The organism is Nocardia higoensis NBRC 100133, from assembly GCF_000308595.1.
Lineage (GTDB): Bacteria > Actinomycetota > Actinomycetes > Mycobacteriales > Mycobacteriaceae > Nocardia > Nocardia higoensis.
The window spans coordinates 1-47,583 of sequence record NZ_BAGA01000002.1 but is presented as its reverse complement, the minus strand read 5'-3'; the positions used below and the strand labels follow the sequence as shown (position 1 = coordinate 47,583).

Sequence of the window (47,583 nt, the reverse complement as noted above, 5' to 3'; positions counted from 1 at the left end):
AACTTAACACCGGAGGGGATCAGAAAATAGGCGTTTTCAGAAAATTTCTTCGCGAGATCGTCAGCGCAGGGTGACCTGACGGGACCGCAGCCCGTCCCTGGACCGGCGCTCGTCGGCGGACAGCTCGGTCCCCGCGGCCAGCGCCTCGGCCAGACGGGTCTCGAATTCCGTTGCGGGCGTTTCCCATTCGCTCGGGTGCCGCTCGGGATCGAGATCGAAGACCGGGACCAGCAGGCCGTGCGTGCGGAACGATCCGGCGAAGCGCGAGCCCTCGCCCAGGTGCAGTCCGCCGGCCGCGTGCAACCGCGCCAGCGCCGCCATCAGCTCGTCCTCGTCCTCCGGGCGCACCCAGCGCACGTGCGCCTTCTCGCCCGCGTCCACCCACCAAGCGGCGCCGATCGAATCGGTGCCGAGCGCCAGCCGCGCCGACGGCATGATCGCCTGCTTGGCCTGTTCGATGGTGGCGGCCACCTGCGGGTCCGGGGTCACTCCCGCGGGCACCCACCAATCGAAGTCCTGGTGAACGGTGAGCTCGAGCTGCGCCGCCGGATCGAGCACGTCGGTCAGCTTCGGGCCGCCCGCGACGCTCTCCACCGAACTCAGCGAATCGCCGGGCTCGGCCGACTGCGTCCACAGGATCGAGGCGGCCAGATCCGAGCCGGGATCGGCGCCGGAGAACTGCACCTGCGCGCCGACATAGCCGACCGGCGGCTCACCGGCGCGCACCAGCGCGGCGACCGCGCCCGGCAGCACCGTGCCCAGCACGACTTCGCGCTCGGCGGCCACCGAGGCGGCCAGCGGCAGCGTGCCCGTCGCCGACGGCACGAATTCGCGCAGGGCGACCAGATCGCACTCGGCGGCCAGGCCTTCGAACGGACGGGTCACCGTCTTGGCCGCCTGCTCCAGCGCGGCCTTGCGCTCGGCCAGACGCTGCGCCCGGTTCCCTCCGGGTTTCGGACTGTTGCGCTTGCTCTTTCCCACGAGCGCACAAACTACACGGCGCTCGTCGTGCGGCCGACAACGCGCCCGGCGCGCCGATCAGGCGTCTGCGAGCAGCGCCTTGGTACGGCCCGGATGGTTGGTCGCCACCCAGCTGACGCCCAGGTCGGCGCACAGTTCGACATCGGCGGCCTCGTCCACGGTCCAGCAGTAGGTGGCCCGGCCGGCCGCCGCCGCCTTGTCCACGAGTTCGGGATGCTCGCGCAGCGTCTTCACCGACGGACCCACGGCCGTCGCGCCGACCGTGGTGGCCGCGCCCCCGCCGAGATAGCGCGAGGACTCACCGAGCAGCACGGTCGGCAACAGCGGAGCGGCCCGGCGGATGCGCCAGACCGCGGTCGCCGCGAAGGACATGACCACCGCGCGGGAGTGATCGGCCGAGGCCGGTGTCGCGATCCCGTAGCGCTGGAGTTCGGCCAGCAGCTTGTTCTCCACCAGCGCGCCGTAGCGGACCGGGTGCTTGGTCTCGATGAACAGTTTGGTCGGCCTGCTGCGCCAGTCCAGCACCAGTTCGATGAGCTCGCCGAGGGTGAGCACCGAGGCGGGTGCGCCTTCGGCGCCGAAGTCGAACTCCTTCAGTTCGGCCAGGGTCAGTTCGCTGACCAGGCCGGTGCCCGAGGACGTGCGGTCGATGGTCCGGTCGTGCACACAGACAAGATGCCCGTCCCTGGTGAGCCGGACATCGCATTCCACACCGTCGGCGCCCTCGGTCAGCGCGAGCTCGTACGCCGCGAGGGTGTGTTCGGGCCGCGCCGCCGACGCCCCCCGGTGCGCGACGACGAACGGCGCGCGATTACCCCGGCTCACTTGGCCACGACCTCCTCCTGCAGCCGGTCCTGCTCCCGCGACCGGTCATGATCACCGTTGTCGATCCGTCGATCCTCGGTCATCGCGTCCTCGTCCGCATCCCGGGGTGCGGAACCGGCCTGCACCGGCTCGATGACGGGCACCGCGGGGTCGATGGTGGCGACCCACCGATGGGCCGTCCTGGCACGGCCGCGCAGATCCCGGCCGTCGAAGAGCCGGACCACGGCGAGGGTCAGTACCGCGACACCCGCGGCGGCCGCGTCGGTGAGCGCCGTGAAGGCCACACCGTCGGCCTCGGCCTGTAGCGAGTCGGCCGTGCGCCACAGCAACGCCGCGGCCACCAGCAGGCCGTTGCCCACCCAGGCGCACCACCAGATGCGCACGGCGGATACCAGCCGCGGATCGTCGGCGGCGCCGGCGGCCTCGGTGAGATACACACCCGGCCAGAGCAGATTGACCACCGGTACCAGGCAGCCGAGGGCGATGGTGATCGGTGAGCGCGGGTCGGCGGTGCCCGAGCGGGCGAAGGCGCGCCTGCGCCGGCCGACCAGCCACCCGGCCAGCGCCAGCGCGGCACCCAGCGCGCACACCGCCGCGCCCACCGAGGTGATCCACACGAACGTGTCGGAGACGGCGAGCAGCGTGGGATCGATCAGCAGGGTGCGGTTGCGCAGCAGGATGAGATAGCGCGCGATCTCGGCGAGCGCGGCCGCGCCGAACAGCGCGGCGGTGATCAGCAGCAGTCGCTCGGCCCTCGGCGCGTAGCTCTCCAGTCGGTGGCGAGCCTCCGGCGCGGCGGGCGCGGGCATGTCGCGCAGCCCCCAGCGCGGGATCTCGCGATAGCGCGGGGTCGGCCCGATCGGGCGCGGCCCGGCGGCGCGATTCCCGTTGCCCCGGCGCGACCGGTGGTCGGGCTTGCGGGCGACCCAGCGGTAATTGCGGCGCTGCGCCGGCGCGTCGATGGGGCCGGGCGAGAGCAGCACGCCGCGACAGCGCGGGCACCAGTGCATGGGGGCCGTCTGGACCGCCCAGCGCGCCCCGCAGCGCGCACACGGCTGAACTACCGAACTCACCGCACCACCGAACTCACTCCCACCGGATTCACCGTTCCCGCCCTTCGTCGTCAGTGGATCCCCGGGTGATCCACCCCGGGTGACCCGCTCAGTAGATCTTCGCCTGCCGGTCCCCCTCGGCGACCAGCGGGCGACCCGCCTGCTGCCAGGCCACCATGCCACCGACGCACTGCACGACCTCGAATCCGGCGTATGCGAGATATCTCGCCACCTCGTTCGAGCGACCGCCCTGACGGCAGATCACATAGATCTCACAGTCGTAATCCAGTTCGTCGATGCGCGCGGGCACGTCCACCATCGGAATGTGGATGGCGGCCGGCGCGTGGCCCAGCCGCCACTCGTCGTACTCGCGCACATCGAGCAGGATGGCGCGCCGATCCTGCGGGTGGCCGGGCGTGTCGAATTCGCCGGGCACCTCGGCCACCAGGACCGACGGAATTTCCGAGCTCGTCACAGTTCGATCCTGCCATGTGTCCCGCCGTGCGGGGAGACTCCGGGGCCGACCGGGGGCAGCGGTATCCGCGCAAACCCTTTTCCGAACCCACGGTTCGTTTTACCACCCCACCTGCCGGGCGCCGCCCCGTTCCCCATGGCCTGTGCATATCTCCGTCGAAGTTATCCACATAATCCACAACCTGATCCACAGGCGGCGGCTATCGCGGCACCCGGGATTCACAGGGGCGAATTATAAGCAAACACCCTGTGAACGGGAACGTACCGGAAAACCCCGGAAACGCGACGGCCGGGCACGGGCGCCGCGAGCGATCGATCCGGGACTCCCCTCCTATGAACATCCCGGAGCGATCGCCCGCTGACGCCTCGGAATCCGCTGCGGCACAGACGCCGAGCCGACGACCGACGGCCAACCGGTGCCGCCGCTGCGTCCCGCGGCACCGGCCGACGCCTGTACGGAATCCGACAACTACTTGGACGCGACCACCGCCGGATCGGTTCCATCCGAACCACGACGTAACGAAAAGCCGAAATCCCGCACCATGTCACCGGGGCTCGCTAGCCTGGGGCCCATGACTCAGACCAGGGGCCTCCGCGATGGATTCGACACCAACGGACTCAACACCGCGCTCGCCGAGGCTGTCTGCCTCAACGCCGACGTCGATCCCGTCGGGGCTCGCCTGGTGCTGGACCTCGGGGTTCCGGTCCTCCCGGAGAACGGCGACGCCCCCCGCGAGCGTCCGCTCCGCCTGACCTTCAGCGGCGTCAGCCGCATCGCCGCGTCCTTGCGCGTGCACGCCTGGGGCGACGCCCCGCCGGACGTGCTTCCGCTGACCATCGACGGCCTGGCCAGGGCGATCCGCAGTTTCGGCGGCGGCAGGCTGCACGGCTGGGAATACATCGACGTCGACGACAGCGGCTGGGCGCTGTGGCGGGAACTGCTCAGCTTCGACACCGTCATCGCCGACCGGGTGAGCGCCCACGTCCTGGAGTTCTCGCAGGAAGAGGGCACGAACCCGCGCGAACTCGACGTGCGGGTGTGGTTCGACGACCTCAGCATCCACGACCGGAAGGGCACCGAGATCCCGCTGGCCGACTTCATCGCCAACGGCGCGCGCTGGTGGCAGGCCCACGACAAGGGCGATCCGCGCACGCTGGAGTTCGAGATCATTCCACCGCTGTGAACGAAGATCGGTGAGATCGGACACATCGGCGGTCGCACTCGCATGACCGCCGGGGCGTGGACCGGTGTCGTTGACATCGTCCACGGCCGCACCCGAGATCGAGCCGTGGTTGCGCCGAATGTGGGCGGAACACGGGGGCGTGCGGGCGAGTTGGTACCGAGCGGGTGTACGAATGATGGCTGGAGGCGCTCGAATTCCGAGCGCCACAGCCCGACATCGAGGAAGGGACATCGTGGCTGAGTACACGCTGCCAGATCTGGACTACGACTACAGCGCTCTGGAGCCCCACATCTCCGGGCAGATCAACGAGATCCACCACTCCAAGCACCACGCGGCCTACGTCGCCGGCGTGAACACCGCGCTCGAGAAGCTGGAAGCCGCCCGCGAGGCCGGCGACCACGGCGCCATCTTCCTGCACGAGAAGAACCTGGCCTTCCATCTGGGCGGCCACGTCAACCACTCGATCTGGTGGAAGAACCTGTCCCCCAACGGTGGTGACAAGCCGGTCGGCGAACTCGCCGCGGCCATCGACGACCAGTTCGGTTCGTTCGACAAGTTCCGCGCCCAGTTCACCGCCGCCGCGAACGGCCTGCAGGGCTCGGGCTGGGCGGTGCTCGGCTACGACACCCTCGGCCAGAAGCTGCTGACCTTCCAGCTCTACGACCAGCAGGCCAACGTGCCGCTGGGCATCATCCCGCTGCTGCAGGTCGACATGTGGGAGCACGCCTTCTACCTGCAGTACAAGAACGTCAAGGCCGACTACGTGACGGCCTTCTGGAATGTCGTCAACTGGGCCGACGTGCAGGACCGCTTCGCGCGCGCCGTCGGCCAGGGCCAGGGCCTGGTCTTCTGATCGGGTAGCCCGGGCGGCGACGCACGAGCTGCAGGCCGCGGTCTCCTCACATCGGGGGGCCGCGGCTTCGTCGTTTTCGCCGGAACTGGCACTCACTGGTACTTGTGTGCCAAATGACAGATGAGTCATTCTCGGAATCCAGACATTTCGCGGATGGGCACCGCCGCCCCCGGTAGGCCGGAGTTCGGGAGGCACAGACATGGCGATCGGCGATACCTCCATCGGTATCACTCCTTTTCATGCCCGGGGCAGCCTGCGCGGCTTCCTCATCTCCGGGCGCTGGCCCGACACCACCAAGGAGTGGGCGCAGGTGCTCGTCCTCGCGGTGCGGGTCGCCTCGCTGCCCGGCCTGCTGCCGACCACGACCGTCTTCGGGGTGCGTGAAGAACTGCCCGACGACCCTCATCCCGGCACGGTGGGCATCGTGCTGGCCGAGGGGCCGGTACTCGGCGACGAGGCCATCGAGCCGGGCCGGTTCGCCGCCCACACCCCGCCCGCGCTGCTGATGCTGCATCCCCCCTCGGAGACCAGGCCCTCGCTGCCGGAATGCACCGGCGCGGCCTCGGGTTGCGTGCTGCTGCCCGGGGTGCCGCACCTGGGGCTCGAACATCGCGCGGCGTGGGCCGAGGCGGAATCCGACGGCACGGTCACCTCTTTGGTCAGCCGGGTGGGGCTGGATCCGATCAGCGATCCGGACACCGCGGTGCTGGCCATGCTGCTTGCCGCCTGATCCCGGGGTTACCGTCCGGCTGCCGAGGCGTCGCGACGCGCCGGAAATCGCCGTCGAACGACCGGTTCACCTCCCGGTTTCCGGCCCGCTCGAGTAGTTTGCGAGGGGGCCGCCCGGTTGGCCTGTGACGGTCGAAAGGATTGATGGCAGACATGTCCACTATCCCGTTGTCGGCGGCGCGCGCGTGGGATCTGGCCGCTCAGGGCTATGCCGCCTTCTCCGGTGAGCTGATGACCGCGTATGCGGCACGGGCGCTGGAACTCGTCGAGGTCGGCGCCGGGGACCGGGTGCTCGATCTGGCGTCGGGGCCGGGTTCGCTCGCACTGCTGGCCGCACCGCGGGTCGCCGAAGTGCAGGCGATCGATTTCTCCGAGGAGATGCTGCGGCTGCTGCGGGCGCGCGCCGAGGCGGACGGGATCGGCAATATCGAGGCGCGGCTGGGCGACGGCCAGAAGCTGCCCTACGCCGACGAATACTTCGACGCGGCCTTCTCGATGTTCGGCCTGATGTTCTTCCCCGACCGCCGCAAGGGCTTCGCCGAGATGTTCCGGGTGCTGCGGCCCGGCGGGGTGGCGGTGGTGTCGAGCTGGGCGCCCGCGAGCGAATCGACGCTGATGCGCACCATGTACGCGGCCCTGTGCGCGACCGGGGCGATCACCGAGGAACCGCAACCGGTCTACTCCAGCCTGGAGAATCCGGAGGTCTTCGCGAGCGAGATGCGGGACGCGGGATTCGCGGGCGTGTCCATCCAGCGTCATACCAGCACACTGTCCTGGCCGAGCTCGAAGGCGTTCCTCGATCACATGCTGCGGGGCAGCGCGCCGATGACCTTGCTACGTCACGACCTCGGCGAACAGGAGTGGCAGCGCTGCGAGGCGGTCATGCGCGCCTATGTCGACGAGCACTATCGGCCGAACGCCCCGCTGACCACCACCGCGCTGCTGGGCATTGCCCACCGGCCCCGGAATCGACGCACCCGCTAGCGGACGGCTCGATCCGGCGACGGGATGCCGGGAAACGGCGAGGGCCGCCGCCGAATCGAGTTCGGCGACGGCCCTCGCGAGTGCGGGTGGCGCGAGGACTAGCGCGGCGCCATGCGCAGCGCGCCGTCCATACGGATGGTCTCGCCGTTGAGGTAGTCGTGCTCGACGATGTACTGCGACAGCTGTGCGTACTCGTCGGGGCGGCCCAGGCGCGAGGGGAACGGCACGCCGGCCTCGAGGCCCTTGCGGTACTCCTCGGTGACGCCGGCCAGCATCGGGGTGTCGATGATGCCGGGGGCGATGGTGTTCACGCGGATGCCGAACTGGGCGAGGTCACGCGCGGCCGGCACGGTCATGCCGTGCACGCCGCCCTTGGACGCCGAGTAGGCGATCTGACCGATCTGACCCTCGAAGGCCGCCACGGAGGCGGTGTTGATGACGACGCCGCGCTGGCCGTATTCGTCGACCGGCTCGGTCTTGGCGATGGCGTCGGCGGCCAGGCGCATGACGTTGAAGGTGCCCAGCAGGTTGACCGTGATGACGGTGCGGAACAGTTCGAGATCGTGCGGGCCGTTCTTGGACAGGATGCGCCCGGCCCAGCCGACACCGGCACAGTTGACGACGATGCGCAGCGGCACGCCGGACTCGACGACCTGCGCGACGGCGGCGGAGACCTCGTCGTTGCTGGTGACGTCGGCCGGGATCAGGGTGACACCGGCGGGCACGTTGTCACCGGCGCGCTCGATCGACGCGGGCACATCCAGGCCGAAAACGGTGGCGCCCAGCTCGGCGAAACGCTTGGCGGTGGCGGCGCCCAGGCCGCTTGCACCGCCGGTGATGATGGCGGCGGAACCCGAAATCTCCACGATGGTCCTCTCGTTCGTGACAGCCAGTTGGCCCTTCGTCAATTGCACCCTAACCCGTGCCACTGCGGCCCCCGCCCACGGCACCCTCGGACGCAGCGGCGAAAATCGAGAGATGCAGCGAAAGGCAGGCAACGCGCGCCAGCTCCCCCGGGGACGCCACGGGCTACCCAGGGAGCAGGTGATCGCCTCGCAGCGTGACCGGATCCTGGACGCCATGGCCGACGCGATGGCAGCGCAGGGATACGTGGGCACCTCGGTGGCGGCGGTGCTCAAGCGAGCGGGCGTGTCGAGGGAGACCTTCTACGAGCAGTTCCGCTCGAAGGAGGACTGCTTCGAAGCCGCCCATGCCCGCGCGGTGGAGCGTCTGGTCGCCCGGATCGCGGCTGCGGCGGAAAAACGTCCGGACGCCCCGGTCGACGGCCCGGACCTGGAGCGGATGGACCGGCTGGTCACCGCCTATCTGGACGGCCTGATGGAGGATCCCGCCTACGCCAGGCTGTATCTGGTCGAGGTGTACGCGGTCGGCTCCAAGGCGCTGGCCACCCGGGCACAGTTGCAGGCCTCGTTCGTGACGCTGATCGCGGAGGTGCTCGACGCGCGCACCGAGGCACAACGCTTCGCCTGCGTCGCCTTCACCGCGTCGGTGGGCGCTATGGCGACCGCACGCATCGCCGCGGGTGACATCGACGGGCTGCGGCGACTACGCGAGCCGCTCCTCGAGATGGTGCGCCGGGGCGGGTCCCTCTACGGCGGCCCGGCGCAGGACTGACCTACCGGTAGTTCAGCCGACAGAGCGGGCCGGCGCCGCTATACCTCCGCCGTCGGAGCCTCGGCGGCAAGCGCCTCGTCCGCAGAAGCCTCAGCGGCGAGCACCCGACGCCGGCGCAGCAGTGACCCGGCCGAGACGGCGGCGGTGAGCGCGAGTACCGCCGCGACGACACCCACCGCGACCAGGGGTGCGGCACCCAGCGCCGAGAGCAGGGTGGCCGTGCCGATGATCAGGAACAACACGCCCGAGGCCAAGCCGATGAGCCGTTCGGGAAGGTGCTTGCCGACCAGGATGCCGACCGCGATGGCCAAGCCGTCGGCGGCGACCATGCCGATGGTCGAGCCGATCCAGACCCCGAACCAGTTGTTGTCGGTGGCCAGTGCGGCGGTGGCGAACATGGTGCGATCGCCCAGTTCGGCGAGCAGGACGGCGGAGAGCACCACCAGGAATGGCGCTGTTCTGCTGCTGGGCGCGGACGGCTCCTCGTCGTCGTCGGCGCCGAGGTGCTCGCGCAGGGTCCACAGGCCGACGCCGAGGAAGGTCAGGGCGGCCACGAAGGCGATGGCGGTGGTGGGCAGGGAGGCGCCGAGGAAGTAGCCGACCGCTACGGAGAGGACGTGCACGCCCGCGGTGGCCGCGGCGATCGCGGACAGCACGACCCACCAGCGGTAGCGCAGCGCGAAGGTCAGCGCCATCAGCTGGGACTTGTCCCCGAGCTCGGCCAGGAACACGATGCCGATGCTCAACGCGATGGTGGCGGTCATGGTCGGTTATCACTCCCCTGCTCCGGGCTCGTTCGCTGCCCGGTCCTGTCGAGATTACCTCGAGCAACCTGCCCCGACTACTGCCGTGAAGTCGAAAAACCAATGCGCGCAATAAGTTTGGACACCCAGCTGGCAGAGTTCGGCTACCCTTACGCAACTTTCGGCAACCCCGGGCAACGGCGCCACGCACAGACGAAAGCGGCCCCCTCCCGACGAAAGCGGAAGGGGGCCAGCGGATTCGCGGCAGGGCTAGAGCGTCCGGGTGAGCCGTTCGGTGAGGATCTGCGCGAACCGCGCGGGGTCCTTCAGCTCGCCGCCCTCGGCCAGCACCGCCGTGCCGTAGAGCAGTTCGGCGGTCTCTGTGAGTTCGGGCACCTTGCCCTCGTCGGCATCGGGCTTGCGCTGGTCGTAGGCGTCGCGCAGGCCGGTCACGAGCGGATGGGCCGGGTTCAGCTCCAGGATCCGCTTGCTCACCGGCAGCTCTTGACCGGAGGCCCGGTACATGCGCTCGAGCATGGGCGTGAAGTCGAAGACGTCACCGACCAGGCAGGCGGGCGAGGTGGTGAGGCGGTTGGTCAGGCGCACCTCCTTGATGTTCTCCTCCAGGGTCTTGCCCAGCCAGGTCAGCAGGTCGGCGAACTCCTTGTCCTGCTGTTCGCGCAGCGCCTCGGAGGCCTTCTTCTCGTCCTCGGACTCCAGGTCGACCTCGCCCTTGGCGATGGACTGGAAGCGCTTGCCGTCGAACTCCGGCACCGAGCCGACCCACATCTCGTCGACCGGATCGGTCAGGATCAGCACCTCCCGCCCCTTGGCCTTGAAGGCCTCCATGTGCGGGGAGCGCTCGATCTGGTCCCTGGACTCGCCGGTCATGTAGTAGATGACGTCCTGACCCTCGGGCATCCGCTCGACGTACTGCGCCAGCGTGGTCGCCTCGGACTCCGAATGCGTCGAGGCGAACGAGCTGACCTGCAGGATCGTCTCGCGGTTGTCGAAGTCGGAGAGCAGGCCCTCCTTGAGGACGCGGCCGAACTCGCGCCAGAAGGTCCGGTACTTGCTCTGGTCCTCGGCGCCCTGCAGATCCTTGACCGTGGACAGCACCTTCTTGACCAGGCGCTTGCGGATCATCTGGATCTGGCGGTCCTGCTGCAGGATCTCGCGCGAGACATTGAGCGAGAGGTCCTGGGCGTCGACCACGCCCTTGACGAAGCGCAGGTACTCGGGCATGAGCTCTTCGCAGTTGTCCATGATGAACACCCGCTTGACGTAGAGCTGCACGCCCCGCTTGTGCTCGCGGGTGAACAGGTCGAACGGCGCCTGCGAGGGCAGGAACAGCAGCGCCTGGTATTCGAAGGTGCCTTCGGCCTTGAGCGGGATGATCTCGAGCGGCTCGTCCCAGGCGTGGCTGACGTGCTTGTAGAACTCCTTGTACTCCTCCTCGGAGACCTCCGAACGCGGGCGCGTCCACAGCGCCTTCTGCGAGTTGAGGGTCTGCTCCTCGACGAGGGTCTTCTCCTGCTTCTCCTCGCCTTCGCCCTCGGTGACGGTCCGCTCGACGCTCATGCGGACCGGCCAGGCGATGAAATCGGAGTACTTCTTGACGATCTCGCGGAGCTTCCACTCCTGCGTGTAGTCGAAGAGGTGGTCCTCCTCGTCGGCCGGCTTGAGGTACAGCGTCACGGCGGTGCCCTGCGGGGCCTCGTCGAGATCTTCGATGGTGTAGGTGGAGCTGCCCGCCGCCGACTCCCAGCGGGTGGCGCCGGTCTCGCCCGCCTTGCGGGTGGTCAGCACGACCTTGTCGGCGACCATGAAGGTGGAGTAGAAGCCGATACCGAACTGGCCGATCAGCTCTTCGGTGGCTGCTTCGGACTTGGCCTCGGCGAGCTGTTTGCGCACCTGCGCGGTGCCGGACTTGGCCAGCGTGCCGATCAGGTCGACGACCTCCGCGCGCGACATGCCGATGCCGTTGTCCCGGACGGTGAGGACGCGCTGCTCGGAGTCGACTTCCAGCTCGATGTGCAGATCGGAGGTGTCGACCTGCAGATCCTTGTCCTGGAAGGACGCCAGTCGCAGCTTGTCCAGTGCATCGGACGCGTTCGAGATCAGCTCGCGAAGGAACGTGTCCTTGTTGGAGTAGACGGAATGGATCATCAGCTCGAGCAGCTGATGGGTTTCTGCCTGGAACTCGAGTTGTTCGACGTGCTCTGTCACGACGACAGGGTACCGCCGCCGCCGAGCGGAATCGCCGCGGGCGCGTGCGTGAAATCGGTCAGCGAGGGCACCTGCGCGACGGCGCTGTGCGGGTTGGGCACCCGGGGCGCCATCCACTCCCGCAGCGTCATGGTGGCGCGCACATCGTCCTCGTTGTATTCCAGCAAGCGGGTGCGCTGCCCCAGGTCGGGCGCACCGTCGTAGCCGACGGCGAGCCGGTACCAGCTCATCGAGGCTTCACCGCTCGCCTCCGGATCGCGCCAGGAGAAGCCCGCGACCGGGGCGACCTTCTTGAGGCCCTTGCCGTTGGGGCAGATGAACTGCTCGGTGACGGCCTGGAACATGTCCACCCACTCGGGCCCGTCGACGAAGGCGCGCACCTGCTCGACGGTGGGCACGCCCGGCATGCCCGCGAACCGCCGGGCCGACTCGTAGAGCCATTTGTCCTCGGCGGTGCGCGAGTAGCAGTAGGCGGCGAAGGTCTTGCCCGCCGCGTGCGCCCGGGCACGCACCGTCATCAGCCAGGTCCAGAACTCACCGAAGGAGCGGCCCTCGTCGCCGGTCGGCAGCGGATCCCAGGTCAGGAACGGGCGGTACTGCCCGTCGAGCAGCGTGCCCCACAGATAGGCGCCGTACTCCTGGTAGCTCTCCAGGTCGACGTCGACCTCGACATCGGCACGGCGCACCTGCACCCGGTCGAAGCGGCGCACCAGCGGCGCGCCGGCCAGCCAGGCGCGCGCGGTGACCACGGCCTCGTCGAAGGGGCCGTGCTGCCAGTCCTGCGGGTCCTCGCCCGACCAGGCGGCGAGTTCCTCGATGGTGGTGACCCCGTGGCCGCGTAGCACCTCCGCGCGTGAGCCGGGTGCGACCAGGCTGACATCGCGGCGCTCGGTCAGCCACTGCTCGCAGCTCGGACCCTCGATTCCCCGTGTCCACCAAGGGCATTGCCTGCACTCGGGCACCTTGGCGGGCACGGTGGGCGACTGGCCGCGCACCACCGCGATGCGATCGGCGTAGCGGCGGTCGTAGTCGGCCAGCATGGTGGCGATGTCGTGCACCAGGATTCGATCGGATTGCAGGCCGATGACACCGCCGAGCAGGCTCGGGCTGGCCAGGCCGTGGCGCTGCAGCATCCGGTAGAGATGGGCCAGGCGCTGCTGGTCGCGCGGCTGCTGACGCAGCTTGCGGGATTTGTCCGGCTGCGGATTCCAGCGCACCGGATCCGAGGTCAGCGGATGAAAATCGGCCGGGCCCGGCCTGCGCGGATCGGTGACCTTGTGGTTGACCACGATGATCGGGATGTAGCCGCCGCGATCGGCATCGCGCATCAGGATCTCCGAGCCGCCGCGCCTGCCGGTGTCGGGCTCCTGCGGCAGCAGCCCACCCCAGATCCATTGCGCCCCAGCGGCGCACGCGCGCACGGTGGCCACGGCGCGCGCACCCGCCCGCAGCGCCGGATCGACGACGACCCACTGCCCGGGGGCGGCCGCGACCAGGGTGTCGCGCACCGAGGCGCGATGGGCGGCGGCGGCCTCACGCCGCTGGCGCACGCCGGAATCCTCGATAACGCCGGTGAGTTCGCCGCCGTGCGCCGCGTCCATGCGCAGCCGGTGACGGCAGCCGATCAGGGCGCGCGCATCGAGATATCCGGTGACCGCTTCGGTGAATCCGGCGGGCGTTTCGGGCGCGTCCATCCCGGCCGGCCGCACCGCGGCCGCGCCCTCGTCCTCGCGACCGTACTGGTCGCCGCTGCCCGAATTCACGTAAGCAGTATGGTCCAGCCCCCCGACAGCCCCGCGCACCGCATGATCTCGACGGCGTCCGAACCCGCGCCTGCCCGGCACTCTCGCAGCACCGCGGGCCGACCGGATAAGGTGGGCCGGAACCGCGTGGTACAGGGGCAGACGACGCACAACGGTCGGCGCGCTCGATGGCAGAACGGCATGACGGAGGGCCTTTTCCGATGGGGTTGTTCACGAAACGCACACGGCGCCCGAGCCGCCGGGCCGAGGCCAAGGCCCTCAAGCACAAGGCCGGGCTGGAAGCCAAGCTGGCCGCCAAGAACGACCGCAAATCCCGCCGCGCCGAGCAGCGCACCCAGCGCAAGGTCGCCAAGCAGCAGGTCGCCACGCTCAAGGCCGAGGAGAAGGCGGCGCTGAAAGCCGCCGCGAAGGCCGAGCGCGACCCGTTCAGCGCCTCTCAGATCAAGAAGTACATCGGCGTCGCCCGGGTGCTCATCCCGGTGCTCGCGCCGCTGGCCTACCGGGGCGCCACCTTCGTGCGCGGGCAGCTCGACACCCGCCGCGCGCAGCAGCTCGGTATCGGTATCGACCAGCTCGGCGACTTCACCGGGCACGGCGCGAAGCTGCAGGCCAGGATCGCCAACACCGAGGCGGCGCTGGACCGGGTGCAGGACACGAGCGGCGATTTCGTCGCCACCACCAAGGACCGACTGGCCGGGCTCGGCACCGCCGTCCGCACCGCCGAGCAGATGCCCGCGGCGCGCAGGCGCGGCGTGCACGCCTCGATCTCCCACGAACTGTCCGGCATCGAGGCCGAGGTGCTCGCCCGCCTCGGGGTGCGCTGATCGCCGTGGCGAAATCTCTCGCGCGCGCCCTGCTCACCGCCCTGCTCGCCCTCGGCATGGCACTGACGGCGGGCGGGATCGCGACCGCGCATTCCGGGGTGGTCGGCAGCGTGCCGGAGGACGGCGCGCAGATCGACACCGGCCCCGAGCGGGTGGTCGTGACGTTCAACGAGGAATTGCAGCCCGGCTTCCCCTCCCTGACGCTGGTCGGACCGGACGGCAATCTCTGGTCGAAGGGCGAGCCGACGGTCGAGGGCAAGTCGGTCAGCGTCGCCGCGGGCGAACTCGGCCCGGCCGGTGAGTACACCATCGCCTTCCGGGTCACCTCCGCCGACGGGCACGTGGTGAGCGGCACACGCTCCTTCACGCTCACCACCCCGGGCAACGGCGTGCCCGGCGAGCGCGCCGACGGCAAGAGCGCCGACACCGCCGAGGATTCCGGCTTTCCGCTGTGGCTGCTGATCGTCGGCGTCGTGGTGCTGCTCGGCGTGGGGCTGGCCGTGGCGCTCTTCGGTTTCCGGGGACGAGACAACCGCGCGTGAGCGTGCGCGCATCACGGCGGTGAGCTCGCCGACCACCGGCCGCGACTCGGCCGCGCTGCTCGCCGTCGTGCCCGCCGGACTGCTCGGGGTCGGGCTGGCCTGGTTGCTCGCCGGGCCCGATGTCGCGCCGGCCGCGGGGCTGGTCCGGGTCGTGGCCGATTGCGCGGGCGCGACAGTGCTCGGGCTGGCCGCCCTGCCCAGGTTGCACGACCGCCTGGGAACGCCGTGGCTGCCGCTGGCGGTGCTCGGCGGGATCTGGTGGGTCGCCGAGGCGGGAGTGCTGGTCACCGCGGCCGCCGAGGTGGTCGGCGTCGGCGTGACCGACCTCGGGGCCGGGCAGTTCACCACCTATCTGAGCCAGGTCGGCGGCGGCCGGATCGGGCTCGCGGTGCTGATCGGCATCGCCCTGCTCACCGGGTATTCGGCGCTCGCTTTCCGTCGCGGCGCCGATCTCTCCGCCGATCTGGTGCTGGTCTTCGCGGCCGTCGCGCTCGCGCTGCGGCCCGTGACCGGACACATGTCCCAGCAACCCCTGGGTTCGGCACTGGCGGCGGTACACGCCCTCGCGGCGGCCGCCTGGCTCGGGCTGCTGGTGGCGCTGGCACTGGTGGTGCGCGGGCGCGGCGAATGGGCGGTGGCACTGCCGCGCTACTCCGCGATCGCCCTGCCGCTGGTCGGGGTGGTCGCGGCGACCGGAGTGCTCAACGCAGTGATCCGGCTCGGCAGCCCGGCCGATCTCTTCGGCACCGGTTACGGGCGCATCCTGGCCGCCAAGGCGACGGTGCTGCTCGCGCTGCTCGCCCTGGGCTGGTGGTGGCGGCGGGACTGGGTGCGCCGTGCGGGCGGGCACCGGATGAGCGCGGCGGACTCGCTGCGCCGCGCGGTGCTCGAGGTGACGCTGATGGCCGTCGCGTTCGGCCTGGCCGCGGCACTGGCCGTGACCGCCTGACTCGGCCCGCAGGACGCGGCCCGAGTCCGTATCCGGACCTGATCCTGCATCCGGCCGGCCCGGTCACGCATACGGCCCGATCGCGCACGCGGCCCGACCACACATTCGGCCCGGTCTTCGGTCAGCTCGATCGCGTATGCGGCTGATCCTGCATCCGGCCGACCTGATCGCGCATTCGGCCTGATGAGGCCGTGATTGCCGAACATGGGATGCTGGATCCATGAGCGAACGCACCACGCCGACTCTCGCGCAGCGGATCGGTTACATCTGCGGCAAGACCTTGCCCGCATCGATGTCGGACTGGGTGCTCCGGGATGTGACCGGCCCGGGTGCGACCCGGCGCTACCTGACCCGCATCCTCGTGCCGATCCTGCCGGTGCTGTGCCTGTTCCTGCTGCTGCCCGGCCCGGCGTGGATGGGGCTGTCGATGATGGCGCTGCTCTACCTGCCGCTGATCTACTTCACCATCGCGCTGATGTACGTCTATCGCAGGCATCGGCTGATCAAGCACGGGCTCGATCCGGCGCTGGCCGATGCCGACGCCAGGGCGCGCGGCAGCGCCGAACGCCTCGATTACGAGCGCAGGCACGGCCGCGCCTGAGCGCGGAGGCGCACCCGGCAGGGCCCGGCAACCCCGTCGGGGCGATAATCGAACCATGTCCGAGCCTGTCGACGTCCCCATTTCCGACGATCGGATCAAGCTCGGCCAGTTCCTCAAACTGGCCGATCTGATCGAATCCGGCTCGGAGGCCAAGACCGTGATCTCCGCGGGACTTGTCCGGGTCAACGACGAGGTCGAACTGCGGCGCGGACGCCAGCTGCAGAACGGCGACGTGGTCACCCTCGCCGGACGGCAGGCCCGGGTGTCCGGGGCCTGACGACCGGCGAACCCGCGCCGCCGGATCACTCGGCGCGGACCACCACGCCGTCGTGATCGCTGTAGAGCATTTCGCCGGGGACGAAGGTCACGCCGCCGAATTCCACCGGCACATCGCGCTCGCCGCTGCCGGTCTGGGTGCTCTTGCGCGGATTGGTGCCCAGCGCCTTCAGCCCGATGTCGAGGGTGCGCAGGATGGCCGAATCGCGCACCGCGCCGTTGACGACGACACCGGCCCAGCCGTTGTCCACCCCGCGCCCGGCGATGATGTCGCCGACCAGGGCGGTGTGCACGCTCGCGCCGCCGTCGACGACGAGCACCTTGCCCTCACCCGGCTCGCCGAGGGTCTGCTTGACCAGCAGGTTGTCCTGGAAGCAGCGGATAGTGGTGATGCGGCCGGAAAACACGGCCCGACCGCCGAATTGGATGAACTGCGTATCGCAGCTGCGGATCTCCGGCCCGATCTCGTCGGCCAGATCCGCGGTGGCGATCTCGGTAGTTGACTCGTTGTTCGCTGGTTCGGACATACGGCGATTCTCCCCCGGCCGTGCCCACCGGCGGGCACGACCCCCGCCCGCGGGTGGCGCGGACCCGGCGGAATCGGCGTGGCACCCCTGCCAATCCGACCCCGATGCGTCCACACTGGTTCGGTGACTTCCGCGCCAGAGCGTCCGCTGACCGACCCGGTGATCGAGGCCCCGGCGGCATCCGTGCCGCACCGCGCCCGCGGCACGCTGCGTGAGGTACCTCACTGGGCCGGGTTGGCGCTCGGCGTGTTCGCGGTCGCCTGCCTGCTCTGGAGCCTCTCGCCCACGTTGCGTATCCTCACCGGGCCGCCGCGCCGCTATGTCGACCACTACTACTTCAACGCGCCCGATACCAATGTCATGTGGGCATTGATCGTCGGCCTGCTGGCGGGTGCCATCGCCGCGCGAAAGCGGATCGCCTGGTGGTTGCTGGCCGGCTATCTGGCGCTCTTCGCGGTGTCCAACGCGATCGATTTCGCCCGCCTACGCGATGTGAACGCGTTGGCTGCGATGCTCGTGCAGCTGGCGGTCGTCGGCATGCTGATCGCGGCATGGCCGCAGTTCTACACGCGAGTCCGGCGCGGGGCGGGATGGCGCGCACTGGGGGTGCTGCTCGGCGGTCTCGCCGTCGGCTGCCTGCTCGGCTGGGCGTTGGTCGAGATGTTTCCCGGCACGTTGCCGCAGGGCTGGCAACGCCCCGGCTGGGCGGTCTACCGGGTGACCGCGGCCATCCTGGCGGAGAACGAGCATTTCGACGGGCACCCACGGCCTTTCGTGAACCTGCTGCTCGGCCTGTTCGGCGCGGTGGCACTGCTGGCGGCGGCGATCACGCTGCTGCGATCGCAGCGCGCGAACAACGCCATGACCGCCCTGGACGAGTCGGCCATCCGCGGCTTGCTGGAGCGCTCCGATGTGGCGGACTCACTGGGATACTTCGCCACCCGCCGGGACAAGGCGGTGGTCTTCGCGCCCAGCGGCAAGGCGGCGCTGACCTACCGCGTCGAACTCGGCGTCTGCCTGGCCAGCGGCGATCCGATCGGCGTGCACGAGGCCTGGCCGCACGCCATCGACGCTTGGCTACGGCTGGCCGATCAGTACGGGTGGACGCCCGCGGTGATGGGCGCGAGCGAGGCCGGCGCGACCGCCTACCGCAGGGCCGGGCTCCTGGCACTGCGCCTCGGCGACGAGGCCGTGCTGGAGACCAGGGGGTTCTCGCTGGCCGGGCCGGCACTGCGCCAGGTGCGCCAGGCCGCCAACCGGCTGCGCAAACAAGGTGTGCGAGTGCGCATCCGGCGCCATGCGGAGATACCGGCCACCGAGTTCCCGCACATCACCGCGCGCGCGGACGCCTGGCGCGACACCGAGACCGAACGCGGTTTCTCGATGGCGCTCGGCAGGCTCGGCGACCCGCTCGACGGCGACTGCCTGCTGGTGGAGGCGGTCAACGGTCAGGACCGGGTGCTCGGCATGCTCTCGCTGGTTCCGTGGGGCCGCACCGGGGTCTCGCTGGAATTGATGCGGCGCGACCCACAGGGCCCGAACGGCGTGATGGAGCTGATGATCTCGCAGCTGGCGCTGAACTCCGAGCAGTACGGCATCACCAAGATCTCGCTGAATTTCGCGGTCTTCCGCTCGGTGTTCGAGGAGGGCGCGCGCATCGGCGCCGGACCGGTGCTGCGGCTGTGGCGCAGTGTGCTGCTGTTCTTCTCGCGCTGGTGGCAGCTCGAGGCGCTGTATCGCTCCAATATGAAGTACCAGCCGACCTGGGTGCCGCGGTTCTTCCTGTTCGAGGAACGCAGGCAGCTACCCAGGATCGCGGCGGCCAGCCTGCTGGCCGAAGGATTCCTCCCCCGCTGGGGTGATGTGCAGGACACGAGCACGCACACCGGCGACCACAGCGCCGTGCCCGCAGGCACGCCCGGGCTGCACGCCGACGGCAGCCCGCCCGACTGGCCGGAACCCCATGTACTCGAATCGGGCCCGCGCAGGCCCGACCAGGTCCGGGTGCGGCTGAACAAGCTGGACCGGATGACCGCCGCCGGTGTGGATCCCTACCCGGTGGCCTATCCCCCGACCCACACCGTCGCGGCCGCCCGGCACTCACCGCGCGGCACCACCGTCCGGGTGTGCGGGCGGGTGCTGCGTCTGCGCGACTACGGCGGCGTCGTTTTCGTGCAGCTGCGCGACTGGTCCGCCGACATCCAGCTGGTACTGGATCGCGAACGCACCGGCGCGCAACGGATGGCCGCCTTCGGCGAGTACTGCGATCTGGGCGATCTGATCGAGGTCAGCGGCCGGATCGGGCGCAGTCGCAGCGGCGAGCTGTCGTTGCTGGTCACGGACTGGCGGATGCTCGGCAAGTGCCTGCACCCGTTGCCGGACAAATGGAAGGGCCTGGCCGATCCGGAAGCGCGGGTGCGCAGGCGCTACGTCGACATGGCGATCAACCCCGAGACCCGCGATGTGCTGGCCAAGCGCAGCGCGGTGGTGCGCTCGCTGCGCGACTCGCTCAATGCCTGGGGCTATCTGGAAGTGGAGACCCCGGTCCTGCAGCAGGTGCACGGCGGGGCGAACGCCACCCCGTTCACCACCCACATCAACGCCTACGATCTGGACCTCTACCTGCGCATCGCTCCCGAGCTGTACCTGAAACGGCTGTGTGTCGGCGGTATGGAGAAGGTGTTCGAGCTGGGCCGCACCTTCCGCAACGAGGGCGTGGATTTCAGCCACAACCCGGAATTCACCATCCTCGAGGCCTACGAGGCGCACAGCGACTACTTGGGCATGATGCACATCTGCCGACAGCTCATCCAGAACGCGGCGCTGGCCGCGCACGGATCGATGGTGGTCATGCGACCGGGACCCGACGGCTCGCTGACGCCGGTCGACATCTCCGGCGACTGGCCGGTGCAGACGGTGCACGCCGCGGTCTCGGCCGCCGCGGGTGCGCGGGTGACGCCGAGGACGGGCGAGGACGAACTGCGCGCGCTCTGCGACCGGCTCGACATCGCCTACCAGCCCGGCTGGGACGCCGGCCAGATCGTGCTGGAGATGTACGAGCACTTGGTGGAAGGCCGCACCGAGGAGCCGACCTTCTACATCGACTTCCCGACCTCGGTCTCCCCGCTCACCCGCGCGCACCGCAGCACTCCCGGCGTCGCCGAACGCTGGGATCTGGTGGCCTGGGGCGTGGAGCTGGGCACCGCCTACAGCGAGCTCACCGACCCGGTGGAGCAGCGGCGCAGGCTCACCGCGCAGTCCGTGCTCGCCGCCAACGGCGATCCCGAGGCGATGGAACTCGACGAGGACTTCCTCGAAGCCCTCGAACACGCCATGCCGCCGACCGGTGGGCTCGGTATGGGCGTGGACCGCATCGTCATGCTGATCACCGGCCGCAGCATTCGCGAGACGCTGCCCTTCCCGTTGGTCAAACCCCGCTGAGCCCCGCTGCGCCTCAGCCGATCCCACGCTGTGCGAAACGCCCGCCGGACACGCGGGTTTCGGGTTAACAGCCTCGCGGCGCCAGCGATAACCTGTGTGGTCCGGCCGGGAGGAGCCGGAGAACTTCACACGGAAGGGGGGCCATGTACTTCGACGTGCTGACCACCACGGGCCTTTTGGACCACACGATCTGGACGAATCCGGACACCCTGCTCGCCTCGGACAGTTACGCGCAGGCCGCCGACCTGCTGGCCAAGAAGCGCAACCGCGGACGCAGCTCCGGCGGTGGCGGTTTCCTCATCGGCGGCATCTGCTGCCTGCTGTTCGTCGTCGCGCTGGTGATCGGCATCTACCTGATCACCAAGAAAAAGAAGAACGACCAGCAGGGCAACGGGCAACCGCCGTACGGACAGCCCTACGGACAGCCGGGCGGCCAGCCGCCGCACGGCGGGCCGGGGCAGCCGTACGGACAGTCGACCGGTGACCAGCCCTATGGCGGACCTCCCTATGGACAGCCGCCGCATCCGGGCCGGCCGCCCTACGGCCCGCCCGGTGACCGGCCGCCCCACGGCGGGCCCGGCCCCGACAGCGGCCCCTCGCTGTACAAGTAGTTCCGGGCACGCGCCGCGTGTCCACGCACCCGGCGCACCACCCGGCATCCGGTGCACGCGCCATTGGCCGGCACACCCGATGCCACGGCCGGTCCTGCCGCGCCCCTGCCGCACACCGGGCTGGGCCGGTGCGGCACAGTGAACGGGTGCAGTTGATTCTTGTCCGCCATGCCCAGCCGCTGCGGCTGACCGCGACGTCCGGTCCCGCCGATCCGGATCTCGCGGAGATCGGACGCGAACAGGCCGCCCGGGTGCCCGCCGCGCTTGCCCACCACCACCGCATCACCCGGGTACTGAGCAGCCCGCAGGCGCGGGCCCGCCAGACCGCCGCCCCGACCGCCGAGAAGCTCGGCCTGCCCATCGATGTCGTCGACGACCTGGCCGAATACGACCGCGATCTGCCCGCCTACATCCCCGTCGAGGACGCCAAGATCGAGTTCCGCGACGCCTACGAGCGGATCAAGGCCGGGTACCTGCCCGAGCAGATCGACGAGGCCGCGTTCGTCACCCGGGTGCTGCGCGCCGTCGACGAGATCGCCGCGAGTACCGGACCCGACGACACGGTGGTCGCTTTCGCGCACGGCGGCGTGGTGAACGTGCTGCTGCAGAACGTGCTCGGCCTGCCCCGGCCGCTGACCTTCCCGATCGACTACTGCTCGATCACCCGGGTGCTGTTCTCCCGCACCGGCCGCCGCAGCGCGGCCACCGTCAACGAGAACGGCCACGTCTGGGATCTGCTGCCGCGCAATCAGGACCGCTGAGCGACGCTCACAGCGGATCCGCAGCCCGGTCGCAGAGCGGCCACAGCGTCGCCGACTTTCCTGGCGTGAGTGCTCCGCACCGGTGGAGCACTTGTCGCAGAGAGAAAGGCAATTCGTTGGCTGCTCGCACATACATGTCGTCCCCGCTGCCCTTCCGACGCGGTGCGGTCAGGGTCGCGCTGGCCGGCGCGCTCACCCTCGTTCCGCTCGGCGCGGTGGCGGCCACCGCCTCGGCCGAGGCGCCCGCCGCCGACACAGCGGTGGTCCATTCCGTCGCCGGGGAACTCACCGACATCGCCGCACCGCACGATCGCGGTCAGGACCGTCCCACCCCGCACGATCGCCCCGACGGGCCCGATCAGCGCGGCAGGCACGACCTGTTCCCGTGGCCGTCTGCGCCGGAGCACTTCCCGCTCCCGGCCACCGGTTCCGCGGGCTGACGCGCGAACGGCCCGTTCCCGGTCGGGAACGGGCCGTCGTCTCTGTGGCGATGCCGCGGGATGTTTCGGACCGGAATGGTTCGGGCTCAGGCCATTCCGGCGATCCAGTTGTGCATCCAGCTGATCGCGGTCTGTCCGCCGCCGACCGAATAGCTGCCGTAGGCGGTGTGGGTCTGCGACTTGTAGAAGCGCTCGATATCGTCGACGCGCTTCTGGGTCGCCGACTCCGACAGCTGCGATTGCAGGAGCGGCACCCCGCCCTGCGCCATCAGGTCGTTGATGATCGCACCCGCCTCCAGCTGGTAGCGCCAGACATTGGCCGGGTTGGCATCCGAACTCTGGGCGAGGAAACCGGCGAAGCGGGTGACGAAATCATCGGTGGCCGTGGCGCAGTAGAGATCGTCGACCGCGCAGATCGTGCGCACCCGATCGGAGACCCAGCCGAAGCCGCCGGGCCGGGGGCCGCCCGCGCCGGCGCCGGGAGCGGGCGGGCCGACCTGGATGTCGGTGGGCGAACGGCGCGGATCCGAGATCAGGCCGACGCCGGCGATCTTGTCGGCGGGCACCGCGCCCAGGCCGGTGCCGATCTCGGCCGCGAGATCACCCGCGGCGTCGGCGCCCTGGCTGTAGCCGACCACAGCCATCCTGGTCTCGCCGCAGCGCAGCGCCATCCGGCTGAGCAAGCCGCGCGCGTTGGAGACGGCTTCCTTCTTGGAATTGCCGTAGGCCTCGCCCTCCCACGGGAAGGCGGTCGCCGCGTAGGTCACGTAATCGACCTCGACGGAGCGCGGTAGCCCACGGGTGACACCGGACAGCATGCCCGGCTGGGGCTCCTTGTCGTGGCCGGTCTCCCAGGTTCCCGGGATCGCCACGACGTACAGGCTCGGGCACGGCGCGGCCACCGCCGTCGCCGCGCTGCCCACCGTCAGACCGGAGGCAATCGCCGCCGAGGCGCCCAGCCCGGCGACCATCTTCTTCCACCGCATACCGCTCCAGTTCGACCCGTGCCCCACGCGGGAGCAGCCCCGACAAGTTCGCGTTGATCATGCTGGTCCCTACGGATTTCGCGGCAGTGCACACGCGGTTAACTCCGGCTGTCCACCCCGGGATCGCAGTTGATCGTGATCACCTTAGAGCTCAGGCGGCGAGCCCGCCATTCGGATCGGCGATTCCCTCCGATCGGCTCCGCCCCGCAGCGCGGACGTGCCGAAACGGCTTGCGCTGCTGTGACGCAAAGGCGCCCGTGGACGATTCGTCCACGGGCGCCTCGAGTTTCGCGCTGGTAGCTACCTCAACGCTGGGCCACCATGGTGGGGGTGATCGGCGCGGGCAGCGCGGTCTCGCCCTCCAGGTACTGGTCGACCGCCGAGGCCGCGGCACGGCCCTCGGCGATGGCCCACACGATCAGCGACTGGCCACGGCCCATGTCGCCGGCGACGAAGACGCCGGGCACATTGGTGGCCCAACTCTTGTCGCGCTGCACATTGCCACGCTGGTCGTAGCCGACGCCCAGATCCGTGAGCAGGCCGCCCTTCTCCGGGCCGACGAAGCCCATCGCCAGCAGCACCAGATCGGCCTCCAGCGTGAAGTCGGTGCCCTCGACCTTCTCGAAGCGGCCGTTGACCATCTTCACCTCGTGCGCCTCGAGGCCGGTGACATGGCCGTCCTTGCCGACGAAGCGCTCGGTGTTGACCGAGAACACCCGCTCGCCACCCTCCTCGTGCGCCGAGGACACCCGGTACATCAGCGGGTAGGTCGGCCACGGGGTCGAGGCGGCGCGCTCCTCCGGCGGACGCGGCATGATCTCGAACTGGTGGACCGAGGTCGCGCCGTGCCGGTGCGAGGTACCGAGGCAGTCCGCGCCGGTGTCGCCACCGCCGATGATGACGACCTTCTTGCCCTTGGCGTGGATGGGCGGCAGCCCTTCCTCGTCGGTGACCGGATCGCCGAGCTGCACCCGGTTGGACCAGGGCAGGAACTCCATCGCCTGATGGATGCCGTCCAGCTCACGACCGGGGATCGGCAGGTCGCGGGCCTGGGTGGCGCCGCCGGCCAGCACGATCGCGTCGAACTGCTCGCGCAGCTCGTCGGCGGTGATGTCCACGCCCACGTTGACGCCGGTGCGGAAGATGGTGCCCTCGGCCTCCATCTGCGCCAGACGGCGGTCGATGAAGCGCTTCTCCATCTTGAATTCCGGGATGCCGTAGCGCAGCAGGCCGCCGATGCGGTCGGCGCGCTCGAAGACCGTCACGGTGTGACCGGCGCGAGTCAGCTGCTGCGCGGCGGCCAGGCCGGCCGGGCCGGAACCGACGACGGCGACCTTCTTGCCGGTCAGGCGGGTCGGGTAGACCGGGGTCACCCAGCCCTCGTCGAAGGCGTTCTCGATGATCTCGACCTCGACCTGCTTGATCGTGACCGGATCCTGGTTGATACCGAGCACGCAGGAGGCCTCACACGGCGCCGGGCACAACCGCCCGGTGAACTCCGGGAAGTTGTTGGTCGCGTGCAGCCGGTCGATGCCTTCGCGCCAGCGGTTCTTGTACACCAGGTCGTTCCACTCGGGGATCAGATTCCCCAGCGGACAACCGTTGTGACAGAACGGGATACCGCAGTCCATGCAGCGGCTGGCCTGGGTCTGCAGGGTCTCGTGCGAGAACTTGTCCTCGTAGACCTCTTTCCAGTCCAGCAGCCGGAGCGGAACCGGGCGCCGGGCGGGCAACTCCCGCTTGGTGTGCTTCAGAAATCCTTGCGGGTCAGCCACGTGCGGCCTCCGTCTCCTCGCCTCTCAACAGCTCGCCCGCGTCCAGGACGCGTCGTACGTCAGCCACGTGCGGCCTCCATGATCGCCTCGTCGACATCCTTGCCGGCCTTCTCGGCCTCGGAGATGGCGAGCAGAACCTTCTTGTATTCGCGCGGCATGACCTTCACGAAGTGATTCACCTGCTGGGACCAGTCGCTGAGGATGCGATCGGCGACCGCGGAACCGGTCTTGTCGCGGTGCTCGGTGATGGTGTCGCGCAGCCAGGTGAAGTCGTCGCCGGACAGCTGCTCGAGCGCCTCGCGCTGTTCCGGGCTCACCTGGGCCACGAACGAGCCCTCGGGGTCGTAGACGAACGCCACGCCGCCGGACATGCCCGCGCCGAAGTTGCGTCCGGTCGCTCCGAGGATCACCACGCGGCCACCGGTCATGTACTCGCAGCCGTGGTCGCCCACGCCTTCGACGACCGCGGTGGCGCCGGAGTTACGGACCGCGAAGCGCTCACCGACGACGCCGTTGATGAACGCCTTGCCGCTGGTCGCGCCGAACAGGATCACGTTGCCCGCGATGATGTTGCCCTCGGCGACGAAGTCCTCGGGAGCGTTCGGCGCCGGGCGCACCACCAGGTGACCGCCCGAAAGGCCCTTGCCCACGTAGTCGTTCGCGTCGCCCTGCACCCGCAGCGTGATGCCCGCGGGGACGAAGGCGCCGAAGCTGTTGCCCGCCGATCCGGTGAAGGTGATGTCGATGGTGTCGTCGGGCAGGCCCGCGCCACCGTACAGCTTGGTCACCTCGTGGCCGAGCATGGTGCCGACCGTGCGGTTCACGTTGGTGATCTTGGTTTCGATCTTGACCGGCTTGCCGAGCTCGAGCGCATCGCGGGCCTGCTCGATCAGCTCCCGGTCCAGCGCCCGGTCCAGGCCGTGGTCCTGGGACTTGGTGCAGCGGCGGTCCTGGAACATGAACGCCGTCTCGATGTCGTCGAGGATCGGCGAGAGATCCAGCTTGCTGGCCTTCCAGTGCTCCTTGGCCTTGGTGGTGTCGAGCAGGTCGACCCGGCCGATGGCCTCGTCCAGCGTGCGGAAGCCCAACTGCGCCAGCAGCTCGCGCACCTCTTCGGCGATGAACTGGAAGAAGTTCACCACGAACTCCGGCTTGCCGGTGAAGCGCTCGCGCAGCACCGGGTTCTGGGTGGCGACGCCGACCGGGCAGGTGTCCAGGTGGCACACGCGCATCATGATGCAGCCCGAGACCACCAGCGGAGCGGTGGCGAAGCCGTACTCCTCGGCGCCGAGCAGCGCCGCGATCATCACGTCGCGGCCGGTCTTCATCTGGCCGTCGACCTGCACCACGATCCGGTCGCGCAGACCGTTGAGCAGCAGCGTCTGCTGGGTCTCGGCCAGGCCGAGCTCCCAGGGGCCGCCCGCGTGCTTGAGCGAGGTCAGCGGCGAGGCGCCGGTGCCGCCGTCGTGGCCGGAGATCAGCACCACGTCGGCGTGCGCCTTGGAGACGCCGGCGGCGACGGTGCCGACACCGGGCTCGGCGACGAGTTTCACGTGAATCCGAGCCTGCGGGTTCGCGTTCTTCAGGTCGTGGATCAGCTGCGCCAGATCCTCGATCGAGTAGATGTCGTGGTGCGGCGGCGGCGAGATCAGGCCGACGCCCGGCGTCGAGTGCCGTACCTCGGCGACCCACGGGTACACCTTGTGCGCGGGCAGCTGACCGCCCTCGCCCGGCTTGGCGCCCTGGGCCATCTTGATCTGGATGTCGGTGCAGTTGGTCAGGTAGTGCGCGGTCACGCCGAAGCGGCCGGAGGCCACCTGCTTGATCGCGCTGCGCCGCCAGTCGCCGTTGTCCTCGACCTCGAAGCGGGCCGGATGCTCGCCGCCCTCACCGGAGTTCGAGCGGCCGCCGATCCGGTTCATCGCGATCGCCAGCGTCTCGTGCGCCTCCGAGGAGATCGAGCCGTAGCTCATCGCGCCGGTGGAGAAGCGCTTGAGGATCTCGGAGGCGGGCTCGACCTCGTCGATCGAGATCGGCGCGCGCACGCCCTGCTTGAACTTGAACAGGCCGCGCAGCGAGGCCAGCCGCTCGGACTGGTCGTCGACCAGCTTGGTGTACTCCTTGAAGATCGAGTACTGACCCGAGCGGGTCGCGTGCTGCAGCTTGAACACCGTGTCCGGGTTGAACAGGTGGTACTCGCCCTCGCGACGCCACTGGTACTCGCCGCCGACCTCGAGCTCGCGGTGCGCGCGCTCGTTGCGGTTCTCCAGGAAGGCGACCCGGTGCCGGGCGGCGACATCGTCGGCGATCTCGTCGAGACCGATGCCGTCCAGCGGCGAGCGCAGGCCGGTGAAGTACTCGTCGACCAGGCTCTGCGACAGACCGATGACCTGGAACAGCTGTGCGCCGTTGTAGGAGGCCAGGGTGGAGATGCCCATCTTGGACATCACCTTCAGTACACCCTTGCCGGCGGCCTTGATGTAGTTCGCGACGGCCTTCTGGTAATCACTCGCGACGCTGCCGGTGCCCAGATCGAGCGCGCCGCGCTCGATCATGTCCTCGATGGTCTCGAAGGCCATGTAGGGGTTGATCGCGCCGGCGCCGAAGCCGACCAGCATGGCCATGTGGTGCACCTCGCGGGCGTCGCCGGCCTCAACGATCAGGCCGACCTTGGTGCGAGTGCGCTCGCGGACCAGGTGGTGGTGCACCGAGGAGGTCAGCAGCAGCGACGGGATCGGGGCCAGCTTCTCGTTCGACTCGCGGTCGGAGAGCACGATCAGCTTGGCGCCGCCCTCGATGGCGGCCGAGACCTGGGTGTTGATGGCCTGCAACGCCCTGCGCAGGCCCTTGCCGCCCTTCTTCACCGGGTACAGGCCGCGCACGACCACCGACCGCAGCTCGGGCTGCGAGCCGTCGTCGTTGATGTGGACCAGCTTGGACAGCTCGTCGTTGTCCAGGATCGGCTGTTCGATGGCGATCTGCTTGCACGAATCCGGACCGGGGTGCAGCAGGTCGGCCTCGGTGCCCAGATTGCGCTTGAGGCTGGTGACGACCTCTTCCCGGATCGCGTCCAGCGGCGGGTTGGTGACCTGCGCGAACAGCTGGGAGAAGTAGTCGAACAGCAGACGCGGACGCGCGGAGAGCACAGCGATCGGGGTGTCGGTGCCCATCGAGCCCAGCGCCTCGCCGCCGGTCTTGGCCATCGGCGAGATCAGCAGGCTCAGTTCCTCGTTGGTGTAGCCGAAGATCTGCTGCCGGATCAGCACCCGGTCGTGCGACATGTGCACGTGCGGGCGGTCGGGCAGGTCGGCCAGCCGGGTGACGCCCTCGTCCAGCCACTGCTGGTAGGGGTGCTCGGCGGCGAGCTGGGTCTTGATCTCGTTGTCGTCGACGATGCGACCCTGCGAGGTGTCGACCAGGAACATGCGGCCCGGCTGCAGGCGCGCCTTGCGGACCACCTTGGACGGATCGATGTCGAGCACGCCGACCTCGGAGGCCATCACGACCAGGCCGTCGTCGGTCACCCAGACGCGGCTGGGGCGCAGGCCGTTGCGGTCGAGCACGGCGCCGACGACGGTGCCGTCGGTGAAGCAGACCGAGGCCGGGCCGTCCCAGGGCTCCATCAGCATGGAGTGGTACTCGTAGAAGGCGCGCAGCTGCGGGTCCATGCTGTCGTGGCGTTCCCATGCCTCGGGAATCATCATCAGCACGGCGTGCGGCAGCGGGCGGCCGCCCAGGTGCAGCAGTTCGAGCACCTCGTCGAAGCGCGCGGTGTCGCTGGCCTTCGGGGTACAGACGGGGAAGATCTTGGACAGCCGGTTGTTGCCCGCGGAGTCGGTGCCGAACACGTCGCTGTTCAGCAGCGCCTCCCGCGCGCGCATCCAGTTCTCGTTGCCGGTGACGGTGTTGATCTCACCGTTGTGGGCGACACGGCGGAACGGATGGGCCAGCGGCCAGGACGGGAAGGTGTTGGTGGAGAACCGGGAGTGCACGATGCCCAGCGCCGACTCGACGCGGTCGTCCTGCAGATCCAGGTAGAACGCGCGCAGCTGCGGGGTGGTGAACATGCCCTTGTAGACGAAGGTCTGCCCGGACAGGCTCGGGAAGTACACGGTCTCGCGACCGGTCGCGCCCTCGCCCGCGCCCTGGCTGCCGAGTTCGTGCTCGATCCGCTTGCGGATGACGTAGGCACGCCGCTCCAGGTCCATGCCGGAGAGCTGCTCGGCCGAGTTCTTCGGCGAGGCGATGAAGATCTGCCGGAAGGTGGGCATGGCGTCGCGGGCGAGCGCTCCGAGGGAGCTCTCGTCGATCGGCACCTCGCGCCAGCCGAGAACCTCGAGGCCCTCTTCCTTGACGATCTTCTCCACGCCGTAGGACGCCCGGGCGGCCTCGCGCCGCGCCTGCGGAAGGAAGGCGATACCGGAGGCATAGGAGCCCTCGGGCGGCAGCTCGAAGCCGGCCACGGCGCGGAAGAAGCGGTCCGGAATCTGGATCAGGATGCCCGCGCCGTCACCGGAGTTCGGTTCGGCGCCCGCGGCACCGCGGTGTTCCAGGTTCAACAGGGCCGTGATGGCCTTGTCGACGATGTCGCGGCTACGACGGCCGTGCATGTCGACGACGAATGCGACACCGCAGGCGTCGTGTTCGTTCGCCGGGTCGTAGAGACCGATGGGTCCAGGTGACCTGTGGCCAGGAAGTTGCGTCATGCCTCTGCCTTCAAGAAAGTGGCCTTCGGAGAAAGACCTCGAGGAAAACGGTCTTTCGTTGAACGCCTCCGTCAAGACTGCGCCCGTACGATCCGGAAACCAGCCGCGCTGATGGTCTTCGGCGTGCAGTCACGTCTCCAGTTGTCCACCCGCTGGTTAATACAAGTGGGTGCTCGGCGGTAACGGAACGCTTACACGTTCCTTACCTCCGCGCGGGTGCTCGCCCACTACTGTGGGCACCGGCTTCGAGAGCCCGAGCAGGCGAGGTGCCGAGCGTTTTTGGCGTTCGGCGTAAGAGCAAACGATAAGTCAGGTCCGGAGCCCAACCAACTTAGGTCGTGCTAATAACCTGATCTAGCTGGGCTTCTTCAAGACGGTCCTCCACGTGTGCGCGTTGTCCAGTGTAAAGCAGTGCATCGGCCCCGATCGATCCCCCGGCACCGGGTGCCAGCAGTACCTCCGAACGGGTCCAGACAGGGGTGCGAACACCGCGGAAGCGGCCGTTACCTGCATCGAAGATGATTTCCCCGCCTCCTTCGGCGGCAAACCAAGCGCGCTGCGGCTAACTCCCCGGCCCTCCGGTGAGACATTTCCGACACCCGGTGCGACAGGCCGCTCACCTGATCCGACCGTCCGGGTTCTTTTTCTCGCCGCGCCTCGCAGCACACTTTCGGCTACCACGCCGCTACCGCACGGTTTCCCGCCCGCGGGGCCGCTTCTCGCCAACCCCGTTGTGCCCCAGAGGGAAATCTGACGACCGGTAGTTTTCGCGCGGCCGTACCACTTTCCGCGCACCCGCTCCCACCACGGCGAACAACCCGGCCGTCGAGGCGACGAGCGACGGCGCGAGGCCGCCCGTGTGAGCCTGCCCACATCAGCGCGTGCATGCTCGGTGTGTCGGGTCACGGCCTGCCAATCTGGCTCTCCGAATATCCGCCCGAATGTCCAGCGCGCCGCCCTCGCCGACCCGACGATTCCGGAGGAAGTGCCTCGATGTCCACCACCCGGATGTCCGCCACCGGGATGCTCGTCCGGATCGGCGGCGCGCAGCCGAGCGCTGTCGCCGAAGCGCACGAGCGCGCGGGCTACGCGCTCACCGGGGCGGCGGTCACGGTGTCCGCGCTGGTGGCCGGCGGCGTCGCCGCGGCGGCGTGTGCGCCGATGTGGCCGGTCGCCGTGGTGATCGCCGCGGCCGCGGGGGCGGTCGCGGTGGCCGCAGTGATCGCGCGGGCGGTGGCGTCCTCACCCGGCACGGCGCCGCGCCGGCTCTGGTTCCTCGGGCGGGTGCTGCTCGCCCTCGTCCTCGGCGTGTTCATCGGCGAGGCCGCCACCGTCGTGGCCACCGCGGCCGCCGTCGACCGCATCCTGGACGAGAAAGCCCATGCAGCAGCGGTTTCGGCGCCCGAGGTGCTCGCGGCCGAGACGGCGCTCGAGCGCGCCGAAACCGATCGGGCGGCGCTGCGGAGCACGATCACCGAGGGTGAGACGGAGGTGGAGCGGGCCCTCGTCACCGCGCGCTGCGAGTTCAACCCCACCGACCAGTGCCCGCCCACCAGGATCACCGGCGTCCCCGGTGACGGTCCGGAGCACCGGGCCGCGCGGGCCATGCTCGACGACGCGCGCGCTCGTCTCGCCGCCGCTCGCGACCGCGCGCCCGCACTCGAGCAGCGCGTCACCGAAGCCGAACAGGGTCTCGCCGCCGCGTATTCGGCGGCCGACCGGGCAGGCGATCGCGGACCGGGCGCACGGTGGGCGGCCATGCACGAGCACACCACTGCCTCGGCCGCGGCTCTGCCGACCCGTCTGGCCGCCCTGCTCGGTGGCGTCCTGATCGCCCTGCTGCCGCTGCTGGTCCGCCGCTGGCTCGGAGTGACCTCGCAGGACCGGCACGCCGCCGCCCGCGCGGCGATGGACGCCGCCGAGCGCGACGCCGAGACCGCCATCGCCGTGCAACGGGCCCGGATACGCGCCGCCGCCGAGGAACTGCGCGCCGATAGGGCCATCGAGGCCGGCCGGCTGACCACGGGCCTCCGCACCGCCACGCCGCTCCCGGAACTCGGCGCGGCCGAACCTCTCGCCCGCGCGGTCCGAGCGGGCGCCACAACCGCCTACCCGGCCGCGGGGCCCGAATCGCTCGCTGCCGGAAGCCGATCGGCCACAACGCACGGTTCGGCCACCTCACCCGGATCGGTCGCGGCGCCGGGTTCGGCCTCGGCACCCGGATCGGTCCCAGCGTCCGGTTCGGCTGCGGCGCCCGGATCGACTGCCGAGAGATCCGCAGGTTCGGGAATTCCGACCGGATCGCCCATCCGTGCGTCCGAGCGGGCCACCGGCGCGGACGCCCCGGTGGTCGAGACGTTCGGCGACGGCAGGCGCCACACCCGGGTCATCGCCGCGATCGGCGGTCTGGAGATCGGCATCACCGAGTTCGCCCGGCCGGGCGGTGCCGCGCCGGAGCACGGCGCGGCAGCGCTGCCCGGGCTCGGAAACCTTCCGTTCGCCGAATGGCTGGGGCCGCTGGTGCCTTCGTTCGTCCTCGGTGCCGTCGATTCCGCGACCCGTCCGCTGCGCACGGCGCGCCGGGCCATCGACGACGTCGAGGAACTGACCTTCACGCTGCGGCACAACCGCGTGATCACCGTGGCCGTCCGCGAGACCGTGCCCGGGGCCGGGGTCGGGTCCGGCCGGGCGGTCACCGCGACGGTGGTCGATGTGGAACCGGTACTCCCGGTCGAGCTGGTGGGCGCGGCGCCGGAGGCGGGCGAGTCGGCGGATTCGCACGCACGCTCCGCCGGAACACGTTTCCATTAGACTCCGACGCGTGCTGCCAGCCGTTGATCCGGCCGGCGTCACCGGGGCGGGAGAGGAACCGGCACCGGGGTCGCCCGGACCCGTCCCCGTTCGCCCGCTCACCTTCCGTGAACTGCTGGATCTGCCGTTCGCGCTGATCCAGACCGAACTCGCCACACTGGCGATACTCGGCGGCGGGACGGTCGTGGTGGCCGAACTCGTCGTCGCGCTGCTCACCGCGAGCGTCGCCGGGCTCAGCGACGGCTCCGACACGGCCATCGGCTGGACGGCGGTGCTGACCACGCTGACCTGCGCCTGGATGGTGCGCGCCGTCCTGCGCGGCACGGTCGTCCCGGTCGCGCTGGGTGCCGCCTTCGGGCATCGGATGCGACCGCGCGCCGCGCTGGAGGCCCTGGGCACGCACGCCGTCCCGGTGCTCACCGCGCACCTGGTGTTCACCCTCGTCGGCGTGGGGGTGCTCGCGCTGGGTGTCCTGCTGATCACCGTTCCGTTCCTCGTCGTCTGGCTCGGCTATCTGCGCGCGGGCCGGTTCCCGCTGCCCGCGGTGCTCTACGCCGAGGCGGTGCCCTATCGGGACGGCGTCGCCCGCACCAAGGTGCTCGCCTCGGGCTCGCAATGGCGGCTGACCGGACTGTGGCTCGTGCAGCGCACGCTGTTCGCGATATTGGCGGTGCCGCTGATCGGCCTGGCGATGTTCGTCTCCGATATCTCCGGCACCCACATGTGGCCGGTGATCGTGCTGCTCACCTCGATGTCGCTGATACTGGCCGCCTTCGCCGAGATCGTCGAATCCTGCTCGCGGGTGGCCCAATACATCGACGCGCGCTGCCGCCGGGAAGGCATGGACATCCGGGTGCCCGCCGCGCCGCGGGGAGGGCGGGCAGCATGACCGAGGACCACCGGCAGGCCCCCGAGCCACCCCTGCTCGGTGCCGCGGTCGAGCACCGCGCCGCCGCGGAGGAGGCCGCCGCCCGCCGCGACTTCGACCGCGCGCTGCGCGAGCGGTTCCGTGCCGCGCTGCGCGGGATGGAGCAGCGCGGCCTGCTCGAGACGCGGCGCTCGCGCACCGCCGACGAGACCGCCGCCGACGCCTCAACCGTGCTCGCGCCCGAGGTGTCCGCCGAGTTGGTTCCCGCCGCACGCAGTTTCGACGAGGTCGTCTACGGCGGCCGCGGCGCCACCGAGGACGAATACCGCAGGCTCGAATACGCCGACACGTTCTCCGCGGCGGCCCCGCCGCCGAAAGCCGAGCCGGTGCTGCGCGAGGTCGAGGAGGTCGCGCCGCGCGCACGCCGCCGGTTGCCCCGGCTGCCCGTGCTGCTGCGGAATCCGAAATTCTGGGCCGGGCTGGCCGGCGCCATCGTGCTGGGCCTGGTGCTTTACGCGGCGTTGCAGTCCTGTGCCGCGCCGACCGCGCCGCCCCCGCCGCAGGCGCCGCCGGACCTGCCGACACCACCCGAGGATCCCGAGCTGCCCCCGATCGAAGGCCTGGACTCGATCTTCGACCGGTTCCCCGCGCCGCTGGCCTTCGGCGGGTTGCAACTGCTGATCGCCTTCGCACTGTTGATCTGGTGGCGGGCCAGGCGGCGCGGCGCGCTGGTGCGCGAGCCGCGTCCGGTGGAGGTGGCGGCCAACGAACTGCTGGCCGGACAGGCCGCCCTGTACCGGCGCGCCGGCGACCACGACTACCTCGCCGCGAAACTGCGCGCGGCCACGCTGCGCCGGATCCGGCCCGGGCTCGGCGCCGCCGCCGGAGCGGACCAGGATGGGCTGGTGCGGGCGATCGCCGCCCGCACCGGGCTCGATCCCGGCCTGGTGTACGCCGCCCTGTACGCCCCGGTGCCCGACGCGTCCGCGCTGCGCGTGGTCGCCGCCCAGCTGGATCTGATCGAGACGGAGCTCCGATGACGACGGACATGACGAAATCCCCGGACACCCCCCGCGGGCCCCACACCGGTCGGCCCCACGCCGGCGGACCCCGCGCCGACCGCCGAACAGGCACATGCCGCGCTGGCCGCGCTGCGGGCCGAGATCGGCAAGGCCGTGGTCGGCAACGACAATGCCGTGCTGTTCATGGTGCTCGCCCTGCTTTGCCGGGGTCATGTGCTGCTCGAAGGCGTGCCGGGCGTGGCCAAGACACTGCTGGTGCGCGCGCTGGCCACCTCGCTGCATCTCGAGCACGCCCGCGTGCAGTTCACCCCCGACCTGATGCCGGGCGATGTCACCGGCTCGCAGATCTACGACCCGCACTCGGCCGAGTTCACCTTCCGCCAGGGTCCGGTGTTCACCAATCTGCTGCTGGCCGACGAGATCAACCGCACCCCGCCGAAAACCCAGTCCGCGCTGCTGGAATCGATGGAGGAGCGGCAGGTCTCGGTGGACGGTCAGCCGCGCGCGCTGCCCGATCCGTTCGTGGTGATCGCCACCCAGAACCCGATCGAGCAGGAGGGCACCTATCCGCTGCCGGAGGCGCAGCTGGACCGCTTCCTGTTCAAGGTCGACATCAGCCTGCCCGGCCGCGACGACGAGTTCCGCATCCTGCAGCGCCACGCCACCGGCTTCGACCCGCGCGACCTGGCCGCCGCCGGTCTGCGCCCGGTCGCCGGGCCCGCGCACATCGCGGCGGCGCGCGCGGCCGTCGGCGAGGTGGCGGTCGCCCCGGAGGTGCTGGCCTACATCGTGGATCTGTGCCGGGCGACCCGCAGCGCGCCCGCTGTGCAGCACGGCGCGTCCACCCGCGGCGCGACCGCGCTGATGGCCGCCGCCCGGGCCTTCGCCTGGTTGAACGGACGCGGTTTCACCACGCCCGACGACGTGAAGTTCGTGGCGACGCCGGTGCTGCGCCATCGCCTGCAGCTGCGGCCGGAGGCCGAGCTGGACGGCGTCACCACCGAGGCGCTGCTCGCCGGGTTGCTGCACTCGGTCCCGGTCCCGGTGTAGTCGTGGTCGTCAGCGGTCGACTGGTCGCGGTGGCGGCGCTGCTGGCGCTCGGCGTCGCGCTCGTGCTGCCCTCCTGGATCGGCGTCGTGGTGGCCTGCGCGGTGCTGGTGACGCTGGCCTGCGCGGACCTGGCCGCCGTCGCGCGCCCCGGCGACCTCACGCTGTCCCGGCCGGCGCTGACCACCGTGCGGCTCGGCCGGGCCGCCGAGGTGGAGTTGACCGTGATCAACACCGGCACGCGCACCGTGCGCGGGATGCTGTGGGACGACTGGCCCGACAGCGCGGGCGCCGCCCACCGGACCCGCCGCCTGGAACTGGCGCCGAACACCAAGACACGTCTGCGGACCACGCTGACGCCGCGGTATCGCGGCGACCGCGCCGCCGGACCGGTCACCGTCCGGCTGTTCGGCCCGCTCGGTCTGGCGGGCAGGCAGTTCCGCCGCCCGGTCGAGGCCAGGGTGCGCGCGCTGCCTGCTTTCCGCAGTGAGCATCTGCTGCGTTCGAAGGTCAAGCGGCTGCAGCATCTGGAGGGCCGCAATGTCGCCAACACCCGCGGCCAGGGCAGCGAATTCGACTCCTTCCGCGAATACGTCGCCGGTGACGACGTGCGCTCCATCGACTGGCGCGCCACCGCCCGCGCGACCGATGTGCTGGTGCGCACCTGGCGCCCGGAGCGCAACCGGCACGTGCTGATGGTGCTCGACACCGGCCGGGTCGGCGCAGGCCGCGTGGGCGCGGGTACTCGCCTCGACGTCGCCATCGAGGCCGCGCTGCTGCTCGGCGGGCTGGCCGCCGCGGCGGGCGACACCGTCGACCTGCTCGCCTACGACCGCACGGTGCGCACCGAGGTGCGCGGCGCGACCGGCAACCGGCTGCAGCCGCAACTCATGCATGCCATGGCGGGCGTCGTCCCGGCCATGACCGACACCGACAGCGCGGGCCTGGTCCGCGCCGTGCTGGAACGGGCCAGGCGACGTTGCCTGGTCGTGTTGTTCACCGGCCTGGACGCCGCTGTGGTGGAAGAGAACCTGCTGCCGGCGCTCCCGGTACTCGCCCACCGCCATCGCCTGCTGGTGGTGTCGGTGGTCGATCCGGAGATCGCCGCGGCCGCCGCCGCTCGCGACAGCCTCGACGAGCTCTACCTGGCCGCCGCCGCCGAATCCGCGCTCGCCGAGCGGGACCTGGTGCGGGAATCGTTGCGGCGCCGGGGTATCGCGGTGGTGTCGGCGGCGCCCGATCGGCTGCCGAGCGTGCTGGCCGACGAGTATCTCGAGCTCAAACAGTCCGGCTCGCTGTGAGACGCCCTGCCGCCGGCGGGCCGCGCCGTGCCGAATTCGGCTGCCGGACAGCGGGGGCGGGGACACCCCCCGGTAGTCCCGCGGCCGGACGAGGTGGGCGGCACGCGCGGTCCGAGCAGCACGCGCAGTCGAGGTGGCACGCGCGACTCGAGCGGCAGGTCCGGTCCGAGCGGCACGCGCGATTCGAGCCGCAGGTCCGGTCCGAGCGGCACGCGCGACTCGAGCTCGCCCGGCGGTCAGACCGTACGGAGCAGCCCCGGTCCGCCGGGCGTCAGTGCGCGCCGCTGGCGTTCGGCGAGTATCGCGCCGAGGATCTGCACCGGCGGGAACTGCTGCGGCCGGGCCACCGACAGCCGCGCGCAGACCGCGTCGGCCAACTGGTGGCCGATGCCGTCCTGCGCCTGCGGGGTGAGCGTCGGCAGCCGGGTGAGGTACTGGCGCACCGCGAGCCCGAGGTCCTCCGGGATGCCGGACAGGTCGAGGCGGGCGGCCCAGCCGGCCAGCCAGGGTGGGATGTGGGCCAGCGCGGGCGCGGGCAGCGGCGCGTCGGCATGCACGACCACGGTGCCGGCGAGCACGTCGCCGACCCGGCGAGCCGAAGGCGAGCACAGCGAGGTGAGCACCGCGATGGCGCCGAAGCCGCCGAAGATCCAGAAATCGACGATCGCGCCGGCCAGGCCGCGGGTCATCGCGTGCCGGAAGTCGATGGGCCCGCCGTCGGCGCGCAGGACCCGCAGGCCGAGTGCGGCCTTGCCGGGCGTGCGCCCGCGCATCAGAGTCTCGCAGGCGACCGGGTAACCGACCAGGACCGCGACCATCGTGACGATGCCGACGGCATCGCTCCAGGCCGAGTCCGCACCGCTGTCGATCAGGATGCCGACCGCCATGAAGAGCGTGGAGGCGCACGTCAGCTGAACCACCACATCGATGAGGAACGCGGCGGCCCTGGTGGGGATGCGGGCGATCGGAAGCTCGAGGGCGACCGCTTCGCCGGTGGTGAACTCAGCCATCTCGTCAGCATTCTTTCGACCGGCGGTAGCGGGAGGCAACCGACATGGACGTAGACGCTTACAGTTACGCACATCGGGCGTCCTGGTTTCGACTCGACCAGCTCGCGCGCAAGCGCAAGCTCACCGGGGCCGAGGCCGACGAACTGGTGGTGCTCTACCGGCGCACCTCCCAGCAGCTGGCGCGATTGCAGGCGCACAGCCCGGACCCGCAGCTGGTCGCCGGGCTCAGCGCGATCCTGACCAGGGCCCGGGTGCGCGTGGTGGGCACCAGGTCCGACACCTGGGCGCAGATCGGCCGGTTCTTCACCCTCACCTTCCCGGCGGCGGTCTACCGGGCCTGGCCGTGGTGGGCGGGGGTGGCGGCGGTGTTCCTCGCGGTCGCCGCGGGTCTGGGCAACTGGATCGCGGGCTCGGGCCGGGCCAGGGAGTTCTTCGGCATCCCGGACGACCACCAGGACCTGACCGCGCCGGGCGGCGCCTTCGAGACCTACTACACCGAGCATCCGAACGACGCCTTCGCCGCGCAGGTGTGGACGAACAACTCCTGGGTGTCCGCGGTCGCCCTGTTCACCGGCGTGCTGATCCTGCCCGCGGCGTACCTGCTGTTCATGAACGCGCTGAATCTGGGCATCAGCGCGGGCCTGATGGCCGACGCGGGCCGGTTGGACGCCTTCTTCGGGTTCATCCTCCCGCACGGCACGCTGGAGCTGACGGCGGTGTTCGTAGCGGGCGGCGCCGGGCTGCAACTGGGCTGGACCCTGATCGATCCCGGCAGGCTCGGCAGGCTGGAAGCGATGGCTCGGCAGGGCCGGGCGACCGCGGCGATCGCCCTCGGACTGGTGGTCGTGCTGTTCGTCTCCGGCCTGCTGGAGGGATTCGTGACCCCGAGCGGGCTGCCTGCGCCGATGCGGGTGGCCATCGGCTTCCTCGCCGAGGCCGGGTTCCTCGCGTACGTCTTCGTACTGGGCAGGCGCGCCGCGGGCCGTGACTCGGATCACGGGGAGATGAACGGACAGCCAACAGTGAGCACACCGGGCTTCTGAAGGGCCGGGAGAATAAACAGCAATCGCGTCCTGCGAATTAGCTTGCGAGAGCCCCCATTTGAGTTCCGCTGGCCGCAGCGAGTCCAGCTCAGCTGCGGCCAGCGTTGCCGTCGACTCTACACAATCGTTACCCCTACGCAACCCCTTCCGGCCGTTGTCAACCGGTTTGATCACGCTTCAGTTAACCCGCGGCCGTTGCCCTTCCGACCCCCCGGCAGCTAATCCTCAGCGGTCCCGTCGACGCCTGCCGCGCCGGCACCGAGCGCACGGTTGAATGATCATGCAGCTGCACCGACGCGACCCTTCCGTAGACCTCTCCATGGATTTTGCGACGATTTGCCGGAACCATTCCGAGAATTCGGTATGTCGCCGATTCAGCCACTCTGCCTGGGGTTTTGCTGGAACGGATGCGCTTGCTGAAAGTTTCAAGTGAGAAAAAATACTTGCAGTTTGTTTACGGGCCGATATCCCTGACTCACATACCGTTCGCCCGCTTCACGAGGCCATCACATCGATGAGCCCGGAAGGTAACCAGAAGGCCGCGCCCGCGCCGGCTCGCCCACCGCGACCAGCGCTCTCAGCACCGCGTGTGCAACCGGAAATTCAAACTGTGATCTTCACCTCACCGCCCCCTCGACCAGGGCTTTCGTCATCGCCACGCCCGTGTCCGGCCGGCCGGTATCCCGGCCGGCCGGACACGGAATCGCGGCGAGATGTTCAGGCCTCGGCCAGCCCGACCCTGGCGTGCACCAGGCGCAAGGGCCGCGGCGCGTACCAGGCGGCCCGGCCGAGCAGGCGCATGGTGACCGGAACCAGCACGCCGCGCACCAGCGTGGCGTCGATCAGGATGGCCAGACCCGCGCCGAGACCGAAGAACTGGATGAACCGCACGTCGCTGCTGACGAAGGCGAGGAAGCTGATCGAGATCAGCGCCGCCGCGGTGGTGACCAGCCTGCCGGTGCGCGCCACGCCCTCGACCACCGCGGTCTCGGTGTCCGCCCCGCCGTCGTGCAACTCCTTGATCCGGCTGATCACGAACACCTCGTAGTCCATCGAGAGACCGAAGGTGATGCAGAACAGCAGCAACAGCATCGACACGTCCAGCGGCGCCGGGGTGAACCCGAGCGGTCCCGACAGGAACCCTTCCTGGAAGACCAGCACCATCAGCCCCAGCGTCGCCGCGAGGCTCAGCGCGTTGGACGCCAGCGCCCGCAGCGGCTGGATCACGCTACCGGTGAACAGGAACAGCAGCACGAAGGTGGTCAGCACGATCCAGCCGACGGCTGCGGGCAGCCGGGAACCGATGGCGGACAAGCTGTCCCGGAGTTCGGCGGCCTGACCGCCGATCAGCACGGTGGCGCCGTCCGGTGTCGGCACGGCGCGCACCCGATCGACGAGTGCGCGCGCTTCGGCGGAATCCCGATCGAGATCGGTGCGCACGTCGAGACGCTGGGCGCCGGGCCGGGCGAAACGCAGATCCGCGGGCGAGCTCGCGACCAGCGTCCCGCCCACGAAAGTGCCTGCCGCCGAATCGACCTGGCCGACCTCGTCGACACGGGAGAGCGCGGCGGCGTACTCGGCAAGCGGCTGCGCGTCGAGCGCCGAGGGGATCACCACCGCCAGCGCACCCTGTTCGCCGCCGCTGAATTCCGTGCGCATCGCGTCGCCGACCTGACGCGCCTCGACGGAGGTGGGCAGAGCCCGATCGTCCGGCGTACCGAACCGCACCCCGAGCAGCGGCGCCGCGGCCAGCAGCAGGGCCAGCACCACCGGTACGCCGGTGAGCAGCGGCCTGCGCATCGCCGTGCGCGCCACGCCCGCCCAGAACGGCGCCGCGTCACCGCGCAGCCCGCGCACGCCGGGCACCCGCAGCGCGTCGGACCGATCACCGAGGACGGCGAGCAGGGCGGGCAGGGTGAACACCGCGGCGATCGCCGAGATCGCCACCACGCCGATGCCCGCGTAGGCGAAGGAGCGCAGGAAGTACTGCGGGAAGATCACCAGCGAGGACAACGCCGCCACCACGGTCGCGGCCGAGAACGCGATGGTGCGCCCCGAGGTCGACACCGCCAGGGCCACCGCGTCGTCGGTGCTCGCTCCGTCGGCCCGGCGTTCCCGGAAGCGGCTGACCATCAGCAGGCCGTAGTCCACGGCCAGGCCGAGCCCGAGCGCGGTGGTCAGATTGACCGCGTAGATCGACACGTCGGTGAGCGAACCCAGCACCGACAGTTCGGCGAAGGTACCCAGGATCGCGATGCCGCCGGTGAGCAGGACGAGCAGGGCCGCGACCACATTGCCGAAGGCCAGCACGAGCAGCGCCAGGATGATCGGCACCGCGATTCCCTCGGCCAGGCCGAGATCCTTGCCGATCTGCGCGCTGATGGCGTGGAAGGTGGGATCGAAGCCGCCGACCTGGACCGCGGCCACCGGTCCGTCGCCGCGATAGTCGGCGATGATCTGCTCGGCGTGCTCGGAGGCCTCCGGGTCCGGGTTGCCCGCCAGGATCACGGCGGCGGTGCCGTCGGTGGAGCGCATCGCGGGAGCGCCGGTCTGCCAGTAGGACACGATGTCGGTGAGCCGGGCGTCAGCGGCGAGTTCGCGGGTGAGTTCGCGGCCGAACTCGGCCACCTCGGGGCTGTCCACATCGCCGTTGCCCGCGCGGACCAGGAAGACGTAGTCGGTGCCTGCGCCGAAATGCTCGGTGAGCGCCTCGGCCGCGAGGCTCGACTCCGCGCCCGGATCGTCCTGACCGCCGGAGTCCATCTTCGAGAACGCGGTGACGCCGAGCGCCCCGCCCGCCACCAGCGCGAGCACGCTGGCCACGAGTATCCAGCGGGCCCGCCGGACGATGAATCTGCCCAGTTTGTCGAACATCTCACGGCCTTTCGATCGCGTATGTTTACGCATGACAACTTTGTGGGTGTTAACTTGCCACCACATGTGCACAGGTGTCAACATCGAAAGGGTGACGACTTCCGCGAAAGCACGCCCCTATCACCACGGGGACCTACGGAACGCCCTGGTCACGGCCGCCGCGGAGCTGGCCGAGAGCGGCGGTCCCGAGGCGGTCACGGTGCGCGCGGCGGCCCGGCGTGTCGGCGTCACGGCCACCGCCGCATACCGGCACTTCACCAATCACGAAGAGTTGCTCGACGCCGCGCAGGAGCAGGCCCAGCGGACCTTGTTCACGGCCATGGGCGAGACGCTCGCCGACCTGCCCGCCGACGCGGACGCGGTGGCCCGGCTCTCGGCGATCGGGCACGGCTACATCAACTTCGCCCAACGCGAGCCGGGGCTGTTCCGCACCGCCTTCTGCAACAGGGAGCCCGACCCGGCCGGCCCCGGCGAGTGGAACGCCCCCGCGTTCCGGCTGCTCTCGACGCTGCTCGACGAGCTGGTCGATATCGGCTTCACCGATCCGGCGCGGCGACCGGACGCCGAATACGCCGCCTGGGCAGCGGTGCACGGGATGGCCTCGCTCATCGTCGACGGGGCGGTCCGGCATCTCACACCGGAGGGGCGTGCGACCGCGATCGCGCGCACGCTGGAACTGGTCCGCTTCGGCCTCGCGACCGGACCGGATGCCGCCGAACTGCTGGCGCGCAACGAACTCACATGAGCGCGCCGCCGTCGACGCGGATCTCGGTGCCGGTCATATAGCGGCCGTCGTCGGAGGCGACCATCGCGACCACACCGGCGATGTCCTCCGGCGAGCCGAGCTTGCCGCCGTCGAGCCAGCCGACCTGACGGGCGTAGAGACTGAAATCGGCGCCGTCGGGCTGGTCCATGATCGATTTGGTGGTGATGCCGCTGGTGATGCCCGCGGGCACGATGTTCACCGCGCGCAGGCCGTCCTTGGCGTATTCCAGCGCGATGGCGTGGGTGAAGGCGTTCACGCCACCCTTGGACGCCGCATAGGCCGCCAGATAGGGCGCCGCGCTGAACGCCGAGGTCGACGAGAGATTCACCACTACGCCGCGCCCGGATTCGACGAGCGCGGGCAGTGCCGCCTTGGTCACCAGGAAGGTACCGGTGAGGTTGACGGTGATGACCTGGTTCCACACCTCCAACGGCATCTCGTGGGTACGCGCGGGCTTGAGGATGCCCGCGGCGTTGACCAGGACATCGAGGCCGCCGAGGAACTCCCCGGCCTCGGCGACGGCGGCGGCGACGGACTCCTGGGAGGTGATGTCGACGTGCGCGGTCCGCAGCCTGCGCGCGTCCTCGCCCGCCTTCCCCGCGGTGGCTTCCAGCCCGGCCGCATCGATGTCGGCGGCCACCAGCTGCGCCCCCTCCGCCAGCAGCCGCAGGGCGATGCCCTGTCCGATGCCGGAGCCCGCACCGGTGACCAGGACGCGACGACCGTCGTATCTACGCATGGGGAGAAAACTAGAACAGGTTCTCGTTCAGATCAACAGGTGCGGCTCGTCGGCGGACGAACGGATCGCGCCGGCCACGGCCGCGAGGTCGTAGTCGACCACCACCGGCGCGTGATCGCTGATCCGGCAGTCCGCGGCGGGCTCGCGATCGGTGCCCGCGCAGACCGAGGCGCGGGCGAGCGCAGGCGTGGCGAGGTGGTAGTCGATGCGCCAGCCGACGTCGTTCGCGAACGACTCACCGAGCCAGGACCACCACGAATACGGGCCGTCCACCTCCGGATGATGGGAACGCACCACGTCGACGAGGGTGCGCGGCGACAGGATCGAGTCGAACCACGCCCGCTCCTCGGGGAGATAGCCCTCGACCTGATTGCTGCGCCGCCAGTTGCGCACGTCGTGCCGGGTGTGCGCGATATTGAGATCACCCATCAACAGCAACTCCCGGCCCTGCGCGCGCGCCGTGCGCCGCGCGCGGGTGAGCTGACGGGCGAACGCCTCGAGGAACCGCATCTTGCGCTGGTAGCGCGCGCCGCCGTCCGGCGCCTCCCGCATCCGGCCGGGCTTCTGCAGATGAGCGGGCAACCCGCCTTTGGGGAGATACAGCGAGGCCACGGTGATCGGCGCGTCCGCGAGCTCGACCTCGAGGTAACGGCCCTGATCGGCGAACTCGCGCAACCCGCGCGCCAACGGGACGGCGTCGGTGTCCACCGGGTCGACGTTCTCGGCTCCCGGCTGCCGCACCAGCACCGTGCCGCTCCAGGTACGCACCGCCCGCGGCGGGTGGCGGGTCAGGATCGCGACGCCATTGCGTCCCGGCACGGTCCCCTGCTCGTAGATCAGATGGTGATCACCGAACACTCCGGCCGGAATCGCCGCCGCGGGCGCGCGGACCTCCTGCAACGCGACCACGTCGGGCGCGCGATCACGCAGCCACTTCTCGAATCCGCGCCGCTGGGCGGCACGGATTCCGTTGACGTTGAAGGTCGCGATGCGCACGATCGGCGATTCTAGATTCGATATGTCCGAGTTCGACGAGGCCGGTCGCGCGCACCGGCCCTCGCACAGCACCGGCCCCGGAACGCCAGTGAGGCCGGGAACTCGTGGAGTTCCCGGCCTCACTGCTCTGTGTGGGCGAAGGGGGACTTGAACCCCCACGTCCTTTCGGACACTGGCACCTGAAGCCAGCGCGTCTGCCATTCCGCCACTCGCCCGAGCGACTCGAAGACAGTAACACGCCGATCGGCGAGACATGAAATCGGCAGCTCAGCGAGGGTTGTACGGTCCTCTGAACGGCGCGGGAACCCTGTGGGGTTCCCGAGAGTTACCGATGTAGCGAATCGGCGGTGCCGGTTCGCGGATATCATGCAGTGGACGTGGCCGTTCGACGACACGCCCGGTGCGTGCGTCGTTGTTATAGAGCTGGGAATGTCCGAAGGAAGACGCTCACCGAAGGGAGGCCGGAATGGGCATCGTTTCACGGTTCGAGCGTCGCCTGCAGGGCGCTGTCGGTGACGTGTTCGCCCGGGTCTTCGGGGGCAGCGTCGTGCCCCAGGAAGTCGAGGCGGCGCTGCAGCGCGAAGCCGCCGACAACGTGCAGGACGTGGGTGGCGGTCACCTGTTGGCGCCCAACAGTTATGTGATCACCATCAACTCCGCCGACCACCAGCAACTGGACGCCGATCACGACCTCACCACCCGCGCGTTCGCCAAACATCTCCAGGACTACATCCGCGACCAAGGGTGGCAGACCTACGGCGAAGTACACGTAGCGTTCGAGGCATCACCTACGCTGCACACCGGACAGTTCAGGGCGAGCGGCCGCGTCGATCCGGACGTCGGTCGCCGGGGCTCCCCGGCCCCGAGCCCCGAACCCACGCCACAACGACCTGCACACCCGCACCCAGGAGCTGGCCCCATGACGCAGAACTCTGGCTACGACCCGAGCCGTGAGCCCGCGGAGTCCGATCCACGTAATCGCGGGTACGCTCCGCCGCCCGCGGGCCGTCCCGCCGCCGGCCCCAACGGCGCATACCCCGACGAGTACGGCCGCGGTGGCGCGCCGTACGGCGCGGGCGGCGACTACCGCGCACCGGAGTCCGGTCAGGGATACGGCGATTACCCGAACGGCTACGACTACCAGCAGGGCGGCGAGTACCAGCAGGGCGGCGCGCCCGGGTACGGCCAGCAGGGCGGGTACGGCAGGCCCGGCTACGGCGACCAGGGCTACGAACAGCCGGGCTACGGCGGCGACCAAGGCTATGCCCAGGGCGGCGGCGCGCAGGCCTACGCCGACCCCGGGTACGGCCAGCCGGGCGCGGGTCAGCAGGGCTATGGCGACCAGGGCGGCTACGGGCCGGGCGGCTACGGCGGTCAGCCGGGCGGCTACGGCGAACCCGGCTACGGCGACCAGGGCTATGCCGAGCCCGGCTACGGGCAGGCTCCGCAGGCCGGCTACGGCCAGTCCGGCTATGCCGATCCGGGCTACCGCGATCCCGGTTACGCCGAGCCCGGCTACGGCGCCGAGGAGCCGGCCGCCGGGTACGGCCAGAGCGCCCCGGCTCCGGCCGCGGGCGGGGGCTACCCGCAACAGCCGGGCTACGGCCAGCAGGCCGGTTACGCCGCGCCCGCCTACGGTGGCGCGCCGGCCGCGAGTTCCGGCTACTCGGCCACCCTCCAGCTCGACGACGGCAGCGGCCGCACGTACCAGCTGCGCGAGGGCTCCAACATCATCGGACGTGGTCAGGACGCGCATTTCCGGCTGCCCGACACCGGCGTCTCGCGCCGTCACATCGAGGTTCGCTGGGACGGCCAGACGGCCATGCTCTCCGACCTCGGCTCGACCAACGGCACTCTGGTCAACGGATCGCCGGTGCAGGATTGGCAACTCGCCGACGGCGACGTGATCCGGGCCGGACATTCGGAGATCCTGATCCGAATCGTGTGATCCCGTAAGCTCGCGGTCATCGAAAATCGGCCGACAGCCCTATGATGCTGCCTACGCGCGGCTCCGCACGGAGTCTCGCGGCTGGCAGTTGTGTGGGGGTCGGCCGATCCGCACCGATGGCACCGGAATACCCATGGTCGAAGCAGGAGGTGGAACGCCGTGCAGGGATTGATCCTGCAACTGACCCGCGCGGGGTTCCTGCTGCTGCTGTGGCTGTTCGTCTGGGCGGTGCTGCGGACTCTGCGCAGCGACATCTACGCGGCATCCGGCATTCGGATCCAGCCCAGGGCCGCCCGCGGTTCCGCGGTGCTGCCATCCTTGCGTCGAGGCCAGAAGGGCGCCAAATATCTTGTGGTGACTCAAGGTTCACTCGCCGGCACCCGCATCTCGCTCGGCACCCAGCCGGTGCTGATCGGGCGAGCGGACGACTCGACGCTGGTACTCACCGATGACTACGCCTCCACCAGGCACGCACGACTCTCGCCGCGGGGTGACGACTGGTACGTCGAGGATCTCGGCTCGACCAACGGCACCTATCTGGATCGCGCGAAAGTCACCACCGCCGTCCGTGTTCCGCTCGGTACTCCGGTCCGGGTCGGTAAGACAGTGATCGAGCTCCGACCGTGACACTTGTTCTCCGCTACGCAGCGCGCAGCGACCGCGGTCTCGTCCGAGGCAACAACGAGGATTCCGTCTACGCGGGAGCCCGGCTACTCGCCCTCGCCGACGGCATGGGCGGCCACGCGGCAGGCGAAGTCGCCTCGCAGCTGATGATCGCCGCGCTCGCCCACCTCGACGACGACGAACCCGGCGACGATCTGCTCGGCAAGCTCGACCGCGCGGTGCGCGAGGGCAATGCCGCCATCGCCGACCAGGTCGAGGAGGAGCCCGAACTCGACGGCATGGGCACCACGCTCACCGCCATCCTGTTCGCGGGCAAGAAACTCGGCCTCGCCCACATCGGTGATTCCCGCGCGTATCTACTGCGCGGCGACGAGCTGAACCAGATCACCAGGGACGACACCTTCGTGCAGTCGCTGGTCGACGAGGGCCGGATCACCGCCGAGCAGGCGCACACGCATCCGCAGCGATCGCTGATCATGCGGGCGCTCACCGGCAACGAGATCGAGCCGACGCTCATCATGCGCGAAGCCCGCGCCGGTGACCGCTATCTGCTGTGCTCGGACGGGCTGTCGGATGTGGTGAGCGACGAGACCATCGCCAACACCATGCGCGAGGGCACCACCGACGAATGCGCCGACCGGCT

Annotated in this window: 40 protein-coding genes and 1 tRNA gene; 24 read left to right on the top strand and 17 right to left on the bottom strand. The window is 70.1% G+C overall.

What is annotated here, in order from left to right; translation table 11 throughout:
- Nucleotides 1–60: 60 nt before the first annotated feature.
- The 4 genes from ON26_RS00210 to ON26_RS00195 form a co-directional block, all read right to left on the bottom strand.
- A complete protein-coding gene (locus tag ON26_RS00210) occupies nucleotides 61–981 on the bottom strand; it encodes a DUF5926 family protein (RefSeq protein WP_040793862.1) in 921 nt (306 codons plus the stop codon).
- Nucleotides 982–1,038: 57 nt separating this feature from the next.
- Nucleotides 1,039–1,806, bottom strand: coding sequence for a glycerophosphodiester phosphodiesterase (locus tag ON26_RS00205; RefSeq protein ID WP_040793861.1), 768 nt, complete (start codon nucleotides 1,804–1,806; stop codon nucleotides 1,039–1,041).
- The gene (locus ON26_RS00200; RefSeq protein ID WP_040793860.1) at nucleotides 1,803–2,879 is read right to left on the bottom strand and encodes a DUF4328 domain-containing protein; all 1,077 of its coding nucleotides are present in this window, start codon (nucleotides 2,877–2,879) and stop codon (nucleotides 1,803–1,805) included. The genes ON26_RS00205 and ON26_RS00200 overlap by 4 nt, the downstream gene beginning before the upstream one ends.
- An 88-nt stretch (nucleotides 2,880–2,967) precedes the next feature.
- Nucleotides 2,968–3,333 carry a rhodanese-like domain-containing protein gene (locus ON26_RS00195; RefSeq protein ID WP_040793859.1) on the bottom strand — a complete coding sequence of 122 codons (366 nt, stop codon included), beginning with the start codon at nucleotides 3,331–3,333 and terminating at the stop codon, nucleotides 2,968–2,970.
- A gap of 571 nt (nucleotides 3,334–3,904) precedes the next feature.
- Here ON26_RS00195 and ON26_RS00190 point away from each other — a divergent pair.
- The 4 genes from ON26_RS00190 to ON26_RS00175 all read left to right on the top strand — a co-directional run bounded on the left by ON26_RS00190 (nucleotide 3,905) and on the right by ON26_RS00175 (nucleotide 7,082).
- A complete protein-coding gene (locus ON26_RS00190) occupies nucleotides 3,905–4,516 on the top strand; it encodes a hypothetical protein (protein ID WP_040793858.1) in 612 nt (203 codons plus the stop codon).
- 232 nt (nucleotides 4,517–4,748) lie between these two features.
- Complete coding sequence (locus ON26_RS00185) at nucleotides 4,749–5,369, top strand: superoxide dismutase (protein ID WP_040793857.1); 621 nt, start codon at nucleotides 4,749–4,751, stop codon at nucleotides 5,367–5,369.
- Between the two features lie 199 nt (nucleotides 5,370–5,568).
- The gene (locus ON26_RS00180) at nucleotides 5,569–6,099 is read left to right on the top strand and encodes a hypothetical protein (protein ID WP_040793856.1); all 531 of its coding nucleotides are present in this window, start codon (nucleotides 5,569–5,571) and stop codon (nucleotides 6,097–6,099) included.
- A gap of 152 nt (nucleotides 6,100–6,251) precedes the next feature.
- The gene (locus ON26_RS00175; RefSeq protein WP_040793855.1) at nucleotides 6,252–7,082 is read left to right on the top strand and encodes a class I SAM-dependent methyltransferase; all 831 of its coding nucleotides are present in this window, start codon (nucleotides 6,252–6,254) and stop codon (nucleotides 7,080–7,082) included.
- 98 nt (nucleotides 7,083–7,180) lie between these two features.
- Here the strand turns inward: ON26_RS00175 and ON26_RS00170 are convergent, their stop codons facing one another.
- A complete protein-coding gene (locus ON26_RS00170; RefSeq protein WP_040793869.1) occupies nucleotides 7,181–7,948 on the bottom strand; it encodes an SDR family NAD(P)-dependent oxidoreductase in 768 nt (255 codons plus the stop codon).
- Nucleotides 7,949–8,060: 112 nt separating this feature from the next.
- On the opposite strand from ON26_RS00170, the gene ON26_RS00165 reads away from it, so the two are divergent.
- Nucleotides 8,061–8,717, top strand: coding sequence for a TetR/AcrR family transcriptional regulator (locus ON26_RS00165; protein ID WP_040793854.1), 657 nt, complete (start codon nucleotides 8,061–8,063; stop codon nucleotides 8,715–8,717).
- A 38-nt stretch (nucleotides 8,718–8,755) separates the two neighbouring features.
- On the opposite strand, the gene ON26_RS00160 is transcribed toward ON26_RS00165, so the two are convergent.
- From ON26_RS00160 to ON26_RS00150, 3 genes are all read right to left on the bottom strand, one after another.
- A complete protein-coding gene (locus tag ON26_RS00160; protein ID WP_040793853.1) occupies nucleotides 8,756–9,481 on the bottom strand; it encodes a TMEM165/GDT1 family protein in 726 nt (241 codons plus the stop codon).
- Between the two features lie 249 nt (nucleotides 9,482–9,730).
- The gene (htpG, locus tag ON26_RS00155) at nucleotides 9,731–11,689 is read right to left on the bottom strand and encodes a molecular chaperone HtpG (RefSeq protein ID WP_040793852.1); all 1,959 of its coding nucleotides are present in this window, start codon (nucleotides 11,687–11,689) and stop codon (nucleotides 9,731–9,733) included.
- Complete coding sequence (locus ON26_RS00150; RefSeq protein ID WP_373280912.1) at nucleotides 11,686–13,452, bottom strand: TM0106 family RecB-like putative nuclease; 1,767 nt, start codon at nucleotides 13,450–13,452, stop codon at nucleotides 11,686–11,688. The genes htpG and ON26_RS00150 overlap by 4 nt, the downstream gene beginning before the upstream one ends.
- A 200-nt stretch (nucleotides 13,453–13,652) precedes the next feature.
- Between ON26_RS00150 and ON26_RS00145 the strand changes: the two genes are divergently transcribed.
- The 5 genes from ON26_RS00145 (at nucleotide 13,653) to ON26_RS00125 (ending at nucleotide 16,645) form a co-directional block, all read left to right on the top strand.
- A complete protein-coding gene (locus tag ON26_RS00145) occupies nucleotides 13,653–14,276 on the top strand; it encodes a DUF6474 family protein (RefSeq protein WP_040793851.1) in 624 nt (207 codons plus the stop codon).
- A gap of 56 nt (nucleotides 14,277–14,332) precedes the next feature.
- Nucleotides 14,333–14,818, top strand: a complete 486-nt coding sequence (locus ON26_RS00140; protein ID WP_051026437.1) for a copper resistance CopC family protein — start codon at nucleotides 14,333–14,335, stop codon at nucleotides 14,816–14,818.
- A gap of 19 nt (nucleotides 14,819–14,837) precedes the next feature.
- On the top strand, nucleotides 14,838–15,767 hold the full coding sequence (locus tag ON26_RS00135; protein ID WP_051026436.1) for a CopD family protein: 930 nt from the start codon (nucleotides 14,838–14,840) through the stop codon (nucleotides 15,765–15,767).
- Nucleotides 15,768–15,987: 220 nt separating this feature from the next.
- A complete protein-coding gene (locus ON26_RS00130; RefSeq protein ID WP_040793850.1) occupies nucleotides 15,988–16,368 on the top strand; it encodes a DUF5313 family protein in 381 nt (126 codons plus the stop codon).
- Between the two features lie 55 nt (nucleotides 16,369–16,423).
- On the top strand, nucleotides 16,424–16,645 hold the full coding sequence (locus ON26_RS00125) for an RNA-binding S4 domain-containing protein (RefSeq protein ID WP_040793849.1): 222 nt from the start codon (nucleotides 16,424–16,426) through the stop codon (nucleotides 16,643–16,645).
- Between the two features lie 25 nt (nucleotides 16,646–16,670).
- On the opposite strand, the gene rraA is transcribed toward ON26_RS00125, so the two are convergent.
- Nucleotides 16,671–17,171 (bottom strand): ribonuclease E activity regulator RraA, encoded by a 501-nt coding sequence (rraA, locus tag ON26_RS00120; RefSeq protein WP_040793848.1) that lies wholly within the window; start codon nucleotides 17,169–17,171, stop codon nucleotides 16,671–16,673.
- Between the two features lie 147 nt (nucleotides 17,172–17,318).
- On the opposite strand from rraA, the gene lysX reads away from it, so the two are divergent.
- From lysX to ON26_RS00100, 4 genes are all read left to right on the top strand, one after another.
- On the top strand, nucleotides 17,319–20,612 hold the full coding sequence (gene lysX / locus ON26_RS00115) for a bifunctional lysylphosphatidylglycerol synthetase/lysine--tRNA ligase LysX (protein WP_245545664.1): 3,294 nt from the start codon (nucleotides 17,319–17,321) through the stop codon (nucleotides 20,610–20,612).
- Between the two features lie 143 nt (nucleotides 20,613–20,755).
- Complete coding sequence (locus tag ON26_RS31390; protein ID WP_051026435.1) at nucleotides 20,756–21,223, top strand: hypothetical protein; 468 nt, start codon at nucleotides 20,756–20,758, stop codon at nucleotides 21,221–21,223.
- A gap of 146 nt (nucleotides 21,224–21,369) precedes the next feature.
- Nucleotides 21,370–21,984, top strand: a complete 615-nt coding sequence (locus ON26_RS00105) for a histidine phosphatase family protein (protein WP_040793846.1) — start codon at nucleotides 21,370–21,372, stop codon at nucleotides 21,982–21,984.
- Nucleotides 21,985–22,100: 116 nt separating this feature from the next.
- Nucleotides 22,101–22,424, top strand: a complete 324-nt coding sequence (locus ON26_RS00100; protein WP_245545663.1) for a hypothetical protein — start codon at nucleotides 22,101–22,103, stop codon at nucleotides 22,422–22,424.
- 86 nt (nucleotides 22,425–22,510) lie between these two features.
- Here the strand turns inward: ON26_RS00100 and ON26_RS00095 are convergent, their stop codons facing one another.
- From ON26_RS00095 to gltB, 3 genes are all read right to left on the bottom strand, one after another.
- Complete coding sequence (locus ON26_RS00095) at nucleotides 22,511–23,410, bottom strand: cutinase family protein (RefSeq protein ID WP_040793844.1); 900 nt, start codon at nucleotides 23,408–23,410, stop codon at nucleotides 22,511–22,513.
- 305 nt (nucleotides 23,411–23,715) lie between these two features.
- Nucleotides 23,716–25,185, bottom strand: coding sequence for a glutamate synthase subunit beta (locus ON26_RS00090; protein WP_040793843.1), 1,470 nt, complete (start codon nucleotides 25,183–25,185; stop codon nucleotides 23,716–23,718).
- Nucleotides 25,186–25,244: 59 nt separating this feature from the next.
- A complete protein-coding gene (gltB, locus tag ON26_RS00085; RefSeq protein WP_040793842.1) occupies nucleotides 25,245–29,891 on the bottom strand; it encodes a glutamate synthase large subunit in 4,647 nt (1,548 codons plus the stop codon).
- Between the two features lie 993 nt (nucleotides 29,892–30,884).
- Between gltB and ON26_RS34385 the strand changes: the two genes are divergently transcribed.
- From ON26_RS34385 to ON26_RS00060, 5 genes are all read left to right on the top strand, one after another.
- A complete protein-coding gene (locus tag ON26_RS34385) occupies nucleotides 30,885–32,702 on the top strand; it encodes a DUF4407 domain-containing protein (protein ID WP_051026434.1) in 1,818 nt (605 codons plus the stop codon).
- Between the two features lie 10 nt (nucleotides 32,703–32,712).
- Nucleotides 32,713–33,591, top strand: coding sequence for a hypothetical protein (locus tag ON26_RS00075; RefSeq protein WP_040793841.1), 879 nt, complete (start codon nucleotides 32,713–32,715; stop codon nucleotides 33,589–33,591).
- Nucleotides 33,588–34,610, top strand: coding sequence for a DUF4129 domain-containing protein (locus tag ON26_RS00070; RefSeq protein WP_040793840.1), 1,023 nt, complete (start codon nucleotides 33,588–33,590; stop codon nucleotides 34,608–34,610). The genes ON26_RS00075 and ON26_RS00070 overlap by 4 nt, the downstream gene beginning before the upstream one ends.
- A gap of 135 nt (nucleotides 34,611–34,745) precedes the next feature.
- The gene (locus tag ON26_RS00065; RefSeq protein WP_373280911.1) at nucleotides 34,746–35,642 is read left to right on the top strand and encodes an AAA family ATPase; all 897 of its coding nucleotides are present in this window, start codon (nucleotides 34,746–34,748) and stop codon (nucleotides 35,640–35,642) included.
- A gap of 2 nt (nucleotides 35,643–35,644) precedes the next feature.
- Nucleotides 35,645–36,940, top strand: a complete 1,296-nt coding sequence (locus ON26_RS00060; RefSeq protein ID WP_040793838.1) for a DUF58 domain-containing protein — start codon at nucleotides 35,645–35,647, stop codon at nucleotides 36,938–36,940.
- A 236-nt stretch (nucleotides 36,941–37,176) separates the two neighbouring features.
- Here the strand turns inward: ON26_RS00060 and ON26_RS00055 are convergent, their stop codons facing one another.
- The gene (locus ON26_RS00055) at nucleotides 37,177–37,950 is read right to left on the bottom strand and encodes an RDD family protein (protein WP_040793837.1); all 774 of its coding nucleotides are present in this window, start codon (nucleotides 37,948–37,950) and stop codon (nucleotides 37,177–37,179) included.
- A gap of 44 nt (nucleotides 37,951–37,994) precedes the next feature.
- On the opposite strand from ON26_RS00055, the gene ON26_RS00050 reads away from it, so the two are divergent.
- Complete coding sequence (locus ON26_RS00050) at nucleotides 37,995–38,993, top strand: stage II sporulation protein M (RefSeq protein ID WP_040793836.1); 999 nt, start codon at nucleotides 37,995–37,997, stop codon at nucleotides 38,991–38,993.
- 717 nt (nucleotides 38,994–39,710) lie between these two features.
- Here ON26_RS00050 and ON26_RS00045 read toward each other — a convergent pair.
- Entirely contained in the window at nucleotides 39,711–41,867 is a 2,157-nt protein-coding gene (locus ON26_RS00045) for an MMPL family transporter (RefSeq protein ID WP_040793835.1), read from the bottom strand.
- Nucleotides 41,868–41,958: 91 nt separating this feature from the next.
- On the opposite strand from ON26_RS00045, the gene ON26_RS00040 reads away from it, so the two are divergent.
- On the top strand, nucleotides 41,959–42,612 hold the full coding sequence (locus ON26_RS00040; RefSeq protein WP_040793834.1) for a TetR/AcrR family transcriptional regulator: 654 nt from the start codon (nucleotides 41,959–41,961) through the stop codon (nucleotides 42,610–42,612).
- On the opposite strand, the gene ON26_RS00035 is transcribed toward ON26_RS00040, so the two are convergent.
- From ON26_RS00035 to ON26_RS00025, 3 genes are all read right to left on the bottom strand, one after another.
- Nucleotides 42,605–43,372 carry an SDR family NAD(P)-dependent oxidoreductase gene (locus tag ON26_RS00035; protein ID WP_040793833.1) on the bottom strand — a complete coding sequence of 256 codons (768 nt, stop codon included), beginning with the start codon at nucleotides 43,370–43,372 and terminating at the stop codon, nucleotides 42,605–42,607. The two genes, ON26_RS00040 and ON26_RS00035, sit on opposite strands and share 8 nt — an antisense overlap.
- A 27-nt stretch (nucleotides 43,373–43,399) precedes the next feature.
- Nucleotides 43,400–44,368: an exodeoxyribonuclease III gene (locus ON26_RS00030; protein WP_051026433.1), complete on the bottom strand. Its 969-nt coding sequence runs from the start codon at nucleotides 44,366–44,368 to the stop codon at nucleotides 43,400–43,402.
- Between the two features lie 132 nt (nucleotides 44,369–44,500).
- Nucleotides 44,501–44,583, bottom strand: a tRNA-Leu gene (locus ON26_RS00025).
- Between the two features lie 251 nt (nucleotides 44,584–44,834).
- On the opposite strand from ON26_RS00025, the gene ON26_RS00020 reads away from it, so the two are divergent.
- From ON26_RS00020 to ON26_RS00010, 3 genes are all read left to right on the top strand, one after another.
- Nucleotides 44,835–46,316, top strand: a complete 1,482-nt coding sequence (locus ON26_RS00020; protein WP_040793832.1) for an FHA domain-containing protein — start codon at nucleotides 44,835–44,837, stop codon at nucleotides 46,314–46,316.
- A gap of 159 nt (nucleotides 46,317–46,475) precedes the next feature.
- Nucleotides 46,476–46,943 carry an FHA domain-containing protein FhaB/FipA gene (locus tag ON26_RS00015; RefSeq protein ID WP_040793831.1) on the top strand — a complete coding sequence of 156 codons (468 nt, stop codon included), beginning with the start codon at nucleotides 46,476–46,478 and terminating at the stop codon, nucleotides 46,941–46,943.
- Nucleotides 46,940–47,583, top strand: a 644-nt coding sequence (locus ON26_RS00010) for a PP2C family protein-serine/threonine phosphatase (RefSeq protein ID WP_040793830.1), incomplete at its 3' end; no start/stop codon positions are given. The genes ON26_RS00015 and ON26_RS00010, both read left to right, overlap by 4 nt.

What these genes read in the sequence shown, in the direction of transcription:
- ON26_RS00190 (WP_040793858.1), top strand. Translation starts at nt 3,905, where the DNA reads ATGACTCAGACCAGGGGCCTCCGCGATGGATTCGACACCAACGGACTC.
- ON26_RS00180 (WP_040793856.1), top strand. Translation starts at nt 5,569, where the DNA reads ATGGCGATCGGCGATACCTCCATCGGTATCACTCCTTTTCATGCCCGG.
- ON26_RS00175 (WP_040793855.1), top strand. Translation starts at nt 6,252, where the DNA reads ATGTCCACTATCCCGTTGTCGGCGGCGCGCGCGTGGGATCTGGCCGCT.
- ON26_RS00165 (WP_040793854.1), top strand. Translation starts at nt 8,061, where the DNA reads ATGCAGCGAAAGGCAGGCAACGCGCGCCAGCTCCCCCGGGGACGCCAC.
- ON26_RS00160 (WP_040793853.1), bottom strand. Translation starts at nt 9,481, where the DNA reads ATGACCGCCACCATCGCGTTGAGCATCGGCATCGTGTTCCTGGCCGAG.
- ON26_RS00145 (WP_040793851.1), top strand. Translation starts at nt 13,653, where the DNA reads ATGGGGTTGTTCACGAAACGCACACGGCGCCCGAGCCGCCGGGCCGAG.
- ON26_RS00140 (WP_051026437.1), top strand. Translation starts at nt 14,333, where the DNA reads ATGGCACTGACGGCGGGCGGGATCGCGACCGCGCATTCCGGGGTGGTC.
- ON26_RS00130 (WP_040793850.1), top strand. Translation starts at nt 15,988, where the DNA reads ATGAGCGAACGCACCACGCCGACTCTCGCGCAGCGGATCGGTTACATC.
- ON26_RS00125 (WP_040793849.1), top strand. Translation starts at nt 16,424, where the DNA reads ATGTCCGAGCCTGTCGACGTCCCCATTTCCGACGATCGGATCAAGCTC.
- rraA (WP_040793848.1), bottom strand. Translation starts at nt 17,171, where the DNA reads ATGTCCGAACCAGCGAACAACGAGTCAACTACCGAGATCGCCACCGCG.
- ON26_RS31390 (WP_051026435.1), top strand. Translation starts at nt 20,756, where the DNA reads ATGTACTTCGACGTGCTGACCACCACGGGCCTTTTGGACCACACGATC.
- ON26_RS00095 (WP_040793844.1), bottom strand. Translation starts at nt 23,410, where the DNA reads ATGCGGTGGAAGAAGATGGTCGCCGGGCTGGGCGCCTCGGCGGCGATT.
- gltB (WP_040793842.1), bottom strand. Translation starts at nt 29,891, where the DNA reads ATGACGCAACTTCCTGGCCACAGGTCACCTGGACCCATCGGTCTCTAC.
- ON26_RS34385 (WP_051026434.1), top strand. Translation starts at nt 30,885, where the DNA reads ATGTCCACCACCCGGATGTCCGCCACCGGGATGCTCGTCCGGATCGGC.
- ON26_RS00070 (WP_040793840.1), top strand. Translation starts at nt 33,588, where the DNA reads ATGACCGAGGACCACCGGCAGGCCCCCGAGCCACCCCTGCTCGGTGCC.
- ON26_RS00055 (WP_040793837.1), bottom strand. Translation starts at nt 37,950, where the DNA reads ATGGCTGAGTTCACCACCGGCGAAGCGGTCGCCCTCGAGCTTCCGATC.
- ON26_RS00050 (WP_040793836.1), top strand. Translation starts at nt 37,995, where the DNA reads ATGGACGTAGACGCTTACAGTTACGCACATCGGGCGTCCTGGTTTCGA.
- ON26_RS00045 (WP_040793835.1), bottom strand. Translation starts at nt 41,867, where the DNA reads ATGTTCGACAAACTGGGCAGATTCATCGTCCGGCGGGCCCGCTGGATA.
- ON26_RS00035 (WP_040793833.1), bottom strand. Translation starts at nt 43,372, where the DNA reads ATGCGTAGATACGACGGTCGTCGCGTCCTGGTCACCGGTGCGGGCTCC.
- ON26_RS00020 (WP_040793832.1), top strand. Translation starts at nt 44,835, where the DNA reads ATGGGCATCGTTTCACGGTTCGAGCGTCGCCTGCAGGGCGCTGTCGGT.